This is a genomic window from Acinetobacter sp. SH024 (assembly GCF_000163635.1).
In the GTDB taxonomy this organism is placed as follows: Bacteria; Pseudomonadota; Gammaproteobacteria; order Pseudomonadales; family Moraxellaceae; genus Acinetobacter; species Acinetobacter pittii.
The window spans coordinates 825849-869030 of the sequence record NZ_GG753601.1; the positions used below are offsets into that span (position 1 = coordinate 825849).

General features: G+C 38.7%; 32 protein-coding genes, 3 tRNA genes and 1 pseudogene. 16 read left to right on the top strand and 20 right to left on the bottom strand.

Annotated elements, in window-relative coordinates; translation table 11 throughout:
* The 3 genes from HMPREF0013_RS16395 to HMPREF0013_RS16405 form a co-directional block, all read right to left on the bottom strand.
* A partial coding sequence (locus HMPREF0013_RS16395) for an Ig-like domain-containing protein (RefSeq protein WP_005803942.1) occupies positions 1-5264 on the bottom strand: 5264 nt, incomplete at its 3' end.
* Positions 5265-5567: 303 nt separating this feature from the next.
* Positions 5568-6326 (bottom strand): metallophosphoesterase family protein, encoded by a 759-nt coding sequence (locus HMPREF0013_RS16400; RefSeq protein ID WP_002115522.1) that lies wholly within the window; start codon positions 6324-6326, stop codon positions 5568-5570.
* Positions 6307-7245, bottom strand: coding sequence for a diacylglycerol/lipid kinase family protein (locus HMPREF0013_RS16405; protein WP_002115559.1), 939 nt, complete (start codon positions 7243-7245; stop codon positions 6307-6309). The genes HMPREF0013_RS16400 and HMPREF0013_RS16405 overlap by 20 nt, the downstream gene beginning before the upstream one ends.
* 391 nt (positions 7246-7636) lie before the next feature.
* Between HMPREF0013_RS16405 and HMPREF0013_RS16410 the strand changes: the two genes are divergently transcribed.
* The gene (locus HMPREF0013_RS16410; protein WP_002115528.1) at positions 7637-9469 is read left to right on the top strand and encodes a phosphoenolpyruvate carboxykinase (GTP); all 1833 of its coding nucleotides are present in this window, start codon (positions 7637-7639) and stop codon (positions 9467-9469) included.
* 41 nt (positions 9470-9510) lie between these two features.
* On the opposite strand, the gene glpD is transcribed toward HMPREF0013_RS16410, so the two are convergent.
* Both glpD and glpK read right to left on the bottom strand, forming a co-directional pair.
* A complete protein-coding gene (gene glpD / locus HMPREF0013_RS16415) occupies positions 9511-11028 on the bottom strand; it encodes a glycerol-3-phosphate dehydrogenase (protein ID WP_002115524.1) in 1518 nt (505 codons plus the stop codon).
* Between the two features lie 154 nt (positions 11029-11182).
* On the bottom strand, positions 11183-12691 hold the full coding sequence (glpK, locus tag HMPREF0013_RS16420) for a glycerol kinase GlpK (RefSeq protein WP_002115540.1): 1509 nt from the start codon (positions 12689-12691) through the stop codon (positions 11183-11185).
* A gap of 373 nt (positions 12692-13064) precedes the next feature.
* Between glpK and HMPREF0013_RS16425 the strand changes: the two genes are divergently transcribed.
* Positions 13065-14396 (top strand): MFS transporter, encoded by a 1332-nt coding sequence (locus HMPREF0013_RS16425; RefSeq protein ID WP_005803945.1) that lies wholly within the window; start codon positions 13065-13067, stop codon positions 14394-14396.
* Between the two features lie 117 nt (positions 14397-14513).
* Positions 14514-14936: a hypothetical protein gene (locus tag HMPREF0013_RS16430; protein ID WP_002115580.1), complete on the top strand. Its 423-nt coding sequence runs from the start codon at positions 14514-14516 to the stop codon at positions 14934-14936.
* Positions 14937-14959: 23 nt separating this feature from the next.
* Here the strand turns inward: HMPREF0013_RS16430 and HMPREF0013_RS16435 are convergent, their stop codons facing one another.
* Together HMPREF0013_RS16435 and folD are read right to left on the bottom strand one after the other, a co-directional pair.
* Positions 14960-15628: a class I SAM-dependent methyltransferase gene (locus HMPREF0013_RS16435; RefSeq protein ID WP_002115579.1), complete on the bottom strand. Its 669-nt coding sequence runs from the start codon at positions 15626-15628 to the stop codon at positions 14960-14962.
* A gap of 256 nt (positions 15629-15884) precedes the next feature.
* Positions 15885-16733 (bottom strand): bifunctional methylenetetrahydrofolate dehydrogenase/methenyltetrahydrofolate cyclohydrolase FolD, encoded by an 849-nt coding sequence (folD, locus tag HMPREF0013_RS16440; protein ID WP_002115552.1) that lies wholly within the window; start codon positions 16731-16733, stop codon positions 15885-15887.
* Between the two features lie 152 nt (positions 16734-16885).
* Between folD and HMPREF0013_RS16445 the strand changes: the two genes are divergently transcribed.
* Positions 16886-16959, top strand: a tRNA-Cys gene (locus tag HMPREF0013_RS16445).
* Positions 16960-16970: 11 nt separating this feature from the next.
* Positions 16971-17056 (top strand) — tRNA-Leu (locus tag HMPREF0013_RS16450).
* A 103-nt stretch (positions 17057-17159) separates the two neighbouring features.
* Here the strand turns inward: HMPREF0013_RS16450 and HMPREF0013_RS16455 are convergent.
* Positions 17160-18962: an alkaline phosphatase D family protein gene (locus HMPREF0013_RS16455; RefSeq protein ID WP_002115536.1), complete on the bottom strand. Its 1803-nt coding sequence runs from the start codon at positions 18960-18962 to the stop codon at positions 17160-17162.
* A 196-nt stretch (positions 18963-19158) separates the two neighbouring features.
* Here HMPREF0013_RS16455 and HMPREF0013_RS16460 point away from each other — a divergent pair.
* Together HMPREF0013_RS16460 and HMPREF0013_RS24990 are read left to right on the top strand one after the other, a co-directional pair.
* A tRNA-Leu gene (locus HMPREF0013_RS16460) sits at positions 19159-19244 on the top strand.
* A 40-nt stretch (positions 19245-19284) separates the two neighbouring features.
* On the top strand, positions 19285-19662 hold the full coding sequence (locus HMPREF0013_RS24990) for a hypothetical protein (RefSeq protein ID WP_016802917.1): 378 nt from the start codon (positions 19285-19287) through the stop codon (positions 19660-19662).
* Here HMPREF0013_RS24990 and HMPREF0013_RS16470 read toward each other — a convergent pair whose 3' ends face one another.
* The 4 genes from HMPREF0013_RS16470 to rlmE form a co-directional block, all read right to left on the bottom strand.
* A complete protein-coding gene (locus HMPREF0013_RS16470; RefSeq protein ID WP_005067609.1) occupies positions 19663-19977 on the bottom strand; it encodes a DUF5713 family protein in 315 nt (104 codons plus the stop codon). It abuts the gene before it with no gap.
* Positions 19978-20112: 135 nt separating this feature from the next.
* Positions 20113-20964 carry a dihydropteroate synthase gene (folP, locus tag HMPREF0013_RS16475; protein ID WP_002115542.1) on the bottom strand — a complete coding sequence of 284 codons (852 nt, stop codon included), beginning with the start codon at positions 20962-20964 and terminating at the stop codon, positions 20113-20115.
* Positions 20965-21100: 136 nt separating this feature from the next.
* Positions 21101-22996 (bottom strand): ATP-dependent zinc metalloprotease FtsH, encoded by a 1896-nt coding sequence (gene ftsH, locus HMPREF0013_RS16480; protein ID WP_005803954.1) that lies wholly within the window; start codon positions 22994-22996, stop codon positions 21101-21103.
* A 133-nt stretch (positions 22997-23129) separates the two neighbouring features.
* Complete coding sequence (gene rlmE, locus HMPREF0013_RS16485; RefSeq protein WP_000235573.1) at positions 23130-23780, bottom strand: 23S rRNA (uridine(2552)-2'-O)-methyltransferase RlmE; 651 nt, start codon at positions 23778-23780, stop codon at positions 23130-23132.
* A 199-nt stretch (positions 23781-23979) separates the two neighbouring features.
* On the opposite strand from rlmE, the gene yhbY reads away from it, so the two are divergent.
* Together yhbY and HMPREF0013_RS16495 are read left to right on the top strand one after the other, a co-directional pair.
* Positions 23980-24303 (top strand): ribosome assembly RNA-binding protein YhbY, encoded by a 324-nt coding sequence (yhbY, locus tag HMPREF0013_RS16490; RefSeq protein WP_002115576.1) that lies wholly within the window; start codon positions 23980-23982, stop codon positions 24301-24303.
* Between the two features lie 16 nt (positions 24304-24319).
* Positions 24320-24856, top strand: a complete 537-nt coding sequence (locus tag HMPREF0013_RS16495) for a DOMON-like domain-containing protein (RefSeq protein WP_002115550.1) — start codon at positions 24320-24322, stop codon at positions 24854-24856.
* A 59-nt stretch (positions 24857-24915) separates the two neighbouring features.
* Here the strand turns inward: HMPREF0013_RS16495 and HMPREF0013_RS16500 are convergent, their stop codons facing one another.
* Both HMPREF0013_RS16500 and HMPREF0013_RS24645 read right to left on the bottom strand, forming a co-directional pair.
* Positions 24916-25503 carry a hypothetical protein gene (locus HMPREF0013_RS16500; RefSeq protein WP_002115565.1) on the bottom strand — a complete coding sequence of 196 codons (588 nt, stop codon included), beginning with the start codon at positions 25501-25503 and terminating at the stop codon, positions 24916-24918.
* 29 nt (positions 25504-25532) lie between these two features.
* The gene (locus HMPREF0013_RS24645; RefSeq protein WP_002115567.1) at positions 25533-25691 is read right to left on the bottom strand and encodes a hypothetical protein; all 159 of its coding nucleotides are present in this window, start codon (positions 25689-25691) and stop codon (positions 25533-25535) included.
* A gap of 124 nt (positions 25692-25815) precedes the next feature.
* Between HMPREF0013_RS24645 and carA the strand changes: the two genes are divergently transcribed.
* From carA to greA, 3 genes are all read left to right on the top strand, one after another.
* Positions 25816-26955, top strand: a complete 1140-nt coding sequence (carA, locus tag HMPREF0013_RS16505) for a glutamine-hydrolyzing carbamoyl-phosphate synthase small subunit (RefSeq protein WP_002115557.1) — start codon at positions 25816-25818, stop codon at positions 26953-26955.
* 14 nt (positions 26956-26969) lie between these two features.
* Complete coding sequence (gene carB / locus HMPREF0013_RS16510) at positions 26970-30200, top strand: carbamoyl-phosphate synthase large subunit (protein WP_002115574.1); 3231 nt, start codon at positions 26970-26972, stop codon at positions 30198-30200.
* Positions 30201-30288: 88 nt separating this feature from the next.
* Complete coding sequence (gene greA / locus HMPREF0013_RS16515) at positions 30289-30765, top strand: transcription elongation factor GreA (RefSeq protein WP_002115570.1); 477 nt, start codon at positions 30289-30291, stop codon at positions 30763-30765.
* 34 nt (positions 30766-30799) lie between these two features.
* On the opposite strand, the pseudogene HMPREF0013_RS16520 reads toward greA, so the two are convergent.
* Positions 30800-31433: pseudogene (locus HMPREF0013_RS16520) on the bottom strand (TetR/AcrR family transcriptional regulator).
* 139 nt (positions 31434-31572) lie between these two features.
* Here HMPREF0013_RS16520 and HMPREF0013_RS16525 point away from each other — a divergent pair.
* The 3 genes from HMPREF0013_RS16525 (at position 31573) to HMPREF0013_RS16535 (ending at position 33268) form a co-directional block, all read left to right on the top strand.
* Positions 31573-31965 (top strand): RidA family protein, encoded by a 393-nt coding sequence (locus HMPREF0013_RS16525; RefSeq protein WP_002115526.1) that lies wholly within the window; start codon positions 31573-31575, stop codon positions 31963-31965.
* A gap of 111 nt (positions 31966-32076) precedes the next feature.
* Complete coding sequence (locus tag HMPREF0013_RS16530) at positions 32077-32709, top strand: CatB-related O-acetyltransferase (RefSeq protein WP_002115549.1); 633 nt, start codon at positions 32077-32079, stop codon at positions 32707-32709.
* 121 nt (positions 32710-32830) lie between these two features.
* Positions 32831-33268 carry a universal stress protein gene (locus HMPREF0013_RS16535; RefSeq protein ID WP_002115554.1) on the top strand — a complete coding sequence of 146 codons (438 nt, stop codon included), beginning with the start codon at positions 32831-32833 and terminating at the stop codon, positions 33266-33268.
* A 41-nt stretch (positions 33269-33309) separates the two neighbouring features.
* Here the strand turns inward: HMPREF0013_RS16535 and HMPREF0013_RS16540 are convergent, their stop codons facing one another.
* The gene (locus HMPREF0013_RS16540; protein WP_005803965.1) at positions 33310-34059 is read right to left on the bottom strand and encodes a hypothetical protein; all 750 of its coding nucleotides are present in this window, start codon (positions 34057-34059) and stop codon (positions 33310-33312) included.
* 25 nt (positions 34060-34084) lie between these two features.
* Complete coding sequence (locus HMPREF0013_RS16545; RefSeq protein WP_002115572.1) at positions 34085-34414, bottom strand: MGMT family protein; 330 nt, start codon at positions 34412-34414, stop codon at positions 34085-34087.
* Between the two features lie 81 nt (positions 34415-34495).
* On the opposite strand from HMPREF0013_RS16545, the gene HMPREF0013_RS16550 reads away from it, so the two are divergent.
* Entirely contained in the window at positions 34496-35212 is a 717-nt protein-coding gene (locus tag HMPREF0013_RS16550; protein WP_002115569.1) for a hypothetical protein, read from the top strand.
* On the opposite strand, the gene HMPREF0013_RS16555 is transcribed toward HMPREF0013_RS16550, so the two are convergent.
* From HMPREF0013_RS16555 to HMPREF0013_RS16565, 3 genes are all read right to left on the bottom strand, one after another.
* Positions 35209-36939: a CapA family protein gene (locus tag HMPREF0013_RS16555; protein WP_002115533.1), complete on the bottom strand. Its 1731-nt coding sequence runs from the start codon at positions 36937-36939 to the stop codon at positions 35209-35211. The two genes, HMPREF0013_RS16550 and HMPREF0013_RS16555, sit on opposite strands and share 4 nt — an antisense overlap.
* Complete coding sequence (locus HMPREF0013_RS16560) at positions 36936-38591, bottom strand: hypothetical protein (protein ID WP_005803973.1); 1656 nt, start codon at positions 38589-38591, stop codon at positions 36936-36938. Before HMPREF0013_RS16560 ends, HMPREF0013_RS16555 begins: the two co-directional genes overlap by 4 nt.
* A 145-nt stretch (positions 38592-38736) precedes the next feature.
* The coding region (locus HMPREF0013_RS16565; protein WP_228681032.1) for a beta strand repeat-containing protein at positions 38737-43182 on the bottom strand (4446 nt) is incomplete at its 5' end.

Consider the following 43182-nt stretch of genomic DNA (forward strand, 5'->3'; position numbering starts at 1 on the left):
ACTTGATATAAGTAACCTGAAACATTTCCCATGCTATCGGTTGAACCAGATCCTATGACCTCACCAGCAGCATTTTTGACTTCAATTTGAGTGTTTGCTTCTGCCTGAGCTGTAAAGTTCTGTCCGTTCGCATCAAGTACAATATTTTCAATTGAATTTGGTGCAATATCATCAGTTAAAGCGTTTTGCTTGATCTCTGCACTACGGTTACCCGCTCGGTCAACGACAACAAAAGTAAGTTCTTCTCCATGTAAATAGACTTGATATAAATAACCTGACACATTACCAGCGCCATCTACATAACCTGAACCGATGACCTCACCCGCTGCATTTTTGACTTCAATTTGAGTGTTTGCTTCTGCTTGCGCCGTAAAGTTCTGTCCGTTTGAGTCGAATACAATATTTTCAATTGGATTTGGTGCAATCTCATCAATCAAAGCATTCTGCTTAACTTCTGTACTACAGTTACCCGCTCGGTCAACGACAACAAAAGTAAGCTCTTCGCCATGTAAATAGACCTGATACAAGTAACCAGAAACATTGCCTGTGCTATCTGCTGATCCATAACCAATAATGTCACCATTGGTATTTTTAATTTCAATCTGACTATTTGCTTCAGCCTGAGCTGTAAAGCTCTGTCCATTGATATCTAATGCAATATTTTCAATCGGATTTGGTGCGATATCATCAGTTAAAGCACTCTGCTTGACCTCTGCACTACGGTTACCTGCTCGGTCAACTACAACAAAAGTAAGTTCCTCACCATGTAAGTAAACTTGTGGGAAATAACCAAATACATTACCTAAGCTATCGGTATAACTAGTAGTAATCTTATTTCCAGCCTGGTCTAATATTTCAATAGAGCTTCCAGCTTCTGCCTGAGCTGTAAAGCTTTGGCCATCTTCGTTGAAGATGATATTTGCAATCGGATTTGGTGCAATAGTATCAATTAAAGCATTTTGCTTAAATTCGATACTACGGTTACCAACTCGATCTATGACAACAAAAATAAGCTCTTCACCATGTAAATAGATTTGATTGAAAAAGCCTGAGACATTACCAGCACTATCTGTAGAGCCCCAACCCGTCTGATTACCTAATGAATCAAAAACTTCAATCTGACTATTTGCTTCTGCTTGTGCTGTAAAGTTTTGACCGTTTGCATCAAGTAAAATATTTTTAATTGGATCCGGTGCAATATCATCAAGTGGAGCATTTATTGAAACAGCTTCACTCACATTTCCAGCTTGGTCTTTAACTGTGACCGTGAATGCCTCACCATGTAAATTATTGCTACCTAAGAAAATAGTAAATGTACCATCTGAGTTTATGGTGTTATTCCATATATTCACGAGCTGACCATTATGATCAAAAACCTGAATCGTAGTATTCAGTTCTGCTACGCCTGTAAGATATGAACCATCTTCTGAGAAAACTAAATTGCTGGCTGGTGTAGGAGCAACCGTATCAGCGGTAATTACAGTATCGGTGCTTACTTGTCCACGAGCATCCTTAATTGATAAGAAAAACTGCTCACCATTAACAAGAGGGCGGTCAAGCTGGAGTTTAAAATAACTTGATCCATTCCAACCGTTATCTTCACCGACTTTAATTTCAGCTACGACTTCACCTTTGGCATCTTTAACAATAAGAGTACTATTATTTTCAGCTTGTCCACTTATCACTCCGTCCGAAGTAAAGCTATCTACATGGGGGGCAAAAGCATAATTAGGCGCCTGTATCTGCGCTGCTAAACTTACATTTCCATTCACATCGGTAGCCGTGACATAAACCGTCTCAGCATTAGTTAAAAACATACCTAGTTCTATCGAAAAACTTCCACTCTCATCAGTCCAGTTATTCCAGAACCATTTATTAAGAATGTTTCCTTGCCCATCTTTAACTAAAATTTCAGAGAAAGGTTCTGCATGGCCATAAACTAAATCACCAGCATCATTGAAATTTAAATCTGTTGGAACAGGTGGAGGAGTCAGATCTACAATGATATTCTGCTCAGGACTCATCAACCCTTTATTATCAATAATTTGAACGGAAATTTGCTCTCCATCAATTAAAGGTCGGTTTACACTCAAGCTAAAATGACTAAATTCATTCCAACTATTGTCATCACCTAATATAACCTTTCCTAATTCATTACCGTCAGCATCACGCACGATTACTGTACTATTATCTTCAGCAAACCCAGAAATTAAGCCTTCTTGTGTAATACGTTCAACATATGGAATATAAGCAAAGTTTGGAACTTCGATTAGGGCTTCACTCGTATTTTGATTTTTATCTACTACTTGTACGGTAACCGACTCACCTTCTTTTAAAAATTGGAATACCTGTAAACTTGCAAAGCCTTGTTCATCGGTAAAACCTGTAGCAATTAAATTGCCCTCTCCAGAAAATGCACGAATAAAGCTGTTCGGCTCATTAACATGTACTGATAAAGTTTCACCACTAATATCAAATTGTGGAGTTTCTAAAAATACTGCTGGAGTATAGTCTGCGGTAATATATTGTGGATGGCCTGAAATATTATCTTTATCTGTAGAGATAATAATTTGAGTACCTTCCTCTAAAGGTTGGTTGAGGGTCAAAGTAAATGGTCTGACCTCACCTAATGCCATTACACTAAAAGGCGTAATACCTGAACCCTCAAATGCAATGGAGTTAAACTCTTGTAGAATATTTCCATTCTGATCTTTTACAATAAAATGACTGCCTTCGGTCGCATAACCAGTGATCACACCTTCTGGACTAATTCTTGTAATACTAATAGCAGGAACTTCAGTAACTAGGCTAATTGACGAATTTTCACTGCTGTATCCATTATAAGTAGCGACCGCATAAATTTCTTGATTAGTACTAATAGAAAGGTCTTGTAAAGTAAATTTACCCTCCTCATTAGCTATTGTAGTTGCAAGCCAATCACCATTTTTATTATAGATATCAACTTTACTTCCTTTATATGCGCTACCTGAAATGATAGCTCCATCTATATTGTTGAAAGTTAGTGAATCTAGAGTTGGCGAATTTGGAGTATGATCTACATTATAATTTTGGGTCTGTTTAATAATAGCTGTATTGCCAGCTTGATCAGTAAGACTAATATCAGTTGATATATTGGTTTGCGATTCTTCTGACCACAAAAACTCTGCTGGAATTTCAGTAACCCACTCTTGGGTAACTTCATCAAAATGAAAGTTATACACAACATCGTTTAGAGTCGTATTTACTGATGTCAGTGAGCTATTTAAATCTGTTGGTAGATTATCTACTTCCAGTCTTATAGAAATAACTTGATCTTTTTCAACTAGGCTTATTGTATTGTCTTCAGTAATCGGCTTTACAGTTACTGTAGTTGATTCAATATTTAAAGAATTATCTATAATTACCTTTTCCACACCAGTTTCTGATGTGTTGCCTGCAAGATCCGTTACTACGGCTTTATAGAGATAACTACCATCAGCTAAATTTTTTTGATCAGCTGTTGTCTCCTGCCAAGTTTTTCCTTCATCGGTAGAGACTTCATAGTGGTCTAATAAAGCAGCTTGCTCTCCGATTACAATCGGTTGAGCTAGCTTCAAAGTAAAATTATTATCTTGCGTAATTTGATCGGTTGCTGAAACACCTGTATCACTCAAATCAGATAAAGTTAGTTCACCTGCTTGTGGTGCGGTAGTATCTACAACGATTTTTTGTATAGCGGTTTCTGATGTATTGCCTGCAATATCTGTAACTATAGCTTTATATTGGTAAACCCCATCGGTTAAATCTTTTTGAACTACTGTTGTTTCCTGCCACGTCTTTCCATCATCTTTCGATATCCAATAAGTGATTTGGCTATTGACTTCTTGTCCACTAATCTTTAAATCAAAAGTTTTATCTTGCGTAATCTGATCGGTTGCTGAAACACCTGTATCGCTCAAATCAGATAGAGTCAGTTCACCTGCTTGCGGCGCTGTGGTATCCACAACGACTTTTTGTATAGCGGTTTCTGATGTATTACCTGCAACGTCGATTACTACTGCTTTATATTGGTAAACACCATCCGCCAAATCTTTTTGAGCTACTGTTGTTTCCTGCCAAGTCTTTCCTTCATCTTTAGATATCCAGTAAATGATTTGGCTATTTACTTCTTGTCCGCTAATCTTTAAATCAAAAGTTTTATCTTGCGTAATTTGATCAGTTGCTGAAATGCCCGTATCAGCCAAAGCAGCTAAAGTCAGTTCACCTGCTTGCGGCGCTGTGGTATCCACAACGACTTTTTGCACACTGGTTTCAGATATGTTGCCTGCAACGTCGGTTACTAAAGCTTTAAATTGATAAATACCATCAGCCAAATCTTTTTGAGTAACAGTTGTTTCCTGCCAAGTTTTACCATCATCGATAGAAACTAAATACGTTACTTGGCTGCCACTTTCCTGTCCTTCAAGCTTTAAATTGAAGTTTTTATCTTGCGTAATCTGATCAGTTGCCGAAATACTCGTATCAGCCAAAGCAGATAAAGTCAGTTCACCTGCTTGCGGCGCTGTGGTATCCACAACCACTTTTTGTATAGCAGTTTCCGATGCATTTCCAGCTCGATCTGTCACTACAGCTTTGTAAAGATAACTTCCATCCACTAAATCTTTTTGAGTTACTGTTGTTTCTTGCCAAGTCTTACCATCATCGGTAGAGACCAAATATGTTACTCGGCTTCCACTTTCCTGTCCTTCAAGCTTTAAATTAAAGTTTTTATCCTGAGTAATCTGGTCTGCAGTTGATCCCCCAGAATCTAAAAAATTATTAAGATTCAAAGTACCTGGCTCAGGAGGTGTCGTATCTTTAGAATCGTTCCGAGACAATAAAGCAATTGTTCCTGCTCCTGCTAAAGCGCTGACTACCCAAGACCAAAGGGGTACAGAAGATGAACTATCAATAAGCTTTGGCGTATCTTTTAATTCTAAATAATTAACAGTGGTCTGTCCGCTAGCATCTTCTCCCAGATTAGCAGCCCAATAACTCTGCCCTTCATTTAAAAGAATTTGCGGGTTTTCGCTAATAAAATAGTTTTCTAAAACAATTTCAGTTCCATCTTTTAGATGAACAATTGCACTGTTTCCTTCTCTTGTTATTGAAGAAATTTTTTCTGGATTTATATCGATTTTTGCGACTTCTTTAGGATTTACTACAATATTTTTTGTCTGGCCTACATTAATATCAACTGTATTATTTTTTGAAGCATTATTTGCCATTAATGATACTTGTACCATTTTTCCACCATGAAATTTTAAATATTATTAAGTTATTCTAAAATATTAAGATAAATAGATACTCATTTAATCAAATATTATTAACTATCATAAAACACTAAACCCTTATTGTAGCTACTTTAAATCGCGGCTTTTTATATAGTTAAAAATTTTTTATGTATCCATTAATATTATTTTTAAAATGATAAAACATTTAGAATGTTTTCCTATTCCCCATATATAGAATTTAAAGCTTAGGCATTGTAATGGATAAAATTTTATCAATCTACTCTTAAGTTAAATGTCTTATATAGTTTTTATAAATTAAATTAATTGAAAAATCTTTAAATCGTAATTAAACCAATAATGATTAATTTTTCCTTCATTTGAAATGACATTAAAACTATTTGGAACATGATAATGCAAACGGCTAGAAGTTGCTGTTCCTGCATGAATATCATAAATAGGATAATCTATCTTTAACTGATAAATTTGCGTTAAATCATATACAGCAGTTTTATGTAAATGCCCGTGTAACATTCCAAATAGTCCCGTTGTACTCCATTTTTCGAGTGCCATTTTTCCTAATACAGGACAATCTTTAATACCATGCTCATCATCAGGTGGAGTATAAAAAGGTTGATGGAAAACAACTAATTTGATTTTATCCGCTGGCGCTTGCTGTAATCGCTCATATGTAGTTTGAATTTGCTCAATCGAAATATGTCCACGAGTATGATAACGACGGCGAATACTATTCACCCCAACAATATAAAAATGTTCAGTTTCTAAAGTCGGTTCAAGCTGGCCAAAAAAATATTGGTAGCGAGTAAAGGGTGAAAAAAAACGGTTCCAGACATGGTACAACGGAATATCATGATTACCAGGAACAACAAGATAAGGAATATTAAGGCTATCTAAAAACTGACGGCATTTATAAAACTGTTGATATCGGGCACGTTGAGTAATATCACCACTCACCACAATGACTTCAGGTTTATGTTGAGTGCAAAAAAGTCGGATTGCATCTAAACATGCCTCAATTTCTGTTCCAAAATGCAGATCAGACAGATGTAACAACATTTGGCACCATAATATTTAAAGCATTCTTTTCTACAGAGAAATTTAAAGGTGCTTTCATCTCTAATATTTCACCATCTAAAGCTACTGTAAGTTTTGATCTTTTTGCACAATCTACCACCACATGATCTGCACAAAAACTATAAACATCTTGTGTCTCTTCTACTTTGCCTTGAATCCACTGCCACAACATGTTTAATAAACTAAGCCTATCACTTTTCGTAATGACTACTCCAGCGACCCGACCTTGTGCTGCACATTCGGCAATTCTTAATTTCATATCACACAACTGCAACTGGTTATTACCAAAGAAAATTAGAGGGGTTTTGACTGGATATTTCTTGCCATCAACTGTGACGGAAAGTTTCATGGATTTATTTTCTCTTAATAAAACATCCAGAGCTGAGGTATAGGCATGTAAAGGTAAGCGTCCTAAATATTTATTATAAAGCTCACGTTTCTTTATAAATAATGGATAAAGTCCTAGACTCGCATTATTTAAATAAACATGGTCATTAATTGTCGCAATATGTACAGAGCGTGGTGTACCTGTAGCGATGACTTCAGCAGCTTCTAACAAATCTAAGGGAATATCTAAAACTTTAGCGACATAATTAAAAGTTCCCAAAGGTAAAATTCCCATAGGGATATGAGTATGTCTAAGTTTTGATGCTACCGCATTTAATGTTCCATCCCCACCCGCTGCAACAACAACACCTAAGTTTGCATTTTGGCTATGCCGATGAATTACTTGACTCATCAAATCATCAAAAGAAACATCTTCCGCTAATTCAAAAACTTGTATTTCAAAACCAAATTCGGTGAACACGGTCATTAACTGTTCATACATATCTTCATGTTTTGACGCATGAAAACCCGACTTTTGGTTATAAATGATAGAGAGAGGTTTTAAAGTCCGCATTTTTATTATCTTAGAGGGATTCATCCTGAATATTGTATATAAAAACGCCTAATAAAAGTCTCTTTATGTAAATTTTGAATGAAGATCATTTGTTTAATCAATAATAATTCTCAAGAAAAAAATAAGAATCAAGCTGTTGATTTTTAAGGAAATAAATAATATAAATAACATACATACAACATAAAAATATTGAGAATAAGATATTGTAAAAAACTACAAGTTAATGATTTAAATGAGAAAAATATATAAAAGTAAAATATCTATTTCTTAGTCTTTAGTCTTATTTTTTTTATGATTTTGTGCTTTAATACAGCCACTTTTTTATTTGATCTTTCATTGTACCTCTCAATGAATGACTTGTACGTTGTACATATTTTGAATAGGCCTCACCATGACCACAGTGAACGCACCAGAATTCGTTCGTCATCCTAAGCTTATCGCATGGGTTGAAGAAATTGCAAACTTAACCAAACCAGCAAAAATCGAATGGTGTGACGGAAGCGAAGAAGAGTATCAACGTCTAATCGACTTGATGATCGCTAACGGCACCATGCAGAAATTAAACCAAGAAAAACATCCTGGTTCTTATCTTGCAAATTCTGACCCATCTGACGTTGCACGTGTTGAAGACCGTACTTACATCTGCTCTCAAAATAAAGAAGATGCTGGTGCGACAAACAACTGGGAAAACCCAGCTGTTATGCGTGAAAAATTAAATGGTTTATTTGAAGGCTCAATGGAAGGCCGTACAATGTACGTTGTTCCTTTCTCAATGGGTCCTTTAGGTAGCCATATTGCTCATATCGGTATTGAGTTAACTGACTCTCCTTACGTTGCTGTTAGCATGCGTAAAATGGCACGTATGGGTAAAGCAGTTTATGACGTATTAGGTACAGACGGCGAGTTTGTTCCTTGCGTACATACAGTAGGTGCTCCACTTGCTGAAGGTCAACAAGACGTTGCTTGGCCATGTAACCCTGAAAAATATATCGTTCATTACCCAGAAACTCGTGAAATCTGGTCTTTCGGTTCTGGTTACGGCGGTAACGCATTACTTGGCAAAAAATGTTTAGCTCTTCGTATCGCTTCTGTCATGGGACGCGAACAAGGTTGGTTAGCTGAACACATGCTTATTCTTGGTGTAACTAACCCTCAAGGTGAAAAACACTACATCGCTGCAGCATTCCCGTCTGCATGTGGTAAAACAAACTTTGCAATGTTAATTCCACCAGCAGGTTATGAAGGTTGGAAAATCGAAACTGTAGGTGACGATATTGCTTGGATCAAACCAGGTGAAGATGGTCGTTTATATGCGATTAACCCTGAAGCTGGTTTCTTCGGTGTAGCTCCTGGTACAAATACCAAGACTAACCCGAACTGTATGGCAACTCTTCACAAAGATGTTATCTATACAAACGTAGCAGTAACTGAAGATGGTCAAGTATGGTGGGAAGGTCTTTCTAAAGAAGTTCCAACAAACTTAACTAACTGGAAAGGTCAACCTCATGTAAATGGTGAAAAAGCAGCGCATCCAAATGCTCGCTTCACTGTTGCAGCTGGTCAATGCCCTTCTATCGATGCTGACTGGGAAAATCCAGCAGGCGTTCCAATTTCTGCATTTATCTTCGGCGGTCGCCGTGCAGATACGGTTCCTTTAGTTTCTGAAGCTTTCGATTGGGTTGACGGTGTATATAAAGCGGCAACTATGGGTTCTGAAACTACTGCTGCTGCTGTTGGTCAACAAGGTATCGTTCGTCGTGACCCATTCGCGATGCTTCCATTTGCTGGCTATAACATGGCTGACTACTTTGATCACTGGTTAAGCCTTGGTCAACAAGTAAGTACAAAAGCTGAAGCAGCTGGTAATAAATTACCAAAAATCTTTAATGTAAACTGGTTCCGTCGTGATGCTGAAGGCAACTTCGTATGGCCTGGTTTCGGTCAAAACATGCGTGTTCTTGAGTGGATCATTGATCGTTGTGAAGGTCGTGCAAACGCTGTTGAAACACCAATTGGCCTTGTTCCAACATATGACGACTTGAACTGGGAAGGTACTGAATTCTCTAAAGAAGAATTTGACCTAATCACAGCTCAAGATAAAGATCAGTGGATTACTGAAATTGAAAGCCACACTGATTTATTTAATAAACTCGGTGATCGCTTACCAAAAGCATTAAAAGAACGTCAAGCAGCTTTACTTGAAGCTGTAAAAACTGGCTTCTAATTGCTATATATAAAAAAGGTCGCCATGTGCGACCTTTTTTATTATGCGGCATCATCTTTTTGTCGACGCTCAGATAAATAAGCTTCTAATATTTTTACTTGTTTTTCATCAAATGCCAGACCTAGTTTTGTTCTACGCCACAATATATCCTCCGCAGTAGTTGCCCATTCATATTCACATAAGTATTTGACTTCGCATTCAAATAAATCATGTCCAAAATTCTGGCCTAATTGCTCTATTGCATTTCTCTCTCGAACCATATTCCAGACTCTTGTGCCGTATGCATGCGCCCAACGGTTGGTAAGTGACTCAGAAACTCCACTTACACGTGAATGAATCTGATGCGTTAAATCATCTAGTGTTGTCCAGTTTTCAGCGCCAGGTAATGGCTCATCTGCAGTCCACTCCTCTGCCATATTACTAAAAAACGGGGATAGATCTTCTAAAGCAGCCTCTGCCAGTTTCCGATAAGTCGTGATCTTGCCGCCAAATATAGATAACAAAGGTGCTTTTTTATGTTCAGCCTGTAATGCCAAGGTATAGTCACGTGTAATCGCTGAAGGATTATCAGATTCATCATCACATAAAGCACGTACACCCGAGTACTGGCTTACAATATCAGCTTGAGTTAACTGCTTTTTAAAATGTGAATTGGTCACTGTTAAGAGGTAATCAATTTCTACCTCTGTGATCTCTACCTTTTGTGGATCACCTGTATATTCCTGATCGGTCGTACCAATCAGTGTATATTTTTCTAAATACGGAATTGCAAACACGATGCGTCGATCTTCGTTTTGCATAATGAAGGCTTTATGACAATCGTATAGTTTTGGCACAACAATATGACTTCCTTGGATCAATCGGATTTGATAAGGCGATTCTAAATTTAGGTTTTCACTAATAATTTCTTCAACCCAAGGACCAGCTGCATTCACCAAAGCTCTTGCACGTACCTGATAAAACTCTGCTCCGCTTTGTAACTCCAGATGCCACAGCTCTTGTTCCCTATAAGCTTTAATACAACGCGTACGTGTTAAGACTTTGGCACCTTTCTCTTTGGCTTGTAATGCATTTAACACTACAAGACGTGCATCATCTACAGTACAGTCAGAATATTCAAAGCCACGTGTGATAGCTGGTTTTAAAGGACTATCTTCTTTAAAGTAAATAAGATTTGATCCTAATAGTTTTTCTCGTTTTCCCAAATGATCATAAAAAAACAAGCCCGCCCGAATTAACCATGCAGGGCGTAAATGTGGTCGATGAGGCATAATAAAGCGCATGGGTTTAATAATATGTGGAGCTTTAGCCAACAACACTTCACGCTCTGCTAAGGCTTCTCTAACCAATCTAAACTCTTTATGCTCTAAATAGCGCAGACCACCATGAATTAATTTGCTGCTAGCAGATGAAGTGTGACTAGCTAAATCATCTTTTTCACATAAAAATACCGATAGTCCACGGCCTGCTGCATCATTAGCAATACCGACGCCATTAATACCGCCACCGATCACGGCAATGTCATATATTTTTGAATAATCATTAGGCTGTATTTTCATTTCTCATTTTCTTTTTATTGTTGATCTTATAAAAATTAAAACATCAAATTGATGAAACAACAATCAAAAAAGTAGAATAATCAATTTTAAATAACTAAGTGTTTAACCATTAATTGATTACCCTACTAGTGAATTCAACCAGTTAAAGAACGAACTAATCCTCAGCCCAACTTTGACTACGTTTAACTGCCTTGAGCCAACCCTTATAAATCATCTCAGATTGCTCAGAAGACATTTTTGGCTCAAATACCTTTTCTATGGCAGATTTATTTCTTAACTCATGTAGATCTTGCCAGAAACCCGTCGCCAGTCCAGCAAGAAAAGCTGCACCCAAAGCTGTGGTTTCTTTCATTATTGGACGTTCTACTGGTGTCGCTAAAATATCAGCCTGAAATTGCATTAAGAAATTATTTTCCGTTACTCCCCCATCAACACGGAGTGTACGGAGTTCTTCTTCTGCATCTTGCTGCATTGCATCTAAAACATCTCGGGTTTGAAAAGCAATAGACTCTAAAGTTGCACGAATAATATGTTCAATACTAGCCCCACGAGTAAGTCCAAAAATAGCTCCACGCGCTGTTGGGTTCCAATATGGTGCGCCTAACCCTGTAAAAGCAGGTACAACATATACACCGTTACTGTCTTTCACACGTGTTGCATAAAGCTCAGAGTCTCTAGCATTCTTAATGACTTTTAATTCATCGCGTAACCACTGAACGCAAGAACCACCATTAAATACGGCGCCCTCTAAGGCATAGTTCACCTCACCACTCGCACCACATGCAATAGTAGTTAGTAATCCATGTTCTGAACGAACAATCTTCTTACCTGTGTTCATTAATAGAAAACAGCCAGTGCCGTAGGTATTTTTTGCCTGACCAGACTCAACACACATTTGGCCGAACAGTGCGGCTTGTTGATCACCTGCGATCCCTGCAATGGGGATACCAACTTCTTGCCCACTAATGGTATGTGTATATCCATAAACCTCAGATGAGCTACGCACTTCGGGTAGCATTACTCGAGGAATATCTAAAACTTGTAAAAGTTTTTCATCCCATTCTAGCTTTTCGATATCAAATAACATGGTTCGTGATGCGTTGGTAAAATCAGTCACATGAACAGCACCATTGGTTAGTTTCCAGATTAACCAAGTGTCCACCGTACCGAACAACAACTCTCCTCGCTCAGCACGCTCACGGCTTCCTTCAACATGGTCTAAAATCCATTTAATTTTTGTGGCCGAAAAATACGGATCAATCACCAAACCCGTTGTTTTACGTATGTATTCTTGCAATCCTGCTTTATGTAATTGATTGCATATCTCAGTCGTTTGTCGACTTTGCCAAACAATCGCATTGTAAATCGGCTTGCCCGTTTTTTTATCCCAAACAACTGTGGTTTCCCGCTGATTGGTAATCCCAATTGCTGCAACTTGTTCACTCTTAATGCCTGCTTGAGCTAATGCTTCTACCCAAACAGCACTTTGCGTAGCCCAAATTTCCATAGGGTCATGCTCAACCCAGCCAGGCTGAGGATAAATCTGAGTAAATTCTTTTTGAGCAATACTGACAACATTAGCATCATGGTCTAAAACAATTGCTCTTGAGCTTGTTGTTCCCTGATCAAAAGCAACAATATATTTTTTCGGGCAATTTGACATCCGAATGTCCCTTTCATTATTCACACACATCTAGTCCACAATGCCAAGACATCATGCCTAACTATATTTACTTAAAATTTTCTTTGGAATATATCATTATTTTTAAGGGGTATAGGTTTTCTTCGCCCAAACTCTACTCATTCTTTATCAATTTTTACTACTTGGAAAAAAATAATATGCCAAAGATCCCAACAATATTATAAACGTGAGCTGATCGGCTAATTTGAAATCACATAAATATTCAACTTATTCCTTTGCTTAAATAATAAACATTGTTTTACAGACATAAAAAAAATAAAGTGAAATACTCCTCTAGAAAATATGTAAAAACGGAATAAATCTTCTCTTTTTTAGCATTCAACCCAAGCGAAACATGGAGCGACTCATGGTTGATCAACCTTCTACCGCAACAACTCCACATTCTAATTTAGATACAAAAACTCGTCTAAAATCAATTTTGGGCGGTTCTGCCGGTAACCTTGTTGAATGGTACGACTGGTATGTATATGCAGCTTTCACGCTCTATTTTGCTCATGCTTTTTTTCCAAAAGGTAGCCAGACAGCTCAACTCCTTCAAGCGGCTGCAATTTTTGCTGTAGGCTTTTTAATGCGCCCGATCGGTGCATGGATTATGGGAATCTATTCAGACCGTAAAGGACGCAAGGCGGGTCTTACGCTTTCCGTCACGTTAATGTGTATAGGTTCGCTGCTTATTGCCGTGACACCAAGTTATGAAAGTATTGGTGTATTTGCCCCTCTTCTTTTAGTTGTCGCTCGTTTAATTCAAGGCTTAAGTGTAGGCGGTGAATATGGTGCTAGTGCTACCTATTTAAGTGAAATGGCTGAAAGAAATCGACGTGGTTTTTTCTCTAGCTTCCAATATGTAACATTGATTGCTGGTCAGCTCACAGCCCTATGTGTTCTATTAATATTACAAATGGTATTAACTGAAGAACAATTACATGATTGGGGATGGCGTATCCCCTTCTTTATCGGGGCTTTACTTGCTATTGTAGTTTTCCGCATTCGACGTGGCCTATTAGAAACTCAATCTTTTAAAAATGCTCAGGCAGAAACAGACCAGCCAAAATCAGGCATGTTTGCTTTATTTAAACATTATCCGAAAGAAGCGTTCACAGTATTGTTTTTAACAGCTGGCGGGACTTTAGCTTTCTATACTTACACGACTTATCTGCAAAAATATTTGGTCAATACTTCTGGATTTACCAAACCTGAAGCTACTCAAATTACAACTTTAGCGCTATTTATTTTTATGTGTCTACAGCCTGTAGCGGGTGCTTTATCGGATCGCATTGGTCGAAAACCCCTTATGATTTTCTTCGGAATAACAGGTGTTTTATTCACATACGTTCTATTCGATGCACTCGCAAATACACATAACTACTGGACAGCTTTCTGGTTATGTTTTGGGGGTCTCGTAATGGTGACTGGTTACACTTCAATTAATGCCGTAGTTAAAGCTGAGCTCTTCCCTGCACACATTCGCGCTTTAGGAGTTGCATTACCTTACGCGATTGCCAATACGTTATTTGGCGGAACAGCAGAGTTCTTTGCTTTAAGTTTTAAAGAAGCTGGGCATGAATCTTGGTACTTTATTTATGTAAGTATCATGATCTTCATTTCTCTCATTATTTATATTTTTATGAAAGATACCAAGCATCATTCAAAAATCAAAGAACATTAATACTTTACTAATAAGGGCTAATATCGTTCGCCGATGTTAGCTCAAATCATGAGATTAAGCCCCAACAACCTTTGTATTTTATGAGATACTAGCTATAAGAAAATAAGGACGATACTGATGAATAGAAGTATTTTATGCTTGGCATTAAGTAGTATGTTTGTTTTAACTGCTTGTCAGACTACCCCTCGACAATATAATGGTTCAACTGGATACCAGATTGAAAACCAAACAAAAACTTCGGCGACTTTAGCTTACACTTTAGCGGGTCGTAATAACCAGCAACTCGATGAACGTAAATTACAACGCGCTTGTCAGAATGTGCTAGGTGCTCAGAAAGTTTATAAATTATCAATTTTGAGTATCAATGAAATTCCTAATCCAGCGAAAGATGAGCATTATGGAATTCAACTCGGCGAAACTCGTGCTTCTTTTGGCTTATCAAATACACCTAGCTTAAATAATGGTGAAGACTATGCGACTCGCCAAGCGCTTGAAGCACGTCCAAGCACACTAAAAGTTGTTCGTTATACTTGTTCATAAAATAAAAAAAAGACGCTGTTCTTTTACAGCGTCTTATAAAAACTTACATTTCTAAACTCTTTAGCTTCATCTAGATCTGGCCATGTAGAAGCACTTCTTTCTTCAATTTTTTCATATTTGGGATGACTAAAGTTTTTAACACGGCTATCAGCCACACAGACTTCTGGCGCAAACTTTAAAAATTCATCTAAGAAAAAGCGGTTACATTGATCGTATAAAACATCAGCTGCCAATAAAACATCAACTTGCTCAGCCTTATATAAATCATCTAAATATTCTAGCTCAACATTATTAAGTAAAGCGTTTTCACGGCAAGCATTCAAACTAACTTGATCGATATCACAGCAGATGACTCGTTTCGCTCCTGCCATTTTTGCAGCAATTGCAACTACACCCGAACCAGCCCCGAAATCCAAAACAACTTTATCTTTAACATGGTCCGGCTCTGCAAGTAACCACTGTGCCATTGCTAAACCAGATGCCCAACAGAAAATCCAATACGGCGTATCATTCCAAATACGACGAATAACTTCATCATCTAAGCGATCAGTTGGAAAAACTGGTGGAATCAACCATAAAGAAATAGGCGTTTCTGGTAATTGTTGTACCATCAACTCACAATTGGGAATAACTTCATGTAAGGCTTGAAGTAAATGTTCAGGGGCTTTAGACAGTTGAAAGGTGCAGCTCATCAGATTTCTTTTAATTCATTTTTATAACAAGCATAACAGAGTCATTCCATTATGATTTGAATTTTTAGAATAACCTTCGGTTGGACCTACTTTTCTTTCGGGAAAAGTAGGCAAAACCATTGTCATCCGCAAAACTCGGCAGATACTCTCTAGAATCGAAAGCATCGCAGAAACATTAAATTTTTAACGTATTTCTGCCTCAAACAATTGCGGATGACGGTTACGCGTATCAAATAACAGCCTAGCGTTAATTAAATTAACCTAAAGCTTTTTCAGCAGCTTCTACAGTTTGACGAATCAAAGTTGTAATAGTCATTGGACCAACACCACCCGGTACTGGTGTGTAAGCAGAAGCAATTTCTTCAATACCTTGTAGTTGAATATCACCTACACCACCGCCATCACGAGGATGGAAACCAGCATCTACAACCACTGCACCTTGTTTAATCCAATCTTTTTGGATAAGTTCAGCTTTACCAACTGCACCGACAATAATATCGGCTTGTTTCACAAGCTCAGGTAAGTTTTGTGTGCGTGAATGGCAAATCGTTACTGTTGCATTCGCTTGCAAAAGCATCATTGCCATTGGTTTACCTAAAATTGCTGAACGACCGACTACAACCGCATGTTTACCAGCAATTTCGATATTGTTTTCTTTTAAAATGGTCATGATGCCTGCAGGAGTCGCTGAACCATATGCAGCTTCACCCATAGCCATACGGCCAAAACCAAGACAAGTTACACCATCAACATCTTTAGCTAATGAGATTGCATCGAAACATGCACGCTCATCAATTTGCTCTGGAACTGGATGTTGTAAAAGAATGCCGTGTACATCTGGGTTAGCATTAAGTTTTTCAATTTCAGCTAATAATTGTTCTGTTGTCGTTTCTTGTGGCAATTCAATTTTTAAAGAGTCCATGCCTACTCGACGGCAAGCATTTCCTTTCATGCGTACATAAGTTGCAGATGCACCATCATCCCCAACTAAAATAGTCGCCAAAATTGGGGTACGACCTGTTTTAGCTTTTAAAGCTTCAACACGTACTGACAAATTTTCTTCAATTTGCTTTGCTAATGCGCGACCGTCTAAAACCAATGCCACAGCACATCTCCAAGGTAGACATGAATTTAATGTGCCAATAATACATGATTATTTGGACAAATTTATTCTAGATGTTGCTTTTATGTTCATCTTATCTCAAAACAGTATTGTTTTTTTTGTAAAGGTTGCTAATATGTGCATCACCAAATGTAGGCGGGGTGGCAGAGTGGTCATGCAGCGGACTGCAACTCCGTGGACGCCGGTTCGATTCCGACCTCCGCCTCCAAATTTGGTAAAGCCCGGGTGGTGAAATAGGTAGACACAGGGGATTTAAAATCCCCCGCCCACAAAGCGTGCCGGTTCGAGTCCGGCCCCGGGCACCATTTTCTAGTACAGAAATTGGTGTCGTAAAGAATCCAGCGAAAGCTGGTTTTTTTATGTCTAAAAAAAGGATACTTATTAGCATCCCTTTCTCGCCCCATATATTTAAGCAGTTTTTTGCTTATCTTTTTCAGGTGTTAAATTCGCATCCAACACCAATTGATAACCTCGACTAGAATCTACTTTATATTCTGCATTTTTAATTGAATCTACAAAAATCCAATCCGACAGCACCTGCTTATCATCTAGTGTAACCATCAAATAACCCCGCTGATTTAAATTACAATATGCCAATTCATCGATAAGCGTCGTAAAGGCAAATTCAAATTGCTGCAACTGAGCTAGCGGAATACTTAAATATTTTTCAAGACCCGGTGAAGAAACCGAACTTGTCGCCAGTTCAACCCCGACATATTCACCCTTTTGGCTATATAAGTAAGATGTCCACGCATTATGGGTATCGCCTGCCAAAACAATAATTTTCTTATTAAACTCTGCCAATTTAGTGTAAAAGAACTCTCGCTCAGCATAGTAACCATCCCAAGCATCAAGGTTATATGGAACTAAAGTTGTGACTCGAGCTTTTTCTTGAACAGTTAAAGTTGGATCACCCTGCTCTAATCGTAATTTTAATGTGACTAATTCTGTAATTTGCGCATTCATTTTAGCTAACGTATCTGGCGATGTTCCGCCTGAAGTAATTTGCCCCAGCGATGCCAACAACTCAGCAGGAATCCACATTTTACTCATTAAGACTTGCTGTCCCACAACATTCCATGTTGCAGTTGAACTTTGTAAGACACCTACTATATTTTTCTCTTTACTACCTAATAACCACTCACGCTGAGTTTCACCCATTAAGGTCCGCATTGGATTAGTCAAATCTGCTTGGAATTTTGCAATATCCAAACCATTTGCTGTTATATACTTGCCATAATCCAACTGCTCATCACGGGCAATAATGCGAGTATCTAACATCATTAAATTGACAAGCCCCCCAAAATCAAACCGGCGATAAATCTTAGTATGCTGATCATCGATAGGACGGATAGGCATCCATTCAAAATAAGCTTGTAAAGCCGCTAGCTTTCTTTCTAAAAACTTACCTTCATTCTTTGCTTTTGGAGTTTCTTCCGTATGATTCTCAGCCCCTTCACGCCAAGTATCATTTGCTAACTCATGGTCATCCCAAATTACAATAAAAGGATGACGCTGATGAGCGGCCTGTAAGTCTTTATCTTGACGATACAGCGCATAACGCTTGCGATAACCATCTAACTCAATAATTTCTTTATTATTATCGGACGGTAAAGTACGGCCCAGCTTTGCAGCATCTTCTGTCGCATAGCCATCAGCCCCATATTCATAAATATAATCGCCCAAATGAATCACTACATCCACGTTCTGTTTTGCCATTTCACGATAAACGTAAAAATAACCCGCAGGATAATTAGAACAAGAACATACTGCAAAGCTAACCTTATTAGTAGTTACAGGTAAAGTTTTAGTTTGCCCTATTGGCGAGACTTTACTACCAAATCGAAAGCGATAATAATAAGTCGTACCTGCTTGTAGACCTGTTGCATCCACCTTCACGGTAAAATCGTCAGTTTTAGTCGTTTGAACCGTACCAGTCTTTAAATTCTGCTTGAACTGATCATCGGTAGCAATTTCCCAAGTCACCTTAAGAGGTGCACTAAGGTCTACTGGTGTTAAACGCGTCCATAAAATTACTTTATCCTGCAATGGGTCACCACTTGCTACACCATGAAGGAAATCTGCTTGTGCTTCTGGACTTTCATCATCGGAACCATCGTTACACCCCGTAAAAGCTACAGGCAAAGATAGCGCCCCAAAACCAAATAAACTTTTTTGAATTAATTCTCGGCGTGAAATTTTCTCTGACATAAAATTACCTAAGTTTTAAGCAATGAGTGTCTTAAATTTAGGTAGATAAGATGAACAACTGATCTCAGTTTAATGAACAAATCATGACATAAACTGGTCAATTTATATAAATACCAACAAGAACTGATTGAAAATAAAGCAAACACTCTGATTTTCTCTTGCCAATCGCGCACTTGTCCTCTATTATTGCGCACATGCCCGGGTGGTGAAATAGGTAGACACAGGGGATTTAAAATCCCCCGCCCACAAAGCGTGCCGGTTCGAGTCCGGCCCCGGGCACCATTTTCAAATATTGAATTTGGTGCTACAAAGAATCCAGCGTATGCTGGTTTTTTTATGCCTAATCAAAATGAATTTTATGATAAGAATATTATTACTCGTTTACACTACCCTTTTTATAACAAAGGTTTACGCCATAGATCTTTTCTCCGGCACCCTTTCTCTCAAAGACAACCATTGGTATTTTTCACGTTGCTCTATTACCAAAGATGATTATTTAGTTAAAGCACCCGAACAGATAATAGATAAATTTAAAACGCTGGAACAAAAACGAGAAACTTATTGGGTCAGTTTGTTAGCGGACGCAGATTATCAAGAGAATGGTGTTTTAATTTTAAAAATTAAAGAAATAGACGAAATACATTTAAAGGCATCTTGCCACTTATTAGATGCATTTGAAGATATTGAAAATCGAGAGTAATCACCACTCTCGATTCATCACCAGCTCTTCCATTTCTAGATCTAAATATCCAGCTTCCTGTGCTACCATCATCATTGCTTCAGCAATATAGTCAGCAGCACTATCATCTAAAGAAGAATCTAGATCTTCGAACTGAGGTTTCATCTCATTAATTTCAATCACAGTTTGATGAGCATATCGATAGATATCCTGCTCAGCTAAGGCAGGCTTCTGAACTTTTTTAGCAAATTGTTCAATGAGCTGCTTGAGTTCAGCGACCAAAATATCTGGATAATATTCATCATCAAACATCGGGAGAAGTAAGTCTTCGAACATACAAAAGTTTACACAACAGCAAAAACTTGCCGCTTATAACATATTTTCAAAAGAATAACGATATTTTTCCCTGACTCAATCATCTAGCTCATTAAATTAATGAGCTACTACCTGATTTTTATAAAGCCTACTTTGTTAAGCTTGTATCATCGCCTTCCAAACTAGAATTGCATCAGTCATTGCTTTGACATCATGCGCTCTAACAATAGATGCTCCTTGCTGAATACTAAGCAAATGCCCCGTAACGCTTCCTACCGCACGCTGATCTGCAGTTGCACCTTTTAATGCTTCACCAATAAAACGTTTACGAGAAAGGCCAGATAAAATCGGATAACCCATTTCACCAAGCTTCCAAAATTCTTTTAATAGTCTTAAATTTTGCTGCGCATTTTTTGCAAAACCAAACCCAGGATCAATAATAATATTATTTTTTTTCACGCCCGCATTTAAAGCTTCATTCACGCGCTGCTGGAGCTCCTCTATAACATCTAAGGTTACGTCCGTATATTGGTCTAACTGATTCATTGTAGTCGGCTCACCACGCATATGCATGATCACTACGGGTATATCCAGTTCTGCTGCCGTTTTTAAAGCATTGGGACGAGTAAGCGCACGTACATCGTTCCAAATATGTGCTCCTGCTTCTTTCGCAGCACGAATAACATCAGGCTGACTCGTATCAATTGATAGAACAATATTATGTTTAGCTAAAGCTTCAACTACGGGCACAACTCTTCGTATTTCTTCTTCTACGCTTACTTCAGATGCTCCTGGACGGGTAGACTCCCCACCAATATCAATAATGGTGGCACCTTGCTCTATCATGGCTAGTGCATAAGCAATCGCTTGATTTACTTGATTATGCTTTCCACCATCACTAAAAGAATCTGGTGTGACATTTAATATGCCCATAACGTGAGGCTGTGATAGATCTAACTGAAGCTGTCCACACTGTAAAATCTGTTGAGGCAAAGGCATTAGTTGCATAAAAAGCTCCAGTTTAAAATCAGGCTGTATTTTAGCAATTATCATCTATATATGGTGTTGATTTGTTTTTAGCTTTTAACAAACTCAAGCCCATAAAAAAAGCCACATGACTGTGGCTTTTTTAATTAACTAATTATTAGTTCATTGCTGGCAATGGTGGTGGTGTAGATGGACCATCTTTTGGTGGTTCAAATGCAGCCACTGGATTTTCAGCAACATATACTTTAGGCGGTTGTGGCTCACGCCCTTCCATAATGTCACGGATTTGATCACGATCAATAGTTTCCCACTCCATCAAAGCTTTTACCATCGCATGTGCAATATCTTTATTACCTTCTAAGATATTACGTGCAACTTTATATTGCTCATCAAGAATACGACGTACTTCTTCATCAACTAACTGTTGAGTTGCTTCAGAAATCGTACGGCTTCCTACATTACCAAAGAAACCATTTTGGTTTTCATCCTCATAAACCATTACACCCATTTTGTCAGACATACCGTACTTCGTAACCATTGCACGCGCCATTTTAGTAGCTCGCTCAAAGTCATTTGAAGCACCAGTAGATTGCTGCTGGATAAATACTTCTTCAGCAATACGACCACCAAACAAAATTGCAATTTCGTTTAGCATCTTGTCTTTATAGTGGCTAATTTGGTCTTGTTCAGGTAACTGCCAAGTTACACCTAAAGCCCAACCACGCGGCATAATCGTTACTTTATGAACAGGATCTGTACCCGGTAAAATCTCGGCAACAATCGCATGACCAGCTTCATGATAAGCAGTTGCACGACGTTCTTCTTCACGTAAAACCATCGATTTACGCTCTGGTCCCATGTAGATTTTGTCTTTTGCATCTTCAAAGTCATGCATGTCAACAGTGTTCTTATTACGGCGTGCAGCAAATAATGCAGCTTCGTTAACAAGGTTTGCCAACTGTGCACCAGAGAAACCTGGAGTACCACGAGATAGAACTTTAACATCCACACCCGTAACTGAAGGTAATTTTTTCAAATGTACATTCAGAATCTGCTCACGACCACGAATGTCAGGCAAACCTACCATTACTTGACGATCAAAACGACCTGGACGTAATAATGCTTTATCCAAGACATCAACACGGTTCGTCGCAGCAATTACGATTACACCTTCGTTACCTTCAAAACCATCCATCTCTACAAGCATTTGGTTCAAGGTTTGCTCACGTTCATCATGACCACCACCTGTACCTGAACCACGATGACGTCCTACTGCATCAATCTCGTCAATAAAGATAATACAAGGCGCATGACGCTTCGCTTGCTCGAACATATCACGGACACGGGACGCACCCACACCCACGAACATTTCGACAAAGTCAGAACCTGAAATGCTGAAGAAAGGAACTTTAGCTTCACCAGCAATTGCTTTGGCTAATAACGTTTTACCAGTACCCGGAGGACCAACCATAAGTACGCCACGAGGAATGGTAGCGCCCAAACGTTTGAATTTTGCAGGGTCTTTTAAGAAATCTACAATTTCAACAACTTCTTGTTTTGCTTCATCACAGCCGGCAACGTCAGAAAAATTAACTTTGATTTGGTCTTCAGAAAGCATTTTTGCTTTCGACTTACCAAAACTCATCGGTCCATTTTTTCCGCCTGCACCACCACCCATGTTACGCATAAAGAACATGAATAACAGAATGATTAACAGTACAGGGAAACTAGCAATGAGAAGTTGCATCAAAATGCCTTGACGTTGAGGAGCTGTTCCCTCTACAACAACATTTTGCTTATTTAAGCTCGGCATAAGCTCAGTGTCTTCAACTTGCGGACGAACAGTTTCAAACTGTGATCCGTTAGTTTTTTCACCATTAATATTTAAACCGTCAATTGTGACTTGCTTAATTTGGCCAGCATTCACCGCTGCAACGAAATCTGAGTATTTCATCGCAGTAGGCTTATTGCGGTCACTGATATTACTGAAAATTAAAATCAGAACACCAAGTATTATTAGCCACAATACGGCATTCTTGAAGTAATCGCTCAAAGCTTTATTCCCATATCGATCTAATTTGATCATGCCCAATCTTGGCTGATCGTCATAAAAACAGCAACTGTATTGCTTGCGGATAACCTAAAAGTACAAAATGCACAATTTTTAGGAGCTTGGCAAGTAAACTTTATTGCAATGCTTTCTTACGCCCTTGTCCAACCAAAAAAACTTCTTTAGAGCGCGCCCGAGAAGCTGCTGGTTTTGCTGTCTTTAACACATCAAAACTATCAACCACTTGTTTACGAAACTCATCGAATCCTGCGCCTTGGAACACTTTAACCACAAACTGTCCATTAGGTCCAAGAACCTTTTGAGCAAAATCTAAAGCCAGTTCACATAAGTAAATCTGTCTAGGTTGATCAACAGCCCTATTACCTGATGTATTGGGGGCCATATCAGAAATTACAATGTCTACTTGTCGCCCATTTAAAATATTTAACAATTTTTCAAATACAGCTTCTTCTCTAAAGTCGCCTTGTAAGAAAGTGACATCAGGCAAAGCATCCATGGGCAAAATATCGGAAGCAATCACTAAACCTTTGCTACCCACAAGTTTTCCAGCAATTTGAGACCAGCTACCAGGAGCTGCACCCAAATCGACTACCGTCATGCCTGGCTTGATCAACTTATATTTTTCTTGGATTTCAAGAAGTTTATATGCTGCTCGCGCACGATACCCTTCCTTTTGTGCTTTTTTTACAAAAGGATCGTCTAGATGTTCCCTCATCCACGCACGACTACTTTTCGACAATTTCTGGTTTGTAATGCGTGTTGCCATAACTCACTAAATATCAAAAAAACTTCTGATCGTTCATTGTACGTGAAAATTACTCTCATTACAGTACGGATGTAGCGTAATCTCACCAAGTTTTACAGTTTTTTTCCAATAATGTTGATCGATTATTTATACAGTTTTTCGTACATCTGAATTTAAGTTTTTTGCTATACTAAGTCGTTTTTAAAATCAGGTATTTTTAATGGCCGCTTTATCTATCCATGAACGTAAACGTTTACGTCAAATTGGTCATGTGCTTAATCCGGTTGTCATGATTGGTGGACAAGGCTTAACAGATGCTGTTATCGAAGAAACTCTTCGTGCTTTAAACGACCACGAACTTATCAAAGTTAAAGTTGCTGGTGAAGACCGTGAAGCACGTACTGCTGTAATTGATGCAATTGTAGAAGCGACTGGCGCAGAAGCTGTGCAAAAGATTGGTAAAATTGTTTTACTTTACAAAAAAGCAGCTAAGCAAAACCAGCATTTGTCTAATCTTGTTCGCCACGCTCATTTAGCAAACTAAGTTGATTTGACAAACTATGGCAAGTTACGAACTTTCAGCTTTTGATCGTTTTCATGCTGTTTCTGTTGTTGGCGCAATTGAACAGCAAGCACCGCACACCTTAAATGTCGGTTTTTGGATTCGTGATCCAAATCAACTCATTGTCTGGCCCCAAGAAGTCGCGGCTCATCCTCGTCAGGATTTTTTGTGGGAAGAAACTTGTTTCGAAATTTTTGTTGGCGTGCATGATGAAGATTATTATCGGGAAATTAACCTTTCCCCTTCTCAAGCATGGCAGTCTTATCAGTTTGAAGAATATCGCTATCCAGAAAGTATGCCTCCCCTTGCTGCTTACGATATCGAACTGAACCATCTCAAGCGTACTCATTATGGCTTAAATGTTAGTCTTGATTTGGGACAATTTATGCAACAGCATCGCTTGAAATGGGCAAACCTTTATTTAGGTTTAACTGCAGTTTTAAAAACCAAAGAAGGTATGCAGTACTATGCAATGCAGCATAGTGGAAAAAGTGCAGATTTCCATAATAAGCGTGACTGGTTACATCAGTTTTAAAAGTAAAAAAGCGAGAAATTAATTCTCGCTTTTTTATAGCTGGCTAAAAGCTAAGATCATTAGTTATCTCGTACTTTATTCCAAGCTTCAACTGCATTATTTTTAGTACGCTTAATACTTTCACTTAAAGAATCTTTGTGCTTCAAAGAAATCTGGCTAATATCACCTTTAAGTTCTTTACTGACTTTAGTCAAATCTTCGATAAGTGCGTTAATTTCTGCTTTCAAAGCATTTTTAAGTTCAGATAGTCCTTCTTGTGAGGTGCTAAACTGAGCTTTAATCACATCAAGACGTTGTAGAATATCTTGTTTAATTTGAACAAATTGATTTTGAATATTCTTGTTTAACTCATGAGTTTCAGCTTCAATTTTTTCTTGAGTTTCACTTAAAACTTCTTTGACCTGCTCTTGAGTTTCAGTGATAGCTTCTTTCACCTGAGTTTTCGCTTCTGTAGCAACTTCTTTAATCTGCTCAGTTTTCTCGGCAACACTTTCTTTTACTTGCGCAGTTTTAGCAGTTACTGTTCTTTTCGCTTTAGTTGTAGTAGTAGCTACGGTTTCTTTCACTTCATTCACTTCAGCTTTTACCGAATCAACGACTGCTTGAGCTTTCTCGCTCACATCTTTTGAAACTTGATCATTACTCATGCTATTTCCTCATATTGTTTATTTTTTAACTAGCAATACAATAAATCCAGTTCTAAAAATTCAGCCAGCAAATTGTTAGACAATTTATCAAAAGTAACTGATTCGGATGAGCGGATAATTTTTTTGTAAAAATCAAGCAATGAATTATGTTTTTTAGCAGAAAATAAATAGACTTTTTGAGGTTCCATGCGTATAATGCGCTGTTAAGTTACAAGCGAGCAGACCGATAGGGAGGGGCATGTTTTATCACAACATCGCCTATCTTTTTTGGGTCTACTCGCTTTTTTACAGCCGAAATTCAGGAGCTTTGGTTTGAGCACCCCCGCCATTTTAGCCCTCGCAGATGGAACGATCTTTAAAGGAACGTCAATCGGCGCAACGGGAAGTACGACTGGAGAAGTCGTTTTTAACACAGCCATGACAGGCTATCAAGAAATTTTGACTGACCCAAGTTATGCACAACAAATTGTGACATTAACTTACCCTCATATTGGAAACACTGGCTGCAACGCGGAAGACGTTGAATCTGGTCGTATCCATAAAGTATGGGCGAATGGTTTAATTATTCGTGACCTTCCTCTACTACACAGTAACTTCCGTGCTGAGCAGTCTTTGAGTGAATATTTGCAAGAACACAATGTTGTTGCAATCGCGGATATTGATACACGTAAATTAACACGTATTTTGCGTGACAAAGGTGCACAAAATGGTTGCATCCTTGCTGGCGAAAATATTACTGAAGAAGAAGCAATTGCCAAAGCTCGTGCTTTTGGTGGCTTAAACGGTTTAGACCTTGCAAAAGAATGTTGCGATCCAACTGGTTTTGAATGGTCTGAAGGTTCATGGACTCTAGGCCAAGGCTTCTCTCAACCTGAATTAAAATATCATGTAGTTGCATACGATTACGGTGTCAAAACCAACATCTTGCGTATGCTTGCAGACCGCGGTTGCAAATTAACCGTTGTTCCTGCAGAAACTCCGGCTGAAAAAGTATTGGCACTTAATCCGGATGGCGTATTCCTTTCAAATGGCCCTGGCGATCCAGCTGCTTGTGATTATGCAATCGAAGCTGTAAAAACTATTGTTGAAACCACAACATTACCTGTATTTGGTATTTGCTTAGGCCACCAAATCTTGGCACTCGCTTCTGGTGCAAAAACTGTAAAAATGAACCATGGTCACCACGGTGCTAACCACCCTGTACAAAATCTTAAAGATGGTACAGTGATGATTACTTCACAAAACCATGGTTTCGCTGTAGATGCTGAAACTTTACCGGCTAACTTAAAAGCAACGCATAAATCATTGTTCGATGGCACCTTACAAGGGATTCACCGTACAGACAAACCAGCTTTCAGCTTCCAAGGTCACCCTGAAGCAAGCCCAGGTCCACATGATTGTGCCCCATTGTTCGATCATTTCATCGAACTTATCGAAGCATCTAAACAGTAATTAAGGAGCGAATAATGCCTAAACGTACGGATATTAAAAGCATCTTAATTATTGGTGCTGGCCCGATTGTGATTGGTCAGGCATGTGAGTTTGACTACTCAGGTGCTCAAGCGTGTAAAGCGCTTCGTGAAGAAGGCTACCGTGTTATTTTGGTTAACTCTAACCCAGCAACCATTATGACAGACCCTTCAATGGCTGATGCAACTTATATTGAGCCAATTACTTGGCAAACAGTTGCACAGATTATTGAAAAAGAACGTCCAGATGCAGTATTACCAACTATGGGTGGCCAGACTGCGTTGAACTGTGCACTTGCACTTGATGAGCACGGCGTTCTTGAAAAATATAATGTTGAATTAATTGGTGCAACTAAAGACGCAATTGAGAAAGCCGAAGATCGTAAACTCTTCGATATCGCTATGCGTAAAATTGGCTTGGAATGTCCAAAAGCTGCCATTGCTGAAACAATGGAAGAAGCTTTAGAAATCCAGTCACGCTTTGGTTTCCCGGTAATTATCCGTCCATCATTCACAATGGGTGGTTCGGGTGGCGGTATTGCATATAACCGTGAAGAATTCCTTGAGATTTGTGAACGTGGTTTCGACCTCTCTCCTACTCACCAGTTATTGATTGATGAATCTTTAATTGGTTGGAAAGAATACGAAATGGAAGTTGTTCGTGACAAAAACGACAACTGTATTATCGTATGTGCGATCGAAAACTTCGACCCAATGGGCGTACACACTGGTGACTCTATTACTGTAGCACCAGCTCAAACATTAACTGACAAAGAATATCAATTGATGCGTAATGCTTCAGTTGCAGTTCTTCGTGAAATTGGTGTTGAAACAGGTGGTTCTAACGTCCAGTTCGGTATTAACCCGAAAGACGGACGTATGGTTGTGATCGAGATGAACCCACGTGTATCTCGTTCATCTGCGCTTGCTTCTAAAGCAACAGGTTTCCCGATTGCTAAAATCGCAGCAAAACTTGCGGTTGGTTATACCCTTGATGAATTGAAAAATGACATCACTGGTGGCATAACTCCTGCAAGCTTCGAACCATCAATTGACTACGTTGTAACGAAGATTCCTCGTTTTAACTTCGAGAAATTCCCGCAAGCTGAACCAGTTCTTACTACTCAGATGAAATCTGTTGGTGAAGTGATGGCAATTGGCCGTAACTTCCAAGAATCTGTACAAAAAGCATTACGTGGTCTTGAAGTTGGTGTAAGCGGTTTTGATGAAAAAATCGAAGCTGGTGCAACAAATGCAAAAGAAATTATTCTAAAAGAACTTAAAGTTCCAGGTCCTGAGCGTATCTGGTACGTAGCGGACGCTTTCCGTCATGGTTTCTCTTTAGATGAAGTTTTTGAAGCGACTAAGATTGACCGTTGGTTCCTTATCCAAATTCAAGACATCATTAAAACTGAAGCTCAAGTGAAAACTTTAGGTTTTGGTGACTTAAACGCTGACAACATCCGTTCGTTCAAGCGTAAAGGTTTATCTGACCTTCGTATTGCTCACCTCATGGGCATTTCACAAAAGCAATTCCGTAAACAACGTTGGAACTTGGGTGTTTATCCAGTTTATAAACGCGTTGATACATGTGCAGCAGAGTTTGAATCTGGTACTGCATACATGTATTCAACTTACGATGAAGAATGTGAAGCAAATCCATCAAACCGCGACAAAATCATGGTCATTGGTGGTGGTCCAAACCGTATTGGTCAAGGTATCGAATTTGACTACTGCTGTGTACACGCTGCATTAGCTATGCGTGAAGACGGTTACGAAACAATCATGGTGAACTGTAACCCTGAAACTGTTTCTACCGACTATGACACATCTGACCGTTTATACTTCGAACCTGTAACACTTGAAGATGTACTTGAAATCGTACGTACAGAGAAGCCTAAAGGCGTAATCGTACAGTATGGTGGCCAAACTCCGCTTAAATTGGCACGTGCTTTAGAAGAAGCAGGCACTCCAATTATTGGTACATCACCAGATGCGATTGACCGTGCTGAAGACCGTGAACGTTTCCAACAAATGATTCAACGTTTACAGCTTCGTCAACCAAACAACAGCATTGTAAAATCTGCTGAAGAAGGTATCTCTGAAGCTGCAAAAGTAGGTTATCCGCTTGTTGTTCGCCCATCTTATGTATTAGGTGGTCGTGCAATGGAAATCGTATATAACGAAGAAGAACTTAAACGTTACCTTCGTGAAGCAGTTCAGGCATCTAACGAAGCCCCTGTTCTTCTTGACCGTTTCCTAGATGACGCAACTGAAGTTGATGTTGACTGTGTATCTGACGGTAAAGACGTTGTGATCGGCGGCATCATGCAGCATATCGAACAAGCGGGTATTCACTCAGGTGACTCTGCATGTTCGATTCCTCCTTATTCTTTATCTAAAGAAATTCAGGATGAAATGCGTCGTCAAACGATTGCGATGGCAAAAGAACTTGGCGTTGTTGGCTTGATGAACGTTCAGTTCGCTGTAAAAGGTGACGATATTTACGTTCTAGAAGTTAACCCACGTGCTTCACGTACAGTTCCATTCGTATCTAAGTGTATTGGTGATTCTTTAGCGAAAGTTGCTGCGCGTTGTATGGCAGGTCAATCTCTTGAGTCTCAAGGGTTTACTAAAGAAATCATTCCAACTCACTTTGCTGTGAAGGAAGCCGTTTTCCCATTCGCTAAATTCCAAGGCGTAGACCCTATGCTTGGACCTGAGATGAAATCTACAGGTGAAGTGATGGGCGTAGGTAAAACATTTGGTGAAGCATTCTATAAAGCTGTTTTAGGCTCAAATGAACGCTTACCTGGTTTACCAACTGAAGGCGAAGTAAAACATGCTTTCTTATCAGTACGTGAATCTGACAAGAAATACATCGCTGATATCGCTAAGAAATTAGTTGAATATGGCTTCAAGCTTGTTGCAACAGGTGGTACTTACCAAGTGCTTAAAGAAGCAGGTTTAGAATGCGAATCTGTAAATAAAGTTACTGAAGGTCGTCCACATATTGTTGATCGCTTGAAAAATGGTGAAATACACCTTATTGTCAATACCACTGAAGGTAAACAGGCTCAATATGACTCTGCAATGATTCGTCGTGCTGCCCTACAAGGCAAAGTGTATTACACAACGACTATCAATGGCGCAGAAGCTGTTTGCCAAGCCTTTGCTGTGAAATTGCCAATGGATGTATACCGCTTGCAAGATTTAACTGTAGGTTAATTTTTTTACCGATAAGTCCCGTCACCTTATCGGTGGCGGGATTTTTTCATTTTTTTAACTGTGTTTTCTCAACTTAAGAGGGACCGAAATGCAACGTTATCCAATGACCCCTGAAGGTAAAATCGCCTTAGAGAAAGAATTACAACATCTGAAATCTGTTGAACGTCCACGTATTACTCAAGCAATTGCTGAAGCACGTGAACATGGGGACTTAAAAGAAAATGCAGAATACCATGCTGCTCGTGAACAGCAAGGTTTCTGTGAAGGACGTATCCAAGATATCGAAGGAAAATTGGGTGCTTCACAAGTCATCGATGTTAAGGACTTAGAACAAAACGGTCGTGTTGTATTCGGTGTTACGGTAACGATTGAAAACCTTGATACTGAAGAACGCAAGACTTATAAAATTGTTGGTGATGATGAAGCTGATTTTAAAATCAATAAAATCTCAGTGAACTCACCAATCGCACGTGGCCTTTTGAGTAAGAGTGAAGGTGATGAAGTAAAAATCGTTACTCCTCAAGGCGAAGTGGAATATGAAATCGTCAGTGTAGAATATCTTTAATTTATAAATAGATATACTTAAACTATAAAACCCCTCAATTGAGGGGTTTTTTATATTTCAGACTAATATTAAAAAATTCACTATGCATCTTTTAAAAAGCCTGATGCAAAGATTTTAAAAGCATTTAATGCTTCAGGAAGTACCTGTTCAGGATATTCACTAGAAGCCACCCATAATGCAGCGTTCATGGCAGCCCCATTTAAAAGCACTGCTGCCGCTTCTGGGTCTACAATTTTAATTTGTTCTGCTGTTAATAGCTGTTCAACGCACTCACGGGTAGACTGCAGACATCTGTTTTGACTTGGCCAATGCGCTGGATCACCTAGCACTGCAGGTCCGTCACGTAACACAATACGCTGAAACTCAGGATTTAAAGCATTTTGAATATAGGTCTGCCCTTCAAGTAGCAATCCTTCCCAAAGATCATCAGGCTGCTCTAAATGCTGCTGAGCATATTCTGCCATTTGTGAATCAATTTGATCGACGACTGCAGCAAATAAACCACGCTTATCCCCAAAATGATGGTACAGCGCCCCCCGGGTCAACCCTGCTTCTGCCGTGAGTTTATCCATTGAAGTATCTGCATAGCCATATTCAGCAAATGCACGACGTGCTACTTCAATCAGTTTCTTGCGGGTTTCCGCCATCTTTTGTTCACGAACAGACATGTATTTCACCAGCTAATCATCACAAAAAATTTTAATTGACATACGCCTCGTATGTCAATTATGTTTACATACGAGGCGTATGTGAAACCTGAGCGACATTTACTGATTGGTATTTAAATACTGAAGGAGAGCAAACCTGATGAGAACTGCAATATTTCCTAAAGACCGCCATGCCTTATATGAACAGCATGGTTATTCAGCCGCAATTCAATCGAAAGATTTACTCTTTGTTTCAGGACAGGTTGGTAGCCTTGAAGATGGTTCACCTATACCTGATTTTGAAAAACAGGTAATCCAAGCTTTTAAAAACTTAGCAGAGACACTGAAAGCAGCTGGTTGTACTTTCGATGATATTATTGATGTCACCACCTTTCATACTGATTCAGAACGGCAGTTTGAAAGTATTATGAAAGTTAAAAATCAGATCTTTACACAAAAACCTTATCCCAACTGGACCGCTGTTGGTGTAACCTGGCTAGCGGGTTTTGATTTTGAGATTAAAGTTATTGCACGTATTCCTCATAATAATTAATTCAAATTAGCACGCGCTTTAACATTCGATTCACTGGCTGAGCTGAGATTATGGGTTCAGCTTGAATCGCAATTCGGTATAATGGTGTATTCCCTTTTTTATATCTCCCTTATGGCTGAAAAGTTAATTAGCTCCCCTGTTCGTCATTGGTGCGAGTTTGAGTTTATTTCCAAAACTGTGAAAAATCCCAATATCCATATTAAAGGAAATTATTCTTATTATTCAGCTTATTGGGATCAAGGCTTTGAACGTTGTGTAGTACGTTATTTACATGACAAAGCTTCAACCCCAGAAAAACCGATTGACCAACTTTATATTGGCAATTTTGCTTGTTTTGGTGCTGAGTGCGTGATCATGATGGGTGGCAATCAGCTTCATAGACCCGACTGGATTTCAACTTTTCCTTTTGATACTCGTAGTTTTTTGGCGGCTGGCGATACTATTATTGCTGATGGCTGCTGGATTGGTAGCCGTGCCATGATTATGCAAGGTGTCAAACTAGGTGAAGGCGCAGTGGTCGCCACTGGAGCCGTAGTAACTAAAGATGTTCCTCCTTATGCAATTGTAGGTGGAGTGCCTGCGAAAATTATTAAATATCGCTTTCCTCAAGAACAAATCGACAAACTACTTGCTTTAAAACTTTATGATTTAGATGAGAAGCAAATTTTGAAAATACGTGAATATCTTCAAACTGACGATATTGATGCTTTATCTACACATATAGAAAATTTGCGCAATTTATAAAAATTTATCTACAAAATTTGTCGTTATAAAATCACAAATGATTACGTGCTTGAATTTAAATCGTCAAAAAATAGGTATAAAGTATTAATAAATAAGCATCATTACAATAAGGAAAATACTCATGTTATATCAACATCTTCTAGTACCAATTGACGGTTCTGAAACTTCTATGGTCGCCATGAAAGAGGCCATTAAGCTGGGAAAAGCATTAAATAGCAAAATTACAGTTGTACAAGTGATGGCACTTGATCCATTTATTGCTGATGTCTACGTAAAAACTGGCCAAACTAATGAGTTGATTGAACGTACAAGAACTTATTTGCTCGACATTTTAGAAAAAGCAAAACAAGAATTTGCCAAAGAAGGCATTACTGTTGAAACCAAACTGTTGGAAGGCTTTGTTGTACATGAGGAAATCATTCAAGCTGCTCAAGACTTAAATGCAGATCTGATTGTCATGGGTTCTCATGGCCGCACAGGGGTCCGAAAACTCGTGTTGGGAAGTGTTGCACAAAAAGTTTTAGGGGAAAGCCATATTCCTGTGTTAATTGTTCGCTAAAGTGAGAATGCCTGTCTAGCTAAAGTGAGCAAGATAGGCTTCTATTTCTTAAAAGGTATAACCTCTTCACGCGATTGCTCAACCGTTATTGTTTTTTTACTTTTGAAAGCTTCCCAAGAATAATTTTTATAATTTAATTGCCATAAATAATATGGTTGTCCCACATCTTTAAATTGAATGTTTAGTATCATCCATGCCTCATCATGACAATGGGGCGATTTTTTATAATCTTGTTCTGAAAAACATGCTCGAATCATTTCTCGTGAAGAAAAAGCAATATCTTTTAGTGCAACTTGATACTCCCCATGAGGTTTGAGCTTAATGAAGTCAGCATTTTCTTCAAAACGCCCTCCTCCTGAGTAACCCGTAAACCATCTATTAACTACTGCGATTGCATACCCATTTTTATTTAATGGATATAAAGCTGGAAAGATTTGTAATCCATCTGGTGCCAAATCATCGGTGTGAGGCTCTTTATTATTATGTTGATAATCTTTAAAGTCCCATTGATCAACTACTTTATATTGATTATTTTGCTTCTTAACCTGAACAATTTGTGGACTTTCATCTATTAGGTAATAAATCGAATCTTGCGTATTTTTTCCCTTCCACAGGATAGCGTCACCACTGCATTTCTGTCTCATTTGCTTGCATATCAAATCTATGTCTTGCTGAGAAGCCTTTATATTTGCAAAAGGTTGAGTTGAAATATCCTTTTCAGCATAACTCACCTGCGCCATCAAACTTAAAAGTAATACTGCTCCACTACACCATTTATTATTCTTTTGCATGTGTATTTACTCTCTAACATAAATATTAAGGCTGCCAAGCAAACTGCTTTAAGTCAACTTTACCATTTAACAAATAGACACCTTCAGCTTCCAATTTTAATTGCTGAATATTTTCACCTTTTTCATTAAATTTACTTAGGCTAATTTTGCCTTGAGAATTAATCACACGATACCAAGGAACTTGATGATCAGCTTCAAGATGTTTCAAAACATAGCCCACTAATCTCGCATGTTTTGGTAATCCTGCCATACGAGCCACTTGTCCATAGGTTGCAACTTTTCCGTAAGGAATCAAAGCAATGACTTCTAAAATTTGCCGATGTAGTTCATACTGAGTTGTCAAAATGGACTCCATAAAAATTGACATCATTCATATCATATAAAAAATTTTGAACAAAACTAAATGCAATCCAAGGTGGGCTTGAGGGAAATCTGCATGAAAAAAACATTACTAGTGATTACTGGCACTTTACTATGCGTTTCTTGTACTACACGCCCTCCTCTTCCTTTAGGAGAAACACCTAAAGTCTCCACAGATGGCCGCCCTATTATTCCGGTCACTTTTGTTTTTACAACCAACTCTCCAGAAGCTACAAAGTTTGATAATTATCAACAGATGCGTAAGGAAATTAAAATATTAAATAAATACTATGTAGATGATAAAAATAATAAAATTTTTAAATTTAAATTACATCGTTATATTCCTTATGAAGAGTTTTCAAAATTACATTGTGATTTAAAACAACAGATTAATCAGCCCTACCCAATTACGATTGAAACCATTCCTGCCAGTGTAAATACGTGTTTTCCGAAACGAACTGCAAGTAAAGAAGTGATTGTTTTTATTTATGATGCCTACTCAACGAAATGGAAATTTGAAGATGTAACAAGTAGAGCTTTTCGTAATAATGGCAAACCCTTTATTTTATTAGACTGGAACCGCCTCAATTATAATATTCAGGCTGGTAGCGTGCATGAAATGGGACATGTGTTTGGACTAAAACATGTTTGTGCACCAAAAGCTACAAAACGTACTCCAACAAACATCATGGCAAGCGCCGAATGTAAATTAGGCAGTGGTGGCTTAAGAAATTTAGGATTTACGCCAGTACAACTTCAAACTATTTTATCGACATACAAACAATATCCCTAAAATTTAATTTCAATATATGCTCCTAAATTATCTTGGGTAGCGATGTAATTTTCAAGGGTCAGTGAAGATGTCATGTAAGTACTAGCTTTTAAGAAATCTTCAGCATCGACTGGATACGGCTGCCAAAATGTTTTCAAATTATTGATGTAAATTGGATAAAGACGAAGTAAGTCTTTTGACAAATCTAACCTTGCTATACAGCCAAATGGTAAAGCATTATGTTTTTCATATTCGCCATTGCTATTAAACACAGCATTGCCAATACCAAACACGACTGGCTTTTGGTTGATGATCTGGATAGGTTGAATAGTATGAGCACCATGACCAATGATCAGGTCAGCACCAGCTTGGGTTAAAATCGCAGCAAGCTTATTCTGCTCTTTTGTAATGGGCTTAAAGTCGACACCCCAATGGCAAATAACAATAATTTTATGTTCAGGATGAGCCAGCCTATAGCGACCTATTTGTTCAAGCAAAACACCATTTAAACACGCCACTCCACTCTTATGACCTAAAGCATAAAAATTATAATCGAGATAGGGAGTGTCTCTGTACCAGTATCCGTTAAAAATAGCATAGCGCTTATTTTCAAAAGAGAGTTCAAAGTAGTTATGAGCATCTTTTTGGTTTACGCCAGCACCAATATAAGAAATGTTAGCCTGATCCAACTGTTGTAATGTATAGGTCAGCCCACGATCCCCATAGTCTTTTAGATGGTTGTTTGCCAACACCACATGATTAAGGTGAATATTTTTGAATGCTGCTAATGTTTGTTCAGCATCAGCTTTAAGAATAAAAGACTTTTTATGGCCTAAAGGAGATTGGTTTTCTAAAGAAAATACCGCTTCAAAGTTAGCAATATTTAAGTCATGTTCACCTAAAAAAGCTTTTATTTTTTTAAAAGAATAGTCATATCCATATTGCTGCAGAGCATCCGTTTGTCCTCTCGCCTTACGCTTTTTAGTGTAGATTTCCCCAAAGTAGGTATCCCCCAAAATGTTAATAATGCCACTTGGAGCAGAGCAAACTTTAGGTTGTACGTTCTGTGCTTGAAAACAAGCATAGTAAGGAACCAGGTGCTCAGCACGATGAATATCATCTAAGAAAAGAAAAAAACCAATCGTTTGGTTTTCTTCAAAGAATGTCAAATAAATTTTTCTAAATGGGTTTGTAAGATATAAGACCTCTACTACATTCTGTCCCATTAATGGTGTCTGAGGGAGATAAGACTTTCCTTGAAAATTCAGCTCTTTTATAAAGAATACTTTTTTTATTTCATTGGGATAGCTATAAATTTTTCTGAGCAATAAAAACAAATGCTTTAGCTGATTTTGGGTAGCTTCATTTTTTAATTTTAAGTTATAGGCAGCGGCTCTTTTAGAGAAAATTAAAGATGCTTGCTCATTTGTACCGCAAAGCATATTGCTTAAAGCTTCCTTTACATCTACGGCTTGAGTAAAAATTATGAACTGCAATAACTCTGTAAATGTGTAAATTTCAGATGTTTTTAAACCTAAGTTTTGCTGTCCAATTTGCTCACTCATTTTTTGTGGCACAATATAGACATCTTGAGCCTGCACTTTTTTTTGTTGAAATTGTTCTAGTGCATAGTCGATTAGCAGTAATGTTGAAATATCATCGTCGAATTCGAATTGCCATAAAGCTTCATCGAAACTTGTAGTGTCGATATGTGCTAATAATTTGATTTCAACGGGTTGATACTTCATGACTCATCACCTTTGTAATCTTTTACATAAGCGATGTAGCCTGATAAATTATGCTCTTGGTCATCAATCCGTACTCGGAAACGATCATGGCGAATATAAAAAGCATGTAAAATTTTATCTGGCCGTGCCATATACATCGCCATTTCCGGATAAAAAAAGCCTGTCGTTTGAAAATCAGCTCTGAATTCAATTAATTTTTGAAGCTCAGGCATATAAGCTTGCTCAAAAAGTGCTGTGTGCCCCTGCTCTTTTAAACGGTTCACCATTTTATAAGCAGCCATTAACATTTCTAGTAAAGTCGCATAAGTCGTTTTTCGATTGCGAATAAAAATAAAATGTTTTAAATAATTATTTAAACCAAAAATAAAATATTTATCTTCAGGGCATATTTTAGTGAGTTCATTTGTACAATAACTTAACCAATGATCATGGTATTTTTCATATCTCTTTTCAATAAAACATTCAAACATTAATTTAACAGTTTCTAATAATCTAGAATCTTGGTTGATTTGATATAACCTTAATAAAGCTAAAGCAGCTTCACCATCATAATAAATAATTCTGAATTTTTCTTTTAAATCATAATCTGGATAATTTAATACGTGAGTTGTTGAGCCATTTGAATCGACTAATTTTAAAATACCATTTGCAAGTTTCTCTGCATATTTTTGATAATCAGTTTTTTGAGTAATTTCTTGATATTTAGTGAACATTAAAATAGCAGCAGCATTGGCACCTAATTTAATTTCAAATTCCCCTTCTTTACCATCAATCATAAAAGCAGTTTCTGAGTCTTTTTCTTTATAAAAGTTGGTCAGTGCATATTGGATAGCAGCATGTATCTTGGGCCAATATTCTGGTTTGCTCTGCACTTCAAATGTTTCCAGCAACGCATACACCGAGGTACAGTGGCGTACCGTATTATAGTTACGAATATCTCGATCATAAGCAGAAAAATAGCCATAGATAAATTTGCCATTTTCTTGAATTTGATCATGCAAAAATGCCGAATTTTTTTCAATTAACGACTGAAAATGCTGTTTCTTATTGCTCGAAATCGCCCTGATACCATTCGCATCATAACCGCTCGCTAAATTAATGAATTGCCCATTTTCATAAAATGCTGCGTAGGTATCAAAAGTCCAAATGTCTTGTAGCTCTTGTAGTTTAATCTGTGGTTTAGTCGCGTTATATTTTTGCTTAATTGAATAATTCAGATTTGTTTCATCAAAAAAGTTGGGTTTGTCATAGCTCAAACCTCGTATAATTGCCTTTCCATAAATCTCTTGCTCAAGAAAAGCTACTGAACAGTGTTCATCAAACCCAATACCTTTACGGTAGTGGTTGTTGTGAAATTGATGATGGACTTGCTGCTCTACTACTTTCCAAGCTTGTTTCGTTAAATTATATGCAACATCAATTTTTATATAATCAGTAAGTAGTTCCTGTGCAAACTGATCATTAATGAAAGCTAATAATTGTATTTTTGCTTGTGAAAAGCTTGTTTTTTTACTATGCCATACGTTACATCTTTGGTCTTTAGGCCCATAAGATATAAATAAAATCGTCTTCTTTTGAAGATCTGAAACATGGGGAGCGATATGTTCTAACCAAAGGTTCAGTTGTCTTTGGAAGTTTAAAAATGCTTTCACTCGAAATCAGTCCCTATCCGTTGTTTGTTGTTCTATAAAGTTTTCAATCCATCATAGCATGAACATGTAAAAAGCTAAGTTAACGTATTGTTTAGACATAAAAAAAGAGCCCGAAGGCTCTTTTTTATATAAGTCGATTGTCAGATTAGAAAATGATTTGACCATTGTTGATCAAGTCATTCAATGTGACTGGACCAGTGAGGTTAGTCAATTGAAGCAATGGTGTTTCAGTGTAAGTACCTTCTACAAGTAATCCACCATCACGGTCTACGCTGATTGTCGCAGTTTGAGTACCAGCATCGTAGCTTACTGACACATATTGACCGATTGTTAAGTTAGTTTGAGAACCAATTAACAAGTTACTTAAGTCAATCTTATCAGCCTGATCATCCGTTGCAGTATTACCTACGTGGAAGTCAGTCCATACATCTACACCACCTGCTGTTGTATTACCACCAGTTGCGTTAGTTACGCTTGCAGCCGTTAATGTGTTGTAGATCAAGGTATCAGAGCCATTACCAAGAGCAAATGTATCATTTGCTGCAGTACTTACTGCAAGGCTATTCAACTCTTGACTCAAGTTAATCGTCAATGTAGAGGCATATTCACTACCATCGATCACTGAAACTAACTTGTAATCAATCACATCAACTGTCGCATTTGCAGCGCTGTCTAATGGTTTGTAGAAGTAAGAGCCATCATTGTATAGATACAATGTACCTTCACCTGTATTCACTCCTTGACCAGCAGCTAGTTCATAAGTGCCAGTTGTTGAGTTCATTACATAGAGCTGAGTACCTTCTACCACATCATTAGTAAGGACATTTCCAGTAATCCAGTCTGTTTGACCATCTGGTGTGTATTGGTCTAGATGAGTCGCTGTAGTTGTCACTACAGAGTCTAGAGTTACAGTACCTAGAGAAATCAGACTTGATAAGCTGAATACTACACGGTAAGTCCCTTCTGACAAATGAGGTACATCTGCTGAGTATGCCGGAGCACCCAACACACCTGCCAATGCTGTTGCAGAACCAGAGTATGCTGTATTTACCCATGTTCCACCAACCAATTGCTGAATTGTATATCCAGTCGTTGGAAGAGCCGACAAGCTTAACGATGCAGTGTAGTTCAACTGTACATGTACATCACTTACTGTATTTGCAGCTATTGTAAACTGGCTAGAGGTTACTGTACTGCTTAACACAGGTAGTGGTGGGAAGCCAGCTAGGTTACCGATAGTCACGTTACCGCTCGCAACATCCACAACTGGATCTACCACTGGTTCCATACTGATTGTTGCATCATCTGTATCAGCTGTTACAGATGGTGTTGGAAGAGTAGCATCTGCCGAAGGATCTGCTGTATTCCAAGTGACATCAACATCTGGCGAACCAACTTGAACATGTAATGTAGCGGTATCAGTTCTGCCAGTCACTGGATCTGTCACTGTGTAAGTGAAGCTATCAACTTTACCTACATTCGCCATATCCGCAGTTGCTTGATAGCTATAAGTACCATCTGCATTAATAGTCAGAGTTCCATATACGCCTACAACCGTTGCAGGAGTACCCGCTACAACTGTAGTTGTATTACCATTTTCAGCTGTAACAGCAGTTACTACTGAAGTTGTTGTAATGTAGTCCGGCACATAGTTTGTACCGTAAACCGCAGAGTTATCATCAGCAAGTACATTACCAGTTACAGGGTCAACAACCAGTACAGGTGGTTGAGTGATATCACCATGATTCAACGTGATATCCGCAGTAACACTACCTAGAGCTGTAAGTAATGTGTTGCTTTCCATGAACAACTCGTAAGTACCAGCACTTAAGTTATCAATCTTGAATTGAACTTCAGAACCAAAGATACCTAACAAGTCAATTACGCCAGTATCAGAACTATCTGCAACTACAGTACGAGTGCCATCTGGATTTACTCGTGTTAATACCACATGTAAACCGTCGACAACCGTAGCAACCGAACCAAAGTTCACTGCAATAATCGCGTCAGTCAGATTACCTGGATCAACTGTAAATGTCGCTGTACCTTCTTTAGAACCGATAACGATACCACCTACGCCGAGTAACCAGTTATAGCTGATCGCATTATCAAGTACCTCAGTTGTTACTGGATACACCATGTCTATTTCAGCTGAAGCAACGTTATCCATCGCATCTACTGGAAGCGGACTAGTAATTACAGCTGGTTGAGATGGATCTGCATCGTTCCAAGTCATATCTACACTGTCACTATCGAGACGAACATAAAGTGTTGCCTCAGAAGTGTTACCTGTTACAGGATCAAGCAAGGTGTAGGTAAATTGATCTACCTGACCTAGGTTTGCTCCGTCTACAGTTGGGGTATAAGTGTAGTTACCATCTTGGTCGATTACCAATGTACCGTATGCACCAACTATTGTTGCACCAGCAACTGGATCAACTGCAACACCATTCACTTGAGAGATCACAGCACTGCTGCTTGCTGCATCAACTTCACCAGTGAGGCTCGCATCTTTGATGACATTACCAGAGATCGGTTCAACAGAGTAACCAGCCACGATGTATGGATTGTAGACATCCATCGTACCAGTTAATGTTCCGCCTAAACCTACACCGACTAAACCTTCATATCCAATGAATGCACGGTACTGACCAGCATCCAATCCTTCAAGTACAGCTGTTGGTGTTCCACCGATAAGCGTTAGATCAATGAGTGAAGCTTCTGGGTTAGTACCACCAATCGATACCCATTGGCCTGTTGCTTCATCAAATTTCTGAACAACAATCGCATAATTACTGAGTAAATCTGCTGTGATTATGGCATCGAAAGTAAACGTTGCTGTGCCTTCACGGTTTGGATCAACAGTAAACTCAATTGCATCGTTACCAAGCAATTGTAAATCCAGACCAGCTAACGATACAGCTACAAGATAACTCGCACTACCTAACGCAACATCATCTGCAACAAGCAATGGTTCTGGGTTGATCTCTGCAGTTACAACATTATCCACCGCTTTCACAGAGCTCAATTGAATATTGAGGTTTGCTTGAGCCGTATCGCCTGTTACAGGATCAGTTAATGTGTAGACAAATACATCTGTTTGACCTACACCTGCTGCACTTGCAGTAGGAGTATAAGTATATGTACCGTCTGGATCGATTACCAAAGTACCATACAACCCATTGATCACAGTATCTAGCGCTGTAACAGGCTGACCATTTACTGCTGTAACTACAGTCATAGCGGTTACAACGTCTGTTTCGCCACTGGTATTGATATCAGTAATCACATTCCCATCAGCAACTTCGGTGTAGTATCCACCTACTTGTGTTGTGTCATAAACATCCATTGTGCCTGTTAAGGTACCCAGTAAACCGATACCTAGAAGACCGTTATAAGTCATGAATGCACGGTATTGGCCTTCTTCTAATCCATCAATAACTACACTCGGAGTTCCACCTAGCAGAGTTAAATCTAAAATATCAGCTTCACCACCACCGTAAACAGAAGTCCAATCACCCGTTATTGGGTCTAGTTTTTGTAGTACCAATGAGTAATCAGATAAAACATCTGCGCCAAGCAATGCACTATAGGTAAATGTCGCGTTGCCTTCTTGACCAGCACCTACTGTAAAATCAATTGCTTCAGAACCAAGTTGTAAATCAAGTCCAGCCAGTGAAACCAAGGCTAGGTAAGTTTCACTACCTAAAGAGGCACCATCTTGTACAAGCAATGGTTGAGGTGCAAGTACAGCTGTATCAGTGTTATCGAAAGCAATGATAGAGCTTGCAAGAGTATAAGTTTGCGTATCTTGAAGTGTACTAGCGTTTCCTGCGAGGTCTGTGAATGTCGCAGTAGCATCAACAGTTAAGTCTGAATCTGCTGCAAGACCACTACCAGCTACATCAACTGTCCAAGTACCTGCTACGGCATCAACTGTGGCTGTATAGTCAACACCATTTACAGTAACCACAACACCTGTTGTTACTGCATCTGTAGGGATGTTGGTCAATGTACCTGTTAAGGTCACTGATCCACCAGCTTCTGTCGCATCCAAGATGTTATCAGCAGTAACTGGGTCAATTGCTAACACAGTTGTAGTGATATCAGGTGGAGTAACATCTAGAGTTACCGTTACATCTGCATCTGCAACATCTACGTTACCTTGTGCATCTACAGCCTCAGCATGAATCACAATCTGACCAGTCACAGGATCTGCTGCTGTTGCGGCAAGAGTCGCTGTAATGAAGCCGTTTGCAAGGTCAGCTGCTGTCACGGTGTAGTTAGTACCGTTCACATTCACCACCGTGCCATCGATTGCATCTGGTCCCAATGCCACTTGTGCATTGAAGGTGCCGTCTGTGCCTAGTTCGTCTGCATTTAAGATAAGGTTGCCATCTAAGTCTTCAGGAATCGTGATCGCACCGATCAGGTCTGCAGGCAAGGTATCTACAGTCACGGTGACGTCTGCATCTGCAACATCAAGGTTACCTTGTGCATCCACTGCTTCTGCATGGATGATCACAGGGCCTTCGCCTGTGACAGGAATCGCTGCAGTGATGAAGCCGTTTGCAAGGTCAGCTGCAGTCAC

Coding starts and splice junctions, on each gene's coding strand:
- HMPREF0013_RS16500 (WP_002115565.1), bottom strand. CDS start 25,503: ATGAGTAATGATCAAGTTTCAAAAGATGTGAGCGAGAAAGCTCAAGCA.
- HMPREF0013_RS16405 (WP_002115559.1), bottom strand. CDS start 7,245: ATGCGGACTTTAAAACCTCTCTCTATCATTTATAACCAAAAGTCGGGT.
- rlmE (WP_000235573.1), bottom strand. CDS start 23,780: ATGGCAACACGCATTACAAACCAGAAATTGTCGAAAAGTAGTCGTGCG.
- carB (WP_002115574.1), top strand. CDS start 26,970: ATGCCTAAACGTACGGATATTAAAAGCATCTTAATTATTGGTGCTGGC.
- HMPREF0013_RS16535 (WP_002115554.1), top strand. CDS start 32,831: ATGTTATATCAACATCTTCTAGTACCAATTGACGGTTCTGAAACTTCT.
- glpK (WP_002115540.1), bottom strand. CDS start 12,691: ATGTCAAATTGCCCGAAAAAATATATTGTTGCTTTTGATCAGGGAACA.
- HMPREF0013_RS16555 (WP_002115533.1), bottom strand. CDS start 36,939: ATGAAGTATCAACCCGTTGAAATCAAATTATTAGCACATATCGACACT.
- HMPREF0013_RS16430 (WP_002115580.1), top strand. CDS start 14,514: ATGAATAGAAGTATTTTATGCTTGGCATTAAGTAGTATGTTTGTTTTA.
- HMPREF0013_RS16410 (WP_002115528.1), top strand. CDS start 7,637: ATGACCACAGTGAACGCACCAGAATTCGTTCGTCATCCTAAGCTTATC.
- HMPREF0013_RS16530 (WP_002115549.1), top strand. CDS start 32,077: ATGGCTGAAAAGTTAATTAGCTCCCCTGTTCGTCATTGGTGCGAGTTT.
- HMPREF0013_RS24645 (WP_002115567.1), bottom strand. CDS start 25,691: ATGGAACCTCAAAAAGTCTATTTATTTTCTGCTAAAAAACATAATTCA.
- glpD (WP_002115524.1), bottom strand. CDS start 11,028: ATGAAAATACAGCCTAATGATTATTCAAAAATATATGACATTGCCGTG.
- HMPREF0013_RS16550 (WP_002115569.1), top strand. CDS start 34,496: ATGAAAAAAACATTACTAGTGATTACTGGCACTTTACTATGCGTTTCT.
- HMPREF0013_RS24990 (WP_016802917.1), top strand. CDS start 19,285: ATGCTGGTTTTTTTATGCCTAATCAAAATGAATTTTATGATAAGAATA.
- HMPREF0013_RS16540 (WP_005803965.1), bottom strand. CDS start 34,059: ATGCAAAAGAATAATAAATGGTGTAGTGGAGCAGTATTACTTTTAAGT.
- HMPREF0013_RS16525 (WP_002115526.1), top strand. CDS start 31,573: ATGAGAACTGCAATATTTCCTAAAGACCGCCATGCCTTATATGAACAG.
- HMPREF0013_RS16435 (WP_002115579.1), bottom strand. CDS start 15,628: ATGAGCTGCACCTTTCAACTGTCTAAAGCCCCTGAACATTTACTTCAA.
- HMPREF0013_RS16545 (WP_002115572.1), bottom strand. CDS start 34,414: ATGGAGTCCATTTTGACAACTCAGTATGAACTACATCGGCAAATTTTA.
- HMPREF0013_RS16400 (WP_002115522.1), bottom strand. CDS start 6,326: ATGTTGTTACATCTGTCTGATCTGCATTTTGGAACAGAAATTGAGGCA.
- folP (WP_002115542.1), bottom strand. CDS start 20,964: ATGCAACTAATGCCTTTGCCTCAACAGATTTTACAGTGTGGACAGCTT.
- HMPREF0013_RS16425 (WP_005803945.1), top strand. CDS start 13,065: ATGGAGCGACTCATGGTTGATCAACCTTCTACCGCAACAACTCCACAT.
- HMPREF0013_RS16470 (WP_005067609.1), bottom strand. CDS start 19,977: ATGTTCGAAGACTTACTTCTCCCGATGTTTGATGATGAATATTATCCA.
- yhbY (WP_002115576.1), top strand. CDS start 23,980: ATGGCCGCTTTATCTATCCATGAACGTAAACGTTTACGTCAAATTGGT.
- HMPREF0013_RS16455 (WP_002115536.1), bottom strand. CDS start 18,962: ATGTCAGAGAAAATTTCACGCCGAGAATTAATTCAAAAAAGTTTATTT.
- greA (WP_002115570.1), top strand. CDS start 30,289: ATGCAACGTTATCCAATGACCCCTGAAGGTAAAATCGCCTTAGAGAAA.
- HMPREF0013_RS16495 (WP_002115550.1), top strand. CDS start 24,320: ATGGCAAGTTACGAACTTTCAGCTTTTGATCGTTTTCATGCTGTTTCT.